This is a genomic window from Bacillus infantis (assembly GCF_020171945.1).
Classification (GTDB): domain Bacteria; phylum Bacillota; class Bacilli; order Bacillales; family Cytobacillaceae; genus Bacillus_AB; species Bacillus_AB infantis_A.
Genome location: NZ_JAIVAP010000018.1, coordinates 1 through 55,476, shown reverse-complemented (window position 1 = coordinate 55,476; position 55,476 = coordinate 1). Strand labels below are relative to the sequence as shown.

Annotated in this window: 58 protein-coding genes, 10 tRNA genes, 1 rRNA gene, 3 riboswitches and 1 other annotated feature (1 of these 73 only partly in view); of the genes, 20 read left to right on the top strand and 49 right to left on the bottom strand. The window is 48.1% G+C overall.

Features of this window, described 5'->3' with window-relative positions:
- The 16 genes from LCM00_RS19625 to LCM00_RS19550 form a co-directional block, all read right to left on the bottom strand.
- Positions 1 to 166, bottom strand: the 5' portion of a protein-coding gene (locus LCM00_RS19625) for a YdbC family protein (protein ID WP_224905240.1). Its footprint begins 242 nt before the window's first position; the window shows 166 of its 408 coding nt (coding positions 1-166); it begins with the start codon at positions 164 to 166; the stop codon falls past the left edge of the window.
- The gene (locus LCM00_RS19620; protein ID WP_224905238.1) at positions 167 to 781 is read right to left on the bottom strand and encodes a histidine phosphatase family protein; all 615 of its coding nucleotides are present in this window, start codon (positions 779 to 781) and stop codon (positions 167 to 169) included. It lies immediately after the preceding gene.
- Positions 782 to 795: 14 nt separating this feature from the next.
- The gene (locus LCM00_RS19615) at positions 796 to 1,512 is read right to left on the bottom strand and encodes an ATP-binding protein (RefSeq protein ID WP_224905236.1); all 717 of its coding nucleotides are present in this window, start codon (positions 1,510 to 1,512) and stop codon (positions 796 to 798) included.
- A complete protein-coding gene (locus LCM00_RS19610) occupies positions 1,509 to 2,003 on the bottom strand; it encodes an ECF transporter S component (RefSeq protein ID WP_224905234.1) in 495 nt (164 codons plus the stop codon). Before LCM00_RS19610 ends, LCM00_RS19615 begins: the two co-directional genes overlap by 4 nt.
- Before the next feature lie 2 nt (positions 2,004 to 2,005).
- Positions 2,006 to 2,587, bottom strand: a complete 582-nt coding sequence (locus LCM00_RS19605; protein WP_224905232.1) for a cob(I)yrinic acid a,c-diamide adenosyltransferase — start codon at positions 2,585 to 2,587, stop codon at positions 2,006 to 2,008.
- Positions 2,588 to 2,606: 19 nt separating this feature from the next.
- Entirely contained in the window at positions 2,607 to 3,035 is a 429-nt protein-coding gene (locus LCM00_RS19600) for a bifunctional adenosylcobinamide kinase/adenosylcobinamide-phosphate guanylyltransferase (RefSeq protein ID WP_224905230.1), read from the bottom strand.
- Entirely contained in the window at positions 2,987 to 3,598 is a 612-nt protein-coding gene (locus tag LCM00_RS19595; protein ID WP_224905228.1) for a histidine phosphatase family protein, read from the bottom strand. The genes LCM00_RS19600 and LCM00_RS19595 overlap by 49 nt, the downstream gene beginning before the upstream one ends.
- Entirely contained in the window at positions 3,568 to 4,359 is a 792-nt protein-coding gene (cobS, locus tag LCM00_RS19590; protein WP_224905226.1) for an adenosylcobinamide-GDP ribazoletransferase, read from the bottom strand. Before cobS ends, LCM00_RS19595 begins: the two co-directional genes overlap by 31 nt.
- Complete coding sequence (locus LCM00_RS19585; protein ID WP_224905224.1) at positions 4,346 to 5,857, bottom strand: cobyric acid synthase; 1,512 nt, start codon at positions 5,855 to 5,857, stop codon at positions 4,346 to 4,348. The genes cobS and LCM00_RS19585 overlap by 14 nt, the downstream gene beginning before the upstream one ends.
- Positions 5,854 to 6,426 (bottom strand): bifunctional adenosylcobinamide kinase/adenosylcobinamide-phosphate guanylyltransferase, encoded by a 573-nt coding sequence (locus LCM00_RS19580; RefSeq protein ID WP_224905222.1) that lies wholly within the window; start codon positions 6,424 to 6,426, stop codon positions 5,854 to 5,856. Before LCM00_RS19580 ends, LCM00_RS19585 begins: the two co-directional genes overlap by 4 nt.
- A complete protein-coding gene (locus tag LCM00_RS19575) occupies positions 6,405 to 7,478 on the bottom strand; it encodes a pyridoxal phosphate-dependent aminotransferase (RefSeq protein ID WP_224905220.1) in 1,074 nt (357 codons plus the stop codon). Before LCM00_RS19575 ends, LCM00_RS19580 begins: the two co-directional genes overlap by 22 nt.
- Positions 7,435 to 8,418 (bottom strand): adenosylcobinamide-phosphate synthase CbiB, encoded by a 984-nt coding sequence (gene cbiB / locus LCM00_RS19570; protein ID WP_224905218.1) that lies wholly within the window; start codon positions 8,416 to 8,418, stop codon positions 7,435 to 7,437. Before cbiB ends, LCM00_RS19575 begins: the two co-directional genes overlap by 44 nt.
- Positions 8,415 to 9,878 (bottom strand): heme ABC transporter ATP-binding protein, encoded by a 1,464-nt coding sequence (locus LCM00_RS19565; protein WP_224905216.1) that lies wholly within the window; start codon positions 9,876 to 9,878, stop codon positions 8,415 to 8,417. Before LCM00_RS19565 ends, cbiB begins: the two co-directional genes overlap by 4 nt.
- Positions 9,878 to 10,939, bottom strand: a complete 1,062-nt coding sequence (locus LCM00_RS19560) for a FecCD family ABC transporter permease (RefSeq protein ID WP_224905214.1) — start codon at positions 10,937 to 10,939, stop codon at positions 9,878 to 9,880. The genes LCM00_RS19565 and LCM00_RS19560 overlap by 1 nt, the downstream gene beginning before the upstream one ends.
- Entirely contained in the window at positions 10,905 to 11,876 is a 972-nt protein-coding gene (locus tag LCM00_RS19555) for an ABC transporter substrate-binding protein (RefSeq protein WP_224905212.1), read from the bottom strand. Before LCM00_RS19555 ends, LCM00_RS19560 begins: the two co-directional genes overlap by 35 nt.
- A 192-nt stretch (positions 11,877 to 12,068) precedes the next feature.
- A riboswitch (cobalamin riboswitch) is annotated at positions 12,069 to 12,249 on the bottom strand.
- 91 nt (positions 12,250 to 12,340) lie between these two features.
- Entirely contained in the window at positions 12,341 to 13,516 is a 1,176-nt protein-coding gene (locus LCM00_RS19550) for an MFS transporter (protein ID WP_224905210.1), read from the bottom strand.
- Between the two features lie 135 nt (positions 13,517 to 13,651).
- Here LCM00_RS19550 and LCM00_RS19545 point away from each other — a divergent pair, with 135 nt between their 5' ends.
- Positions 13,652 to 14,410: a TrmB family transcriptional regulator gene (locus LCM00_RS19545; RefSeq protein ID WP_224905208.1), complete on the top strand. Its 759-nt coding sequence runs from the start codon at positions 13,652 to 13,654 to the stop codon at positions 14,408 to 14,410.
- A 189-nt stretch (positions 14,411 to 14,599) separates the two neighbouring features.
- Here the strand turns inward: LCM00_RS19545 and LCM00_RS19540 are convergent, their stop codons facing one another.
- Entirely contained in the window at positions 14,600 to 15,376 is a 777-nt protein-coding gene (locus LCM00_RS19540; protein WP_224905206.1) for a hypothetical protein, read from the bottom strand.
- Positions 15,377 to 15,908: 532 nt separating this feature from the next.
- Here LCM00_RS19540 and LCM00_RS19535 point away from each other — a divergent pair.
- Positions 15,909 to 17,081 (top strand): FtsW/RodA/SpoVE family cell cycle protein, encoded by a 1,173-nt coding sequence (locus tag LCM00_RS19535; RefSeq protein WP_224905204.1) that lies wholly within the window; start codon positions 15,909 to 15,911, stop codon positions 17,079 to 17,081.
- 56 nt (positions 17,082 to 17,137) lie between these two features.
- Positions 17,138 to 17,350: a binding site (T-box leader), on the top strand.
- Positions 17,351 to 17,407: 57 nt separating this feature from the next.
- Entirely contained in the window at positions 17,408 to 19,093 is a 1,686-nt protein-coding gene (gene argS, locus LCM00_RS19530; protein WP_404802181.1) for an arginine--tRNA ligase, read from the top strand.
- 37 nt (positions 19,094 to 19,130) lie between these two features.
- Here the strand turns inward: argS and LCM00_RS19525 are convergent, their stop codons facing one another.
- A complete protein-coding gene (locus LCM00_RS19525; protein WP_224905200.1) occupies positions 19,131 to 19,988 on the bottom strand; it encodes a sulfite exporter TauE/SafE family protein in 858 nt (285 codons plus the stop codon).
- A gap of 123 nt (positions 19,989 to 20,111) precedes the next feature.
- On the opposite strand from LCM00_RS19525, the gene LCM00_RS19520 reads away from it, so the two are divergent.
- The 5 genes from LCM00_RS19520 to LCM00_RS19500 all read left to right on the top strand — a co-directional run bounded on the left by LCM00_RS19520 (position 20,112) and on the right by LCM00_RS19500 (position 23,140).
- Positions 20,112 to 20,438: a PadR family transcriptional regulator gene (locus LCM00_RS19520; protein ID WP_224905198.1), complete on the top strand. Its 327-nt coding sequence runs from the start codon at positions 20,112 to 20,114 to the stop codon at positions 20,436 to 20,438.
- Positions 20,435 to 21,088 (top strand): permease prefix domain 1-containing protein, encoded by a 654-nt coding sequence (locus tag LCM00_RS19515; protein WP_224905196.1) that lies wholly within the window; start codon positions 20,435 to 20,437, stop codon positions 21,086 to 21,088. Before LCM00_RS19520 ends, LCM00_RS19515 begins: the two co-directional genes overlap by 4 nt.
- A gap of 151 nt (positions 21,089 to 21,239) precedes the next feature.
- Positions 21,240 to 21,821, top strand: coding sequence for a YqaA family protein (locus tag LCM00_RS19510; protein ID WP_224905194.1), 582 nt, complete (start codon positions 21,240 to 21,242; stop codon positions 21,819 to 21,821).
- Positions 21,822 to 21,948: 127 nt separating this feature from the next.
- On the top strand, positions 21,949 to 22,380 hold the full coding sequence (locus tag LCM00_RS19505) for a Dps family protein (RefSeq protein WP_224905192.1): 432 nt from the start codon (positions 21,949 to 21,951) through the stop codon (positions 22,378 to 22,380).
- A gap of 115 nt (positions 22,381 to 22,495) precedes the next feature.
- Positions 22,496 to 23,140, top strand: coding sequence for a VC0807 family protein (locus LCM00_RS19500; RefSeq protein WP_224905190.1), 645 nt, complete (start codon positions 22,496 to 22,498; stop codon positions 23,138 to 23,140).
- On the opposite strand, the gene LCM00_RS19495 is transcribed toward LCM00_RS19500, so the two are convergent.
- On the bottom strand, positions 23,137 to 24,021 hold the full coding sequence (locus LCM00_RS19495) for a diacylglycerol/lipid kinase family protein (RefSeq protein ID WP_224905188.1): 885 nt from the start codon (positions 24,019 to 24,021) through the stop codon (positions 23,137 to 23,139). The genes LCM00_RS19500 and LCM00_RS19495 overlap by 4 nt on opposite strands.
- 175 nt (positions 24,022 to 24,196) lie before the next feature.
- Here LCM00_RS19495 and LCM00_RS19490 point away from each other — a divergent pair, with 175 nt between their 5' ends.
- Positions 24,197 to 24,754, top strand: a complete 558-nt coding sequence (locus tag LCM00_RS19490) for a GNAT family N-acetyltransferase (protein WP_224905186.1) — start codon at positions 24,197 to 24,199, stop codon at positions 24,752 to 24,754.
- Between the two features lie 112 nt (positions 24,755 to 24,866).
- Positions 24,867 to 25,020: riboswitch (cyclic di-AMP (ydaO/yuaA leader) on the top strand.
- 105 nt (positions 25,021 to 25,125) lie between these two features.
- A complete protein-coding gene (locus tag LCM00_RS19485) occupies positions 25,126 to 26,445 on the top strand; it encodes a TrkH family potassium uptake protein (protein WP_224905184.1) in 1,320 nt (439 codons plus the stop codon).
- Positions 26,446 to 26,830: 385 nt separating this feature from the next.
- On the opposite strand, the gene LCM00_RS19480 is transcribed toward LCM00_RS19485, so the two are convergent.
- Together LCM00_RS19480 and LCM00_RS19475 are read right to left on the bottom strand one after the other, a co-directional pair.
- On the bottom strand, positions 26,831 to 28,156 hold the full coding sequence (locus LCM00_RS19480; RefSeq protein ID WP_224905182.1) for a DUF4179 domain-containing protein: 1,326 nt from the start codon (positions 28,154 to 28,156) through the stop codon (positions 26,831 to 26,833).
- On the bottom strand, positions 28,149 to 28,664 hold the full coding sequence (locus LCM00_RS19475; protein WP_224905180.1) for a sigma-70 family RNA polymerase sigma factor: 516 nt from the start codon (positions 28,662 to 28,664) through the stop codon (positions 28,149 to 28,151). Before LCM00_RS19475 ends, LCM00_RS19480 begins: the two co-directional genes overlap by 8 nt.
- 160 nt (positions 28,665 to 28,824) lie before the next feature.
- Between LCM00_RS19475 and LCM00_RS19470 the strand changes: the two genes are divergently transcribed.
- The 3 genes from LCM00_RS19470 (at position 28,825) to LCM00_RS19460 (ending at position 31,541) form a co-directional block, all read left to right on the top strand.
- Positions 28,825 to 30,489, top strand: a complete 1,665-nt coding sequence (locus tag LCM00_RS19470) for a mechanosensitive ion channel (RefSeq protein ID WP_224905178.1) — start codon at positions 28,825 to 28,827, stop codon at positions 30,487 to 30,489.
- Positions 30,490 to 30,580: 91 nt separating this feature from the next.
- A complete protein-coding gene (locus LCM00_RS19465; RefSeq protein WP_224905176.1) occupies positions 30,581 to 31,306 on the top strand; it encodes a YqcI/YcgG family protein in 726 nt (241 codons plus the stop codon).
- Positions 31,307 to 31,400: 94 nt separating this feature from the next.
- Complete coding sequence (locus LCM00_RS19460) at positions 31,401 to 31,541, top strand: BA3454 family stress response protein (protein ID WP_009795712.1); 141 nt, start codon at positions 31,401 to 31,403, stop codon at positions 31,539 to 31,541.
- 246 nt (positions 31,542 to 31,787) lie between these two features.
- Here the strand turns inward: LCM00_RS19460 and LCM00_RS19455 are convergent, their stop codons facing one another.
- Both LCM00_RS19455 and LCM00_RS19450 read right to left on the bottom strand, forming a co-directional pair.
- Positions 31,788 to 31,982 carry a hypothetical protein gene (locus LCM00_RS19455; RefSeq protein WP_009795711.1) on the bottom strand — a complete coding sequence of 65 codons (195 nt, stop codon included), beginning with the start codon at positions 31,980 to 31,982 and terminating at the stop codon, positions 31,788 to 31,790.
- 118 nt (positions 31,983 to 32,100) lie between these two features.
- A complete protein-coding gene (locus LCM00_RS19450; RefSeq protein ID WP_224905174.1) occupies positions 32,101 to 32,943 on the bottom strand; it encodes an STAS domain-containing protein in 843 nt (280 codons plus the stop codon).
- Between the two features lie 199 nt (positions 32,944 to 33,142).
- Here LCM00_RS19450 and LCM00_RS19445 point away from each other — a divergent pair, with 199 nt between their 5' ends.
- The 4 genes from LCM00_RS19445 (at position 33,143) to LCM00_RS19430 (ending at position 37,935) form a co-directional block, all read left to right on the top strand.
- Complete coding sequence (locus tag LCM00_RS19445) at positions 33,143 to 33,958, top strand: general stress protein (RefSeq protein ID WP_224905172.1); 816 nt, start codon at positions 33,143 to 33,145, stop codon at positions 33,956 to 33,958.
- A gap of 129 nt (positions 33,959 to 34,087) precedes the next feature.
- A complete protein-coding gene (locus tag LCM00_RS19440; RefSeq protein ID WP_224905170.1) occupies positions 34,088 to 35,134 on the top strand; it encodes a lactonase family protein in 1,047 nt (348 codons plus the stop codon).
- A 729-nt stretch (positions 35,135 to 35,863) separates the two neighbouring features.
- The gene (locus tag LCM00_RS19435; protein ID WP_224905168.1) at positions 35,864 to 36,421 is read left to right on the top strand and encodes a tyrosine-type recombinase/integrase; all 558 of its coding nucleotides are present in this window, start codon (positions 35,864 to 35,866) and stop codon (positions 36,419 to 36,421) included.
- A 17-nt stretch (positions 36,422 to 36,438) separates the two neighbouring features.
- Positions 36,439 to 37,935, top strand: coding sequence for a potassium/proton antiporter (locus LCM00_RS19430; RefSeq protein WP_224905166.1), 1,497 nt, complete (start codon positions 36,439 to 36,441; stop codon positions 37,933 to 37,935).
- Positions 37,936 to 38,009: 74 nt separating this feature from the next.
- Here the strand turns inward: LCM00_RS19430 and LCM00_RS19425 are convergent, their stop codons facing one another.
- From LCM00_RS19425 to LCM00_RS19405, 5 genes are all read right to left on the bottom strand, one after another.
- Positions 38,010 to 39,233 carry a dicarboxylate/amino acid:cation symporter gene (locus tag LCM00_RS19425; protein ID WP_224905164.1) on the bottom strand — a complete coding sequence of 408 codons (1,224 nt, stop codon included), beginning with the start codon at positions 39,231 to 39,233 and terminating at the stop codon, positions 38,010 to 38,012.
- 81 nt (positions 39,234 to 39,314) lie between these two features.
- Positions 39,315 to 39,452, bottom strand: a riboswitch (cyclic di-AMP (ydaO/yuaA leader).
- Between the two features lie 72 nt (positions 39,453 to 39,524).
- A complete protein-coding gene (locus LCM00_RS19420) occupies positions 39,525 to 40,346 on the bottom strand; it encodes an undecaprenyl-diphosphate phosphatase (protein WP_224905277.1) in 822 nt (273 codons plus the stop codon).
- Positions 40,347 to 40,429: 83 nt separating this feature from the next.
- Entirely contained in the window at positions 40,430 to 40,597 is a 168-nt protein-coding gene (locus LCM00_RS19415; protein ID WP_224905162.1) for a twin-arginine translocase TatA/TatE family subunit, read from the bottom strand.
- 26 nt (positions 40,598 to 40,623) lie between these two features.
- Positions 40,624 to 40,956, bottom strand: a complete 333-nt coding sequence (locus LCM00_RS19410) for a hypothetical protein (RefSeq protein WP_224905160.1) — start codon at positions 40,954 to 40,956, stop codon at positions 40,624 to 40,626.
- A gap of 135 nt (positions 40,957 to 41,091) precedes the next feature.
- Positions 41,092 to 41,715, bottom strand: coding sequence for a histidine phosphatase family protein (locus LCM00_RS19405; protein ID WP_224905158.1), 624 nt, complete (start codon positions 41,713 to 41,715; stop codon positions 41,092 to 41,094).
- Positions 41,716 to 41,832: 117 nt separating this feature from the next.
- Between LCM00_RS19405 and LCM00_RS19400 the strand changes: the two genes are divergently transcribed.
- Positions 41,833 to 42,531: a DUF421 domain-containing protein gene (locus LCM00_RS19400; RefSeq protein WP_224905156.1), complete on the top strand. Its 699-nt coding sequence runs from the start codon at positions 41,833 to 41,835 to the stop codon at positions 42,529 to 42,531.
- Between the two features lie 88 nt (positions 42,532 to 42,619).
- Here the strand turns inward: LCM00_RS19400 and LCM00_RS19395 are convergent, their stop codons facing one another.
- The gene (locus tag LCM00_RS19395) at positions 42,620 to 43,255 is read right to left on the bottom strand and encodes a FusB/FusC family EF-G-binding protein (protein ID WP_224905154.1); all 636 of its coding nucleotides are present in this window, start codon (positions 43,253 to 43,255) and stop codon (positions 42,620 to 42,622) included.
- A gap of 109 nt (positions 43,256 to 43,364) precedes the next feature.
- Entirely contained in the window at positions 43,365 to 43,643 is a 279-nt protein-coding gene (locus LCM00_RS19390) for a CD3324 family protein (RefSeq protein WP_224905152.1), read from the bottom strand.
- An 820-nt stretch (positions 43,644 to 44,463) separates the two neighbouring features.
- Between LCM00_RS19390 and LCM00_RS19385 the strand changes: the two genes are divergently transcribed.
- Entirely contained in the window at positions 44,464 to 44,847 is a 384-nt protein-coding gene (locus tag LCM00_RS19385) for an SET domain-containing protein (protein ID WP_035403454.1), read from the top strand.
- Positions 44,848 to 44,870: 23 nt separating this feature from the next.
- Here LCM00_RS19385 and LCM00_RS19380 read toward each other — a convergent pair whose 3' ends face one another.
- The 7 genes from LCM00_RS19380 to sigW form a co-directional block, all read right to left on the bottom strand.
- Positions 44,871 to 45,149, bottom strand: a complete 279-nt coding sequence (locus LCM00_RS19380; protein WP_224905150.1) for a DUF3784 domain-containing protein — start codon at positions 45,147 to 45,149, stop codon at positions 44,871 to 44,873.
- A gap of 319 nt (positions 45,150 to 45,468) precedes the next feature.
- Positions 45,469 to 47,271, bottom strand: coding sequence for a glutamine--fructose-6-phosphate transaminase (isomerizing) (glmS, locus tag LCM00_RS19375; protein WP_101552813.1), 1,803 nt, complete (start codon positions 47,269 to 47,271; stop codon positions 45,469 to 45,471).
- Positions 47,272 to 47,714: 443 nt separating this feature from the next.
- Positions 47,715 to 49,064 carry a phosphoglucosamine mutase gene (glmM, locus tag LCM00_RS19370; RefSeq protein WP_224905148.1) on the bottom strand — a complete coding sequence of 450 codons (1,350 nt, stop codon included), beginning with the start codon at positions 49,062 to 49,064 and terminating at the stop codon, positions 47,715 to 47,717.
- Between the two features lie 36 nt (positions 49,065 to 49,100).
- The gene (locus LCM00_RS19365; protein WP_224905146.1) at positions 49,101 to 50,441 is read right to left on the bottom strand and encodes a CdaR family protein; all 1,341 of its coding nucleotides are present in this window, start codon (positions 50,439 to 50,441) and stop codon (positions 49,101 to 49,103) included.
- The gene (gene cdaA / locus LCM00_RS19360) at positions 50,434 to 51,261 is read right to left on the bottom strand and encodes a diadenylate cyclase CdaA (protein ID WP_009795682.1); all 828 of its coding nucleotides are present in this window, start codon (positions 51,259 to 51,261) and stop codon (positions 50,434 to 50,436) included. Before cdaA ends, LCM00_RS19365 begins: the two co-directional genes overlap by 8 nt.
- A gap of 227 nt (positions 51,262 to 51,488) precedes the next feature.
- A complete protein-coding gene (locus LCM00_RS19355) occupies positions 51,489 to 52,127 on the bottom strand; it encodes an anti-sigma factor family protein (protein WP_224905144.1) in 639 nt (212 codons plus the stop codon).
- 69 nt (positions 52,128 to 52,196) lie between these two features.
- Positions 52,197 to 52,760, bottom strand: a complete 564-nt coding sequence (gene sigW / locus LCM00_RS19350; RefSeq protein ID WP_224905142.1) for an RNA polymerase sigma factor SigW — start codon at positions 52,758 to 52,760, stop codon at positions 52,197 to 52,199.
- A gap of 188 nt (positions 52,761 to 52,948) precedes the next feature.
- Between sigW and LCM00_RS19345 the strand changes: the two genes are divergently transcribed.
- Positions 52,949 to 53,107 carry an aspartyl-phosphate phosphatase Spo0E family protein gene (locus LCM00_RS19345; protein ID WP_224905140.1) on the top strand — a complete coding sequence of 53 codons (159 nt, stop codon included), beginning with the start codon at positions 52,949 to 52,951 and terminating at the stop codon, positions 53,105 to 53,107.
- Between the two features lie 35 nt (positions 53,108 to 53,142).
- Here LCM00_RS19345 and rocF read toward each other — a convergent pair whose 3' ends face one another.
- The 12 genes from rocF to rrf all read right to left on the bottom strand — a co-directional run.
- On the bottom strand, positions 53,143 to 54,039 hold the full coding sequence (rocF, locus tag LCM00_RS19340) for an arginase (protein ID WP_224905138.1): 897 nt from the start codon (positions 54,037 to 54,039) through the stop codon (positions 53,143 to 53,145).
- A 309-nt stretch (positions 54,040 to 54,348) separates the two neighbouring features.
- Positions 54,349 to 54,424: transfer RNA gene (locus tag LCM00_RS19335), tRNA-Ala, on the bottom strand.
- Positions 54,425 to 54,430: 6 nt separating this feature from the next.
- Positions 54,431 to 54,505, bottom strand: a tRNA-Gly gene (locus LCM00_RS19330).
- A 52-nt stretch (positions 54,506 to 54,557) separates the two neighbouring features.
- A tRNA-Lys gene (locus LCM00_RS19325) sits at positions 54,558 to 54,630 on the bottom strand.
- Positions 54,631 to 54,636: 6 nt separating this feature from the next.
- A tRNA-Gln gene (locus LCM00_RS19320) sits at positions 54,637 to 54,711 on the bottom strand.
- A gap of 75 nt (positions 54,712 to 54,786) precedes the next feature.
- Positions 54,787 to 54,871 (bottom strand) — tRNA-Tyr (locus tag LCM00_RS19315).
- Positions 54,872 to 54,899: 28 nt separating this feature from the next.
- Positions 54,900 to 54,975 (bottom strand) — tRNA-Thr (locus LCM00_RS19310).
- Between the two features lie 5 nt (positions 54,976 to 54,980).
- A tRNA-Val gene (locus LCM00_RS19305) sits at positions 54,981 to 55,056 on the bottom strand.
- A 4-nt stretch (positions 55,057 to 55,060) separates the two neighbouring features.
- Positions 55,061 to 55,135, bottom strand: a tRNA-Glu gene (locus tag LCM00_RS19300).
- Between the two features lie 33 nt (positions 55,136 to 55,168).
- Positions 55,169 to 55,241: transfer RNA gene (locus LCM00_RS19295), tRNA-Thr, on the bottom strand.
- Between the two features lie 31 nt (positions 55,242 to 55,272).
- A tRNA-Asn gene (locus LCM00_RS19290) sits at positions 55,273 to 55,347 on the bottom strand.
- A gap of 14 nt (positions 55,348 to 55,361) precedes the next feature.
- Positions 55,362 to 55,476, bottom strand: a 5S ribosomal RNA gene (rrf, locus tag LCM00_RS19285); the annotation flags it as partial.

The window sequence follows — 55,476 nt, the reverse complement described above, 5'->3', positions numbered from 1 at the left end:
ATAAACCAAAGATAACGGCATCGGCATCCCCTTCCGGTCTGGTCCAGCCGCCGAACTGCCGGATAAATCCGGGGACGTGCTTCAATGGCTCCCAGCCCATTTGGGCGAGGCTGAACTTTTCTCTGAAATCCGGATCAACCCCGCACCTGATATATTTCACGAGCATTCAGCCTGGCACTCCGATATGGGAAAGATCACCGGCGAGTATAAGCTCGAGCACTCCGTCCCTGTATGTCATATGGGTGAGGCTTGTGCCATGGATGAATGGGGGCTCCCAGATTTCTTTGACTGTCACCTTATTGGCGAGCATGACCGCTGTTTTGATGACAACCGCGTGGGTTATGATCAGGATTTTTCCTGTGCTCCGGCTGCCTCCGAGCTCCTGCAGGAACCCGGCCAGCCTGTTTTTCACATCCAGAAATGTTTCTCCCTCCGGGTTCTCAAACTTTTCCGGCTCGTTCCAGTAATAACCGTACTGTTCAGGAAAGAGCATCTTTATTTCGTCCCCCGTTTTTCCCTGCCACTGGCCAAGATGGATTTCCATCAGTCTTTCGTCCGTACGGATGGCCGCAGTGCTTCCGGCAAGCTTTTCGGCTGTCTGGATAGTCCGGGAGCTCGGGCTTGAGATGATTTCGTCAAATTGCATTTCCCGCAAATATTCCCCGAGCCTTTCAGCTTCCTTCAGGCCCTTTTCGGTCAAATTTGAATCGAGCCTGCCCTGCATCCGTCCGGCTTTATTCCACTCCGTTTCACCATGCCTTACAAAATATAAATCAAGCAAGTTTCATTCCTCCTCTAGTTGATCTCCAGCTGCTGATGAAAGCTTCCCGCCTTCACCAGTATTTCCTGCTCAAGCTCTCTGGAATAGGAGGCGATGAAGCAGCAGGAAGGCCCGCCTGATTTTATGAGGTCCACGCCCTTGCAGGAAACTTCATCTCCAGTGAACTCCCTATTGGAAAAAAGCTGGTTCAGCTCATAAAGTATTCCCTTCGAGCCGACAGGCAGTGTACGGATCCCATCCATCCTGCTGATTTCCTTAAATAGAGAAAGCGGTGCGATTGCCTCTTTTTTGCTCAGGACCTCCTCACCGACAAGCGGCAGCCCGATGACAGCCAGCTTCTCCCGGCCGGTGTAAAGGGGGGGACCTTCAGGGCGTCCTGTCTTATTTCCGATAACGATCAGCCCGACCGCTGATTGGAGGAGATCAAAATTACTTTCGGTGCTTCCTGTGACAGTCAAGCCTTCAATCCCCGCTTCCTGTGCACCCTTCTCAATGCCCCCTGCAAGCGCATTCCAATGCTCGTCCCCTGCAAAATTGTGCAGGACGGCAGCAAAAGGAGCACCGCCGGCTGAAAGATTCTCCATGACAGCCGTCCGAAAAGCAAAGTAAGCAACCGTTTCATACGGGACCTTTACATGGTCAGCTTCCTTCAGGCCGATGCCGCCGCTGTTGTCGCTGCTGATGACCAGGGTTTCCCCATTTCCGCCTGGTATGTATACTACATCCCTCATTCCGGCACATTCCCTTCCCTCTGCCTCTCACCAAGCACCCGGCTGATGCGCGGGACTGCCCAGAAAGCCAGCAACCCATTTAAGACCGAGCCAATCAGAAGGGACGGGACAATCGCTATATAAAAACCAGTCCCCATAAAAAAAAGGAACGGGAGCGGTGCTGCAAACGTGTTGCCTGCTGCAAAAATGACGAAAGCCGCCTTCCTCCGGCCGCTTCCCCACAGTTTTCCGTAAACCAAAACCAGAACGGCCATTTCGGCTGCAACGAGAAAATGAAGCGGTCCGAGCGGCATCCCGCCGACCAGTGCCGACAAGAGGTGGCCGAGCCCGGCCACAATGCTGCCGGCTCCGCCCCCCAGCAGGGCAGCGGCAGCTAAGGCAGGAAAGGAATCGAGTGCCACACTCCCTATGACCGCCGGAATCTTGACTGCTGCCCCAATGGCTGAAAAAGCTATGAACAAGGCAGCCAGCATCATCTTTTTATTTTTCACAATCAGTTCTCCTTGCGCTTTCCGCCGCGGAAAACCTTTGCGCTCCGAACATATTCCACATCCTTCACTTGAAGGCGGAAATTGATCACCCTCGCCAATGCGAAGAAATAGTCAGAGAGGCGGTTCATATACTGCAGGCAAACTTCAGGAACCTTTTCTTCTGTTTTAATGAGTGTGACGATGAGCCGCTCTGCCCTTCTGGATACCGTCCTTGCTATATGGATGGAAGCAGAAGGCTTTGAACCTCCAGGGAGGATGAAGCGTTCTAGCTCGGGCGCCTCTTCAATGAATTCATCGATCCTGCTTTCCAGATAATCGATGGCTTCCTGCCCAAGCTTCAGTTCCCTTTTAGCCGACACATTGGCCAGGTCTCCTCCGCAGTCAAACAGCTCATGCTGAATCTTTTCCAGATCATCAAGCACATCCTGGAATATCTTTTCATCCAGCTCAGTCATGGCCTGTCCGACAAAGCAGTTCACCTCATCGACTGTGCCATACGCCTCAACCCGGACATCATCTTTGTCCACCCGGCCGCCAATGATGCTTGTCTGTCCTTTATCGCCTGTCCTTGTATAAATCCTCATTTTCATTTCCCCTATCTTTTTATTTTAATCTCCGGCTGATGCCATACCAGATCAGATCTGCCCTTTCAGCAGCTGCAGCAGCATCCTGGAATATCCACCCGGAGGCATCCCGCCAGTCCCGGTCTTCTTTTTCAATTGGTACAATCCCTTTGGTGATATCTGTCCCGATCAGCACCAGTTTTCTTTCCTGCACGCCGGCTTCCCAGCGGAGCCAATCATCCAGCCGCTCCTTCCACAGGGCTCTTGCCGGATCCTTATCCATTCTCTTTATATCTTCGCGGATCCACTGTTCGATTCCTTCCAGAATGACACAGTCTGTCGCTGCATCAGCAGCTTCAGGAAAACACTCGCCCTTGTAGGCACTATGCCAGGAAGCCTTTTCTTCTGCATACTGCCTCTTCACCCAGGCAGCTTTCCCGTTGAAGCTTCCTCCAATAATAAAGTGCATCTTCCACCCCTCCTGAAACCATTGTTTTCCCAGAGCAATGTGATGGCGCCGGCATGCGGGGCTTTCCACTCCCAGAATGGCCTTTCCTCTGGCGCAAGCCTGGTCAGCAGCTGACGGATCACCCCGCCGTGCGTGACGACAGCAGCTCTTGTTCCTTTATTCCGAATCAGGCCGGTCCTGATTTTTCCCCAGCCATGCATGACCCTTTCAGAAAACTGCCCATAATCCTCGCCTTCCGGTATCGGGGCAACAAAAGGATCATTGAGCCAGGCCTGGTAGGCAGGATCATTCTTCAGCTCTTCATAGACACTGCCTTCCCATCTGCCAAAATTCATTTCCCGCAGCTCCTTCAGCTTGAGAGCATTCCCTCCGGGCAAAATACTGGCAGTCTCGAGGCAGCGTACCATGTCGCTTGAAAAAATGAAAGGATACTCCGGGAGTGATTGTGCCCAGGCTTCGAACCGCTCCTTCTCTTCAGGGCACAAAGGAGAATCTGTCCAGCCGAGATAGGCATGCCGCTTGTTTTCTTCTGTCAGGACATGGCGAAATAATGTAACAGCCACAGTACCATCCATAAAAAGCATTCAGCTCCTTCTGCAGATGCACCAAGCACATCCCCTGTAATTCCGCCAAACCATTTAACCGACTTTACAGCGGCAAATGCGAGAAAGCCTGCTGCTGCCAAAAGGAGGATCGCCGCATGGACTGCAAGGCTGATATCCGCCATAGCATACAGCACGAACACCAGCAGCACTGCTGCCGGGTAAAAGGCCAGATCTGAGGCACTGGCAGCTTTTTGAAACAGTGCTCCCAGTCCCTCAGGCTTCGCCGGGCGCACCTGCATCAGGAGGACGCCCATGATCTGCTTTCCGAGAAACGGAATCAGGGCAATGAGCCAATATGTCTCCGGCTCCTGCTCCAGCGCTATTTCATAGATGAACAGAAAGCGCATGGCAAGAAGCACAATGACAGAAAGAACGCCAAACGCACCTGTACGGGGATCTTTCATGATCTCAAGCCGCTTCTCCCGATCCTGATAAGAGAAGAAGGCATCGCTTGCATCCATCCAGCCGTCCAGGTGGATTCCTCCTGTCAGGATAATCATCACAAGCCACAGGGCAAATGCCGAGGCGAGCGGCGAAAACGGAGTCCATTCCAGGAATCCATACAGCACCAGGCTGTAAAAGAACCCCTGGAGAAGCCCGAGGAGTGGAAAAGTGATCACGGCTCTTTTCAAATGTGCTTTATCCATTGGAATCTGCATCGGCACCGGGATGCTTGTAAAAAATTGTATGTTGATCAGCAATCCTTTAATGGTTTTCATATGCTTTTTCAAATCCTATTATTTCTTTGATTTTGTCCCACTGAAAATGCTGCCTTGCCTCATTGGCAAGTTTATCAAAGCGTTCGTCCTTCATGTCCCCTATCCGTACAGGCTCCTTTTGCGGCAGGCCTTTTTCCTTCCGGATGCTCTCAAGCCATCTGTTTCTGAAGCTGTCGTTATGAAAAACATGGTGCAGATAGGTCCCGATTATTTTTCCGCCGCTGTAGCCTTCCTCCCGGCCGTCTTCCATCAAAAATAAACTCCTGCCTGCATCTTCGCCTTTTTTGGCTGTTTGGCCAAGGTGAATCTCATAGCCTTCAACACTGCCTCTGCCAAACCCGGCGGATGCTACGTATGAACCCTTCGCCTGGACGGTTATTTTGTCTCTGAAGAATGTCGTATCAGCCGCTATCAGGCCCATTCCCTTTTCTTTCAAGCCTATCGTGCCGCTGTCAGTCCCTTCAGGATCATACAGCTGCTCCCCTAGCATCTGGTAGCCGCCGCATATTCCGGCAATCCTGCCGCCTTCCTCAGCAAAACAGGCAATAGAGCGTTCCAGGCCGGAAGACCTCAGAAACTGCAGGTCATGGATCGTACTTTTCGTCCCGGGGATAATGACGGCATCCGGTTCTCCAAACTCCGCTGCATCTTTCACCCAGCGCACCGACACATCTTCTTCGCAGAGAAAGGGTTCAATATCACTGTAATTCGAAATGTATGGCAGCCTGATCACAGCAATGTCAATCCTCCCTCCAGCCTTCTTGTAAAAACTGCCCTCGAGTGAAAGGGAATCTTCTCCATCAATCATATGGTTATCAAAATGGGGCAGGACGCCAAGAACAGGTATCCCGGTCCGCTCCTCCAGCCAGGAAATTCCATCTGCAAACAAATCCGGGTCACCCCTGAACTTATTGATAATGAGACCCTTCACCCGCTCCCTTTCTTCAGGAGTGAGCAGCTCAAGGGTGCCGATGATGCTTGCGAACACGCCTCCGCGGTCGATATCCGCTGCCAGGATGACCGGGATATCAGCAAGATCGGCCACCTTCATATTGACCAGCTCCCGATCCTTCAGGTTGATTTCTACCGGGCTCCCGGCACCCTCTGCAACAATGACATCAAAATCGGCTTCAAGCTTTTTTAATGATTCCTGGATCACAGCCAGGCCCTTTTCATAGAAATTCTCACGGTAGATGCGGCCGGAATAGGTCCGAACAGCTTTTCCGAGCAGGACCACCTCTGAGCTCATATCAGATTTCGGCTTCAGCAGGATCGGGTTCATCCAGACTGTTGCTTCCGTCCTCGCCGCCTCTGCCTGAATGCCCTGTGCCCGGCCGATTTCCCTGCCGTCCGCCGTCGCATAGGAATTATTGGACATATTCTGGGACTTGAACGGCGCCACCCTGAGGCCTTCATTGGACAGCAGCCGGCATAGAGCAGTAGCGATAAAGCTTTTCCCCACATCTGAAGCCGTTCCCTGTATCATGATGCCTTTCATGGTTTCCTTCCTTTCATAAGAAGCGGGATTCCCGCTTCCACAAGATAAGCCTGGACTGCCATTCCCACAATCCTCTGGTGGAGCTGGCCAAGCAGCCTGGCGTATATTTGGGACACACTCCCTGCTTCAAACGGTTCAAACTGGACTTCATTGCTGACAATAATCAATGCTCCCGTGCTCTCATTCAGGGATTGGATATCAGCAAGGATCCGCTCCTTGACTTCTTCCTGGAATGCCGGACTCTCCCATCTGCCGCCTGTGCCGAATAATTCATTATTCAATAGAGTGGTCAGGCAGTCCAGAAGCAGCACATCCTGCTTTGCAAAAGCGGCAGCCAGCTCTCCTATTCCTGCTGGCTGTTCCCAGGTTCTCCAGCCGCTTCCGCTTTCATCCCGCTGCTTTTGATGCAGCAGGATCCGCTCGGCCATTTCTTCGTCCGAGCTCTTCCCTGCAGCAATATAATGAAGACGGCCAGTGGAGGCGGCGGAAGCTGCTGTTTTTTCCGCAAAGGTGCTTTTGCCGCTGCGGACGCCTCCTGTAATAAATATCAGTCCTTCTGCACTGTCCATTCGTCGATCGCCTCCATCAGCTTCTGGTTATCTTCTGTCCCTTTGACGGCAAACCGCAGCCAGCGTCCGGAAAGCCCGGGGAAGTTATAGGTATGGCGGGGGACAAACCCTTTTTCAAGCAAGAAGTAAAACAGCTTTTCCTGATCACCAAGCTCCGGGTCACGGAGAAGATAGAAGTTGGTTTTCGATTCGGACACGTGCAAGCCTTTATCCTTGTAAAAGCCAAAGAGCCTGCTTCTTTCTTTTTCCATATAAATCTGTGTGTCCTCTATGTATAGATCTTCTTCCAGGCAAATCAGCCCTGCCTGCTGGGCAGCGGAGTTGATGCTCCAATGGTATTGAAAGCGGGCCATCCCCCTGATCAGCTCAGTGTCTGCCAGTGCATAGCCCAGCCGCAGGCCCGGGATACTGAACATTTTCGTCATGCTGCGGAGCAGGATGAGGTTTTTGTATTCTGAAAGCAGCGGCACGAGAGGTTCATATTCCGGCAGAAAGTCATAAAATGCCTCATCTACGATGACGAGCGTTTCAGGGCATACCTCCAATAATGAAACGATATCTTCACGGCCATAGTATCTGCCTGTCGGGTTGGCAGGATTGCAGAGAAACAGGGCATCCGCTATTTTGGCGTCTTCGCAGAGCCTCTTTGCATCCAGCTCCCAGCTCCCCTCATCCAGCTGAAAATAGCTGATTTCACAATCATTCACCTCACAGGCCTGTTCATATTCAGAGAAAGCCGGCTGCACGATGATGACCTTTTTACCGGCCAGCAGCCTCGCTGCCAGGCTGATCAGTTCAGAGGCACCGTTCCCGGCGAGTACATATTCCTTCCCGACGCCTTCCTTTTGAGCCAGCCTTGCAGTCAGGTCTGCTGCAAAAGGATCAGGGTAAACCGGCAGATTCTCGAAAAATTGATGCCAGCCTGCCTTTAGCCGTTCAGGCGGCCCCATAGGATTGATATTGGCACTGAAGTCCAGCAGCTCCGATGGCTCCCACAGCCCAAGTGCCTTAAATAAATGCTGCGGATTGGATCCATGCGACGGCCAATTCAAAGAGCATTCCCCCCAGCCATAAGAATAATAGAAATAATAAAGATGTCCTTTTCATAATCTCAATGACGGACAATATATGGCCTTTTTCAAGGATAACAATAGGGTCGCCCATTCTTGCCCTGTCAGAAACGATCCCTTTATAGTAATTGATGCCCCCGAGCTGGACGCCCATCAAGGCTGCGGCTGCCGCTTCTCCCCAGCCGCTGTTCGGGCTCGGATGCTTCCTGCTGTCCCGGAGGAGAATGTCCCATGCTTCCTTAAAGCTGGAATGCTCCGGCTTTTTCCCGAGCAGCATCAGGAGGCCGGTCAGCCGGGCAGGAATGAAATTCAGCAGATCATCGAGCCGCGCAGAGGCCCAGCCAAACTCAAGATATCTTTCGTTCTTATAGCCTGCCATAGAGTCGCAGGTATTGGCTGCACGGTACAGGAGAGCCAAAGGTGCTCCGCCGATGAGCGCCCAAAATAGAGGAGCGGTGATCCCGTCACTCGTATTTTCCGCAACCGTTTCCACCGTCCCTCTCACAATTTCCGGCTCTTCCAGCTTTTCTGTATCACGGCCGACAATATAGGAAAGCTTCAGGCGTGCTTCAGATAAGTTTTCTCTATGAAGCGGACTATAGACCTCAAGCGCCGCCTCCTTCAGGCTTTTTTGCGCGATTGTGGTGGAAATGAGGATGGCTTCGATTATGATTCCTGCCAGCGGATGGATGTGATAGCCGGTGTATGTGATGGCACTTGCAGCAAGGAATACAGCACCAAGGACAACCAGGACCATCATTGCCCCTTTCAGCTTCCGCTTTCCGCCGCGGTTCCACTTTTTATCCAAAAATAGAATAAATGACCCGATCCACCGGACTGGATGGGGCCATTTAGGCGGATCTCCAATAAGCTGATCGAGCAGAAATGCAAGGGTAAGGGCAGCCAGATGATGGACAATCATGATGACACCCTCTTCCGGTATTTGTGGAGCGCTTCAGCTGTACAGTCATATACTGCTCTGCTGATCAGCTTGCCAAGCGGTGTGATCGTTCCTGCAAACTCCAGCTTTTTCCCTGACTGGGCAGCAGCAATCAGGATGCTGTCTGTGCTAGTGCCTGTTGCCAGAGTGCCTGACACCTTATCCTCAATACCATGGTCATGAAGCACCTTTACCTTTGTTTCTGTGGCTGTCATGATGCTTTGAATGAAGGCTTCCTCCGTCAGGTTTCCGTTGATGAAGATCCATGTGTTGATCGTGCCTGGGGTAAACTCAAAGCTGTGCAGGCCGCTTTGGGAAGCGTCTACCGCATTCCCTGTTCCCGCGGTAACAACTGCAAGGAGAGAAAAGCCATCGGACTCATAGACCCTATAGCTGGCGTCTGCCACCTGGACGGCTGTCATCATGCCGACCGTCTCGCCTGGCTCATAGCCGTTTTCCCGCAGATATTCTTTCATTTCTGCCCGGTGGTCACTGCAGTCATAAGTGTTAGGAACCTGGCGGTTAACAAACAGCCTGTGCCAGCCTACCCCGGCTCCTGCCACCCCTGAGGACATCGTACGGAGCGGAAAAGGAGATTTCACAAGCACATGGTCTTCGTATACCTGGACATCTTCTTCGCCAATAGCGGCCGGTTCAGCACTCAGGTCCCCTGGCAGGATTGCCATCTGCGGGGCAGGGACGGCAGGATGGGCATGCTTCATGATATCCGTCTGATAGACTGTGCGGATCCGATCCTCATGGAGCACCTCATTCGGGACATCTGCCGCGACTACCTTCCCTTTTTCCATCAAAAGCAGTCTGTCGCAATACAGTGCTGCAAGGTTCAGATCATGAAAAATGGAAACAACAGTCATCCCGCATTCCTTCGCCCATGTCCGCAGCAGGTCAAGCAGCTCTTTCTGGAAAGATAGATCAAGATGGTTGGTCGGCTCGTCCAGAAGCAGGATCTCAGGCTCCTGGGCCAGCGCCTGGGCAAGGAATACCCGCTGCCTCTCCCCGCCCGACAGCTCGTGGATATAATGATCCTTGAATTCTGCGACCCGCGTCTGTTCCATCACGCGCTGGACGGTCTTTTCATCCTCCTCCGACCAGGTCTGGAACCAGCCCTTCTGATGGGCATACCTGCCCAAAGAAACTGTTTCTTTGACTGTATAAGAAAAAGACTGCGATGAATGCTGCGGCAGCACCGCAATGACCTTAGCCAGCTCTTTCACTGAGAACTCCGGCAATGGCCTGCCTTTTACAGAAATGCTTCCGCTCTTATAGGAGAGGATGCCGCTCAGCATTTTTAAAAGAGTCGTCTTTCCGCTGCCATTTGGCCCGAGGATGCCGAACAGCTCCCCTTTTCCCACTGAAAAACTGACCTCTTGAATGATGCTTTCATCCCCGTAGCCCCCGGTCAATCCTTGTATGCTCAGCATCAGACCGCCCTCCTATTTCTTCTTTTCAGCAAAATAAGTGCAAACACAGGCGCCCCGATGATGCTCGTTATGACGCCGATCGGCAGCTCCGTAGGCGAGATGACCGTCCGGGCGACCAGGTCAGCAAGAATCAGGAAGCCGGCTCCAGTCATCATTGATAATGGCAGCAGATGGATATGATCAGGCCCCCAAAGCCGCCTTGTCAAATGAGGAATTACAAGGCCGACAAAGCCGATGGTGCCTGACACCGCGACGGCGGCGCCTGTCAATATGGAACCCGCCACAAGGACCATCATTTTTCTCCTCTGCACATTTACGCCCAGATGCTGGGCCCGCTCTTCTCCAAATGACATAGCATTCAGCTCTTTTGCATTCATCATTAACAGCAGGCTTCCTATTATGAAAAACGGCAGGATAATGCGGATATAGGCCCATCCCCTCATCGAAACGCTGCCCATGATCCATCCGATGATCTGCCTGAGCTCTTCGCCAGTCAGGGCAATCATAAGTGAAATGAGCGCGCCCAGAAAGGAGCTGACAATGATCCCTGTCAGGATGATGGTCTCCACCTTCATGGCCCTGTCAATCCTTCTTGCAAAAAACAGCACGGCAAATATGGTTAAGAATGAAAATACCATACTGAGAATAGGAAGCGTAAACAGCCCGGCAAACGGGATCGATATTTGAAAAAATAATACCAGAACAGCACCGACAGACGCACCCGATGAAACACCCAGCGTATAAGGATCTGCAAGCGGATTACGCAGCAGGCCCTGGAAGGCTGCCCCCGCAATAGCAAGGGAAGCTCCTACAAGCCCGGCAAGAATGACCCTGGGCAGGCGGATATTCATCACAATATTGCTGTGCATCGGGTCAACCGAAGCATCAAGCTGAATCGGCAGGAGCTTAGATCCAACTATATTAATGATAGAAGGAATCGGCACAGAGACTGTACCGATTGAAATCCCCACCAGCATGCATATGACAAGAAAAGCGGCTGCAAGCACATAGGCTGACAGCTTATTCTTACTTAAATACGTCCGGATAGACAGCTTTGGCAAATTCCTCTACTCCTTCAGCAAGCCTTGGGCCGGAGCGGCTTACTGTATCTGAATCCACACTGAACACCTGCTTGTTTTTAACGGCATTTACATCCTGCCAGCCTTCACGGGCGAGCACCTCTGCCACAGCATCTTCATTGCGGTAACCGGAAGTGGAAATAATCACGTCCGGATTTTCCTTGATGATGGCTTCAGGATCTACCTTTGGCCACCCTTCTTCTTTTACAATATTCTCTGCATTAATCATCGTTAGCATTTCATCCATGAATGTATTTTTCCCAGGCGAATAAATTTCCGGCGCTGGGGACACCTCTACAAAAACTTTCTTCTTTTCTGTTACAGCAGCGGCTTTTTCTTTGATTGCCTCTATCTTCTCTTTCATGCCGGCAATCACTTCTTCTGCTTCTTCCTTGGCGCCAGAAGCGGTCCCGATCATCTCGATCGACTCATATACCTGTTCAAAGCTCTGGGCATCATTGACAACCAGTACAGCAATTCCTGAATCCTTCAGCTGCTGCAATCCTGCAGTTGAATTATGCGCGCTTGAAGCATGTGCTAGAACCAGGTCCGGAGCAAGGGAGATGATTTTTTCAACATTAAACTCCATTCCGCCGATCTTCTCTTTATCTGCTGTTTCTTCCGGATAATTATCAAAATCAGATACCCCAACAACTTCTTCTCCCAGACCGAGTGCAAACGCAGTTTCCGTGTTGCTTGGAATCAGGGAAACAATCTTCTCGGGCTTTTCTTCAATGACAACTTCTTCGCCGGCGGCATCTGTGATCGTAACCGGAAATTCTGCTTTTTCTGTTTCTGTCTCTGTCTGTTCAGTGCTGCTGCCATTGTCCTTTTCAGGCTCTGCCCCTGAATCGCCGCAGCCTGACAGAATACCCGCTGCCAAAAGCATGCTGAATAATAATGAATAAAGCTTTTTCATGGTAAATCCCCCTGTAGAATAAATGTCGCAAAATTCATGCTGCAAAGGTCTTATGCCCAAAACGGGACCAGCATCCTTCGGAACCAAAAAAAGCATCCCCAATAAACATGGGGATGCTTGGCACGGCGTGTGCAGATTCAAAATAAAAGATTCCAAAAGGCTGCCGTACACCTCCCTATCCTCGTAGGTTTATGGGTGCATAAGAATCAGGCAGGTCTCCTGGCTCATGGTCAATGCTTGCTGCGCCTTCCCATACGTCCGTACAGTGGCTTCTGCAGCTTGCTCCCATTTACAGTGGCGGGACCGCGTTGGAATTGCACCAACTTCCCTTTTAAGTCTTTCAAAGAAAAACACCTGTTTCTGCATATGTATGAAATTTTCCGCTATCGCCATTATACACTATTTTTTCTTGAAAACTAGCAGAAAAAGGGCCGTCCGGAAGAAGACCGGGCGGACCCTTTTTGCTAGACGGTCGGACTGCTGCTTCTTGCTGACCGCCTGCTTTTCAATCCTGCCATCGAAACAGCGGCAGCGCCAAGCGCGAAGAGGATGAAAACTCCCCCTGCCGAAGCGTTCCACTCGACTGAAGCCTGTTCAATTACTATGCCCCCGATCAGAGATCCAAAGGCAATCCCAAAGTGCAGGGCTGAGTTATTCAGGCTTTGCTGGATATCCGATGTTTCCGGCGAAGACTCTATCAAATAGCTTTGCAATGCCGGTGTGATTGCCCAGCTCAGCATGCTCCAGATAATCATGACCGCAATGAACAGCGGCAGGGAAAAAGCAGTATGCGGAATTGAAAACAGAGCAGCCGCAAACAGCACGATAATAGCCAGGATTGTCGGTTTTGTCCCGAAGCGGTCGGCGAGATATCCGCCTGCACCGCCGCCGGCGACCGCGGCAAGGCCGAACAGCAGATACATGATGCTTACCCAGTTTCCATCCATGCCGAGTACTGTTTTTAGGAAAGGTGTCAAATATCCATACAGCGTCAGGTGCCCTGCTAAAAATAAGAATGATGCCAGCTGGGCGAATAAGATTTTCCGGTTCTTCAGCGCAGTGAACATCTGCCTGATGGATATAGCAGCTTTCGGTTCAATACGGTCCATAAAAAAGTACACCCCTGCTATCGACAAACATGTCAGGACTGCAATCAGCAGGAACGGCGCCCTCCAGCCGAATTCATTACCAAGCATAAGCCCCGCCGGAATGCCAAGAACAAGTGAAGCACTTACGCCCATAAACACGATGCCGATCGCCCGTGCGCGGTATTTTTCCTGCACAATATTCGATGCGATCGTGATGCACAGCACAACAAGCAAAGATCCGCTTGCCGCGGATACGACCCTTGCGAGAAAAAGAATACTATAACTGGGACTCAGGAAAGCCAGGATATTTCCTGCCAGGAAAACGAGCAAGGCCATGAGCGTCAGCTTCTTCCTTTCCACGCCTCCGGTCGCTGTCAGCAGAATCGGGGCCGCGACAGCATATACAATCGAGAACACACTGATCAAAAGTCCGGCCTTTCCGATACTGACATGAAGATCGGCCGCAACCAGATCAATGATTCCTCCTATAATAAGCTCGACCATCCCCACTACAAAGGAAACGATCGTCAAAAGATATACACGTTTATCCATTTTATACACCTCTCAATTAGTTACCACCACAATGGTAACTTTTTATAGAGTAAGGTGCAAGTGTTATTTTTCCCAGTGCGATTTGGCGGAAAAGATATGCTATTATTAAGGAAAAACTGACTCAGGAGTCCAATTATGCTGCAACAATTCGGATTTACCCAATATGAAAGCCAAATTTATCAGGCGCTTATTTCCGCGGACCAGCCGCTGGACGCCACGGGGATCGTCAAGCTCTCTGCCGTCCCCCGCTCAAAGGTGTATGAAGTGCTTCACCGCCTGGCTGAGAAGGGCATCATCCTCGAAACGACCGTAGAGAAAAAGCGCTTGTACACCGCCCTTCCCGTAGAATCGGTGATCAGCAGGCTGAAAGCAGACTTCGAAACCAGCGTCCAGGAGCTGCGGGAGGCAGCTGTCAAAAAACCTGTCGCGGATGACCGGGTGTGGACCTTGAAGGATAATCACTCCATCCTTTCCCTGCTGGAGGAAATGCTCGGCAGGGCGGAAAGAAAAATCATCATCTCTGCCTGGGGTGATGATCTTCAGAAATACACGGAGGTGCTTGAACAAAAGCATGAAGCCGGTGTCAGCATCCATGTCCACACTATCGGAAAAATCGAAACAAGCCTTCCGTCCGTCTCGGTCCTGATTCCGGATAAGCATCACGAAACACTCGAAAGAAGCAGGATTGCCATCATCGACGAAGAAGAAATGCTGTTCGCCGGCATGGAAGCCGGCAAATGGAATGCCATCACGACCCGCTCAAGACCGCTCGTGAAATTTTTCGCTGAGTTCTTCTACCATGATGTCGCCCTTACCGAAATTACACAGAAATATAAAGATACGATCATGGAGGATAAAGCGGTCCGGGATGTTCTTTTGAAATTGCGGTATTAGGGGCGAGGCGGAGTGCGGGTATCTTTCGGTTAACGGGGGATTTGAGGTGCAGAAGAGTGAACGGACACTGGCACCCTCTGTTTTGTTAAAACTCTTTTAGAGGGTCTTAGTCTGCTCACTGGCACCCTCTACATCAAAATTAAGATTCCACAAAAAAAACAAAAGCCCGGCACTTCTGCCGGGCTTTCCTCATCTCGCATACAGCTTCCATTCTCGTGTTTTTTTATCAAAAACGAGCTTGGCTTCGCATTTTTCTTTTGCGATGCTTTCGTATTCTTCGTACATGTCGTCCATATTGGCAAAATCGCCGATTACCCAGATGGGGATTTCAATCCGCGCACGATTTTGATCGGTTTGTCTGATGGAGATGACGGCCCCTTCCCTCATCATATCTTTCATGTAGGAAATGGCCTCTTGCGGCACCGGCGGGAAGGAACCTTTCTTCCGCAGGCCGAGGAGTGATTTTTCCGGCTTGATTTCGCTCAGCTTCTCGGGGATCAGCTGGCTCAGCAGGCGGTAAAAATCGGCCATGTCCCGGTAATAGGTCTTGTTATACCAGCCGTCATCATGGGCCAGATACACAAAGCGGTTGCCAAGATAGTTATAAAATGGCGCTTTCAGGTGCTCCTTCAGGTGTCCCAGATACAATAGCTCTGCAATGGCCTGGCCAGGAAGCTCGTTCAGCCCTTCCAGCTCCTCAAAATCGATCCAGCAGAAGTCGCCATAGTTGTAGACATCATCCGAAATCAGCTTATTCAGCTTTTCATACGGAACATACTCCAGAAGTGTATGCATATTGAATTCACCATCATCAAACCTGTGCTTCAAAAGCAGGAGATTGGCCATCACATCTGACAGTGAACGGGCAAATTCCTCAAATTCAATGCCGTAAGACATCACATAATTTTCCTGTTCGTTTAAGTGGACATATATGAGATCACGCGAGCTGTTATGATTCTTTTTCAATAGCAGAACCTCCGAATAAAAATAAAAAAGATGATTTCTGAGCCGATGGAGCGCGGGGCTGAACAGTTGTCGAAGTTTTTAAGCATCTTCTGATCAATTATAGTGCACAGCCATTCTTCACGCTTCAGCTGCCATGCCCGTCCGGATACAATATCCCTATTTTAGCAAAAAACATTGAAAATTTCTTAGTTTTAATAAAAATATAAATCAGCAGACTATTTCCAATTTATGGTCACCCGTATAATGTAAAAATAACGGCACTAACCCATTTCCAATAAAGCATCAGCAGATGGAGCAGAAAAGCCTGATCAACTTATATACTCTATTTTTCCTATCGATATTGAAAAATTCCCCTTTTAAGGAAACAATATACCCGCCATAAACGTCTATATTAATGACAATCTTTACATGCTTATAAAATTATCCGGACTTTCGCCAAAATCCACTTGCCTATCCTGCAGATACTCTCAGAAGCAGGACAGCTTTAAATATAAACAATGGCCAAACTGAAATGAAACAGGGTGTATTTTTAATGGATCGTTCACTTAAGCCTTCCGACCGTTTTGACTGGACGCTGAGCTTTCTGCTGCTGTTATTTGCCATAGTCAGCTGTACAGCGATTTACAGCGCCCAAACCTTGCAGCAATATGATAAAAATTTCTTGCTCATGCAGATTTTCTGGTATGGTGTCGGTGCCTTTATCGCGGGTGTGACCATGTATTTCGACAGCGACCAGTTCAGGAAGCTTTCCTGGATTCTTTATGCTTTCGGCATACTCCTGCTTGTGGCGCTGGCTCTCGCCCCTGACAGTATCGCCCCTGTAATCAAAGGGGCAAAAAGCTGGTTTGTCATCCCCGGCGTCGGTTCGATCCAGCCATCCGAGTTTGTTAAAGTATTCCTGATCATGGCGCTCAGCAAGCTGATCGCCTCCCATCACGAGAAATTTGTCCAGAAAACACTGAAAACCGACTTTTATCTTCTGATCAAGCTTGGTGCTGTGACCGCTTTGCCGCTCGGACTCATTATTGTTCAGGATTTGGGAACTGCCCTCGTCATCATTGCCATCATGCTCGGAATCATCTTTGTCTCCGGGATTTCATGGAAGATTCTGCTGCCCATCTACAGCACAGGCATCGGTCTTGCTGCCAGCATCCTTTACCTGGTTATCTGGGCGCCAAGTATCATTGAAAAATATCTGAAGGTCGATCCTTACCAGTTTGACCGGATCTATTCGTGGCTCGATCCCGAGAGCTACGGGCAGTCTGCCGGCCTCCAGCTGCTGCGCTCGCTCCAGGCGATTGGCTCCGGCCTTATTACCGGAAAAGGAGTCGGCGACAGGCAGGTCAATATTCCCGATAATCATTCCGATTTCATCTTCAGTGTCATCGGAGAGGAATATGGGTTCCTTGGGGCAAGCGTCGTCATCAGCCTTTTTTTCCTCTTAATCTATCATTTGACCAAGACGGCCATGGAAACCAAGGATCCATATAATACTTATATTTGTACAGGGATCATCAGTATGATCACCTTTCATGTGTTCCAGAACATCGGCATGACCATACAGCTGCTGCCGATCACAGGGATTCCGCTTCCATTCATCAGCTATGGAGGAAGCTCGCTGATGGGCAATATGTTTGCAATGGGTTTGATCTTCAGCATCCGCTTCCATCATAAAACCTATATGTTTTCTTCCGATTCACAATAGTCTTGCAATTTTAATACTATAGGTTATAATACGTTTAATATTCAACGCAGCGATATATTCAATCAATGATGAAGAGAGTAGTAAAGGGCCGTCCCCTGAAGCGATGCAGGGATGGTGAAAGCCTGCAGGGACCCCTTTATGAAGCGCACTTCGGAGATGCCGGGCCGAAAGTCAAAGTAGGTCCTGCCGGGGAAATCCCCCGTTATCATTTCAAGAGGTCCTATGGACAATCAGAGTGGCACCGCGGGTATAACAGGCTCGTCTCTTTTATAAGAGGCGGGCTTTTTTGCGTTCAATCAAAACAACTGGAAGGAGAAAGATCCATGATCAAACTGAAAGCCATTTTTACTGAAGCACTTATGGAACTGTTTGAAGGCCGGCTCACAGCTGCTGAGCTTGCCGGCTTGATTGAAGTGCCAAAGAATACGGCGCACGGCGACCTCGCATTTCCCTGCTTCACCCTTGCAAAAAAAATGAAGCAGGCGCCTGCAGTGATAGCTGCTGAAGCCGCTGGAAAGCTGCAGCACAGCCTCATTGACCGGGCAGAGGCACATGGCCCGTACCTGAATATTTTTCTCTCGAAGGAGAAAGTTGGCTTGAAGATCCTGCAGGTCCTTCTTGAAGCCGGCTCCCTCTACGGCAATAGCGCCACCGGCACAGGAAAGACTATCACTATCGATTTCTCAGCCCCCAATATCGCCAAGCCGTTTTCAATGGGCCATCTGCGTTCAACAGTCATCGGAAACAGCATCAGCCTGATTGCTGAAAAATGCGGCTATGAAGTCATCAGGATCAACCATCTCGGCGATTGGGGAACCCAATTCGGCAAGCTGATTACCGCCTATAAAAAATGGGGCAGCCCCGGCACCGTAAAAGAAAATCCGATCGCTGAACTGTTTAAGCTTTACATCCGTTTCCATGAGGAGGCAGAGAAAGATCCTGATCTCGAAAACGAAGCGCGCCGCTGGTTCAGGAAGCTTGAACAGGGTAATGAAGAGGCTTTTGCGCTATGGAGCTGGTTCAGGGAGGAATCATTGAAAGAGTTCAACCGGATCTATGATCTTTTGGGCATCTCTTTTGATTCCTATAACGGAGAGGCCTTTTACAACGATAAAATGGAAAAAGCCGTAGAGCTCCTCCAGTCCCAAAACCTCCTCGCCCAATCCCATGGAGCAGAGGTGGTTCACTTGGAAGAACACGGCCTCCCTCCCTGCCTGATCAAGAAATCGGATGGAGCGACCCTGTATGCAACCCGCGATCTGGCCGCTGCGATCTTCCGGCAAGAAACCTATCACTTTTCCGAAAGCCTGTACATCGTCGGCCAGGAGCAGTCAGTTCACTTCAGGCAGCTGAAGCTGGTTCTGAATAAGCTTGGCTTCCAGTGGGCAGATAATATGCATCATATACCTTTCGGCCTCTACCTGAAAGACGGAAAGAAAATGTCGACGAGAAAAGGAAGAGTTGTCCTGCTCGAAGATGTTTTGAAAGAAGCGGTCGATCTGGCATATCAAAATATCTGCCTTAAAAATCCTTCGCATGAGCAGAAGGAAGAAACTGCTGCCGCTGTCGGCATCGGCGCTGTCCTTTTTCACGATTTAAAAAACGACCGCCTCAACCATATCGAATTCTCATTGGACGAGATGCTCACCTTTGAAGGTGAAACCGGTCCTTATATCCAGTACACAAATGCCAGGGCACACTCCATCCTTCAAAAGGCCGGGACAGCCGGCAAAATGGAGCAGGGGCTCAGCGACCCATACAGCTGGGATCTGCTCAAGCAGCTCAGCCTTTTTCCCGGGAAGATTGAAGAAGCCCATAAGCATTATTCGCCTTCAGTGATTGCCAAATATATCATCAATGTGGCACAGAGTTTCAATAAATATTATGGGCAGATCCGGATACTGGATGATACGCCGGGGCTTGAGACAAGACTCAGCCTTGTCCGGGCTGCTTCTCTTGTCATGGAGGAAGGACTGAGGCTGCTTGGGATTGCGTCGCCAAAGAAAATGTAAAAAAGAGGAGGGCAAGACGCCCTCCCCCCTCCTGCTTTTATGCTTCTGCTTCCTTCTTCCTGATGATCTTCGACAGGGACAGGAAAAAGAAGTAAGCAATAAAAAGGCTTAGCAGGACAATTCCGATCAGATTGTGATGGACCAGCTTGAAAACGACGCTTAGGAGAGTCGCGACATACAATCCTGAAAGCAGCAGACTGATGTCCTTATTTTTATAAAAATTGGTCAGCCATGCGCCAGCCTGTGATCCGACAAGGCCGCCGGCAACAAGCAGGATGGCAGTCAGATAGCTGATCTCCACAGCAGATGCATACGATAGGAATCCAGTGCTTACAATCAGCAGGACTGCAAACAGGCTTGTCCCTACTGCCTTTCTCGGCTGCAATCCCAGGAAGGCAATCGACAGGGGAACCATGATGAATCCTCCCCCAACACCTAAAGCTGCCGAAACAAAACCGCCTGAAAATCCGATCAGCAGCATTCGCGCAAGGGATGGCCTGCCCTCATGGGACTGTTCATTTGACTTTTTGCCCTGACGGAACATGGTGAACGCGAAATAGGAAAGCAATACAATATAGCATGCCGGTATAACGGTTGCATCAAGCCCCTTTTCACTCAGTAACAGCACCAGCGGCTTGGCAGCCTGGGTGGCAAGCATACCGCTCACCCCAAGTATTGCGCCTTCCTTCCATAGTATATTTTTCAGGCGGAAATGGGCGCCGATCCCTGACAAAGAAGTGCCAATCGAGAAAAAAAGACTGGTGGCAATCGCCTCAAGAGGCGCAAACCCGATCAATAGCAGTACAGGCGTCAGGATGAATCCTCCTCCTACTCCAAAGAAGCCGGACAGGACGCTGATCACTCCGCCAAGCAATAAGAAAAGTAGATATTCCATATAAAAACTCCTTTGGTTATCTCTATACCCATTGTAACTGATTTCATCACCCTTTGCCCTTTACCTTGTAATACAATGTACATTGAAGTACAATGTATACAAATGAATCTGGGGGTACACTTTGTGGATAAAGAACTTTTAAAAGGAAGCATCGATATACTTTTATTATCCCTTCTTTCTGAAAAAGATAGCTATGGATATGAAATGACAAAGGAAATCCGCAAAAAAAGCGATGAAGCATACAGCATGAATGAAGGAACTCTCTATCCGGCTCTCAAGCGGCTGGAGGCAAAAGGATTTATCACTTCCTACTGGCATCAGGAGCTTGAAGCCAGCAGGCGGAAGTATTACAGCATCACTGAAGACGGCCGCAAAGAATTGCGCAAAAAGCTCAAAAACTGGAACAAGATCAGTGATTTGATCCACAAATTTTCGGAGGGCTACTCATGAAGATAATCGATCAATATATTGATAATATCATTGATGGGCTGCCGATGGACAATGCTGAACGGGAAGAACTGAGGCTTGAGATGACCTCCCATCTTGAAGAGCATGCAAAAGAGCTGATGGCCTTCGGCTGGTCCGAGGAAGAAGCAGCCGGGGAAGCTATCAGATGCTTCGGGAATGAAAAAAGTATCAGCTCTGAGCTGAAGAAGGCCGTTTTTCCTTTTTATAAAATAGTCAGGTTCCTCTTCAGCACGATTTTTTTGACGGCTGCCCTTCATCTCCTATCATACGAGGCTATGGTGTATTATAACCCGCAGTATGAGTTCGGCCTGGAACCAGGCTACCTTTTTACCACTTATATGCTTGTGTTCTTCCTGGCAGGGATCGCAGAGATATTGTATGAAGCTGTGTCACAGGCTTATAAAGTGAAGTGGCTGCAGAGCCCCTGGGTGGTCATCCTCGTCCCGGCTGCTTTTATCTCGGGATTGACATCCCTTGACTGGTTCAAGCAGCCTGAAAGATACCAGAATGGGCTCTGGCTCGACCTGTTCGCCATCCTGATCGGGGCATTCATTTATCTTCTTGCAAGGCAGCTGTATACCCTATTATTCTTGACCACTACAAGAAAAGCCGGATCAGCCGGCCAGCGGTAAAGCTCCCTTGCCTGTTTATGAAAATTAATGTAATTACCGGACTCCTGCATGACTTGGCAGACAGTAAATGATATACTTCTCGTGTGCTGTCCTTCAGCTCTGTGCAAGGGGGCTTGAGGATATTTAACGAAGCTGCTAAAGGAGATCCGTTATGTCAGAACTGATTCACACGATTGAAGAATGGCTTATGGAGTATGGTATCTTTGGATTGTTTTTTGTATCCTTTGCCGACTCATCCTTCTTCCCTATCCCTCCGGATGTACTTTTAATCCCAATGGGCATTTCCAATCCGGACCGCGTCATCTGGTATGCGTTCATTACAACCGTGGCATCCGTCCTGGGCGCCATTCTCGGATGGTTCATTGGAAAAAAACTGGGCCGCCCTGTTTTGCGGTTCATCATCTCCGAAGAAAGAATCCAGAAAGTCGAGAACTATTTCAATAAATACGGGCCAGTAGCCATCCTTATCGCAGGCTTTACCCCAATTCCTTATAAAGTGTTCACCATATTTGCCGGCATTACAACAGTGCGGCTCCGGACCCTCGTCATCTGGTCCATCATAGGCAGAGGAGCCCGCTTCTTTCTTGAAGCTGCCCTTATTATGGTGCTTGGCGCCCAGGCGCGTCCATTCATTGAAGAGAACTTCGGGATGCTTACACTCGTAGGCGGCGCCCTGATCGTCATCGTGTATATCATCTATCTGGTTATGCGCAAAAAGAAAAAAACTGTCTGATCGAAAACGGCCCCTGGATGGCCGTTTTTTTATACATATTTTTTATTTATAATAATTATAAATAAGTATTGATTATAAAGTGATATTTGATATAATATAACTACAGACAAAACGAGGAGGAATATTTATGACTTTGACAAACAGCCTGAATAAACAAATTGCCAACTGGAGCGTCCTTTACACAAAACTTCACCGTTTTCACTGGTTTGTAAAAGGACCGGCATTTTTCACCCTGCACGGGAAATTCGAAGAGCTTTATAATGAAGCGGCGGCGAATGTAGATACAATTGCAGAACGGACATTGGCAGCAGGAGGAAAGCCGATTGCTGCCATGAGCCAATTCCTTGAGCAGGCGTCCATCGCAGATAACGGCAGCGAAGAAACAGCAGAAGAGATGGTCGCTTCCCTTATATCAGACTACAGCATGATCAGCAAGGAACTAAAAGAATTGACAGGACTCGCCGAGGAAGAAAACGACCCGGTCACAGAAGACCTTGCTATCGGACTGATTGAAGATCTGGAAAAGAAAATCTGGATGCTGAAAGCTTTCATAGCATAAAAAAAGAGCCCGGCGGCTCTTTTTTTGCATACTCCTATAAGAAAATAAAGGAGTTCTTGTTTTTATGGGGAATATTTATGACAGGAAATCTTTTGTAAAGGCAGGAACAAAATAAATGCAGAAAAATTCAATGGTGCTCGACATTCTTTTTTATGTTGTGCTCCCTCTTGTTGTTTGGAACTACGGCCGGGACATGCTCGGTGATTACTTGGCAATGATCCTGTCATCTGTACCTGGCATCATCTATACACTGTACCGCTTCTTTCAGCTGAAAAAGGTCAATTTATTCGGCCTCTTCCTTCTATCTAACCTGGTGATCGGCACCATGATCGATGTGCTTGCCGGGTCAGCCCTTCAGCTTCTTTGGAATAATGTGATTTACTCTTATGTGCTGGGCTGCCTGTTTTTGTTGACAATTGTGCTGAAAAAGCCAGTCTTCCTCTATTTCACTCTCGATTTTATGGAATTACAGGGAAAAGACAGAGGCAGCATGAAGGAGGTTTTCTTTAAAAGCAAATCCTTGATGATCTTCAGCCTGATTACCGCGGGCTTTGCTCTGAAGTTCATTCTTCTCGCCTCCATTAAGGTCTGGCTCATTGGAAAATACGGCGTTGATGCCTTTGACCAGGGAATCGTGCTGAGGCAGATCCTGAACTGGGGCTTTACCATTGTATCGGCAGGCGGTTTTTATTTTATCCTGAAAGAAATAGGAGCGCTGAACGAGCCTTCTGATACAACCATAAGCCAGGACAGCCCTTAGAGCTGCCCTGGCTTTATCATTTGCACATGTGCCTGATGGACGCGGATCTGGCAGGGAGTCGCCGAATACACCTCTCCATCCATATCTGCCTCCATCCTCTTGTCTGCCCTTACTTGTATTTCCTTCCCTTTATAATGAAGGATGTTCTCGTTGTCTTCTATGCTGTCTTCTGTAAGTGCTTCTTTCATTAAAGCAAGATTGGCATCTTTCACAATAAATATATCAGCCAGCCCGTCATTATAATCGAGATTCCTGAAAGGCAGTTCATTGGTCCCTATATAATGGCCATTGGCCAGGAGAATCATGACAGCATCCTCCTCTATCTCCGTCCCATCAACAATAAGAGACGCATGGAATGGCTCCATTTCCTTAATCGTCCTCAAGGTACTCAGGAAGTAGCTGATCCGCCCGAACAGTTTTTTTTCTGTTGCCTTAATATTTTCCGAAGCTTCCGCCACCAGGCCGATGCCCCAGAAATTGAGAAAATAATCCTCGTTTGCCTGCATGACGTCAACCGGCTTCATTTCTCCTGCAACCATGCTAAGCGCCGCATTGCGGATATTCTGGGGGATGTTCAATGTTCTTGAAAAATCATTGCAAGTACCTCCAGGCAATATGCCAATGGCCGGCCGGGTCTCGAGCGGCGCCAATCCATTGATGCATTCGTGTACCGTCCCGTCTCCGCCCAGGATGAAAACAACATCCACTTCAGATCCATATTCCCTGCAAAGCTCCCTTGCATGCCCTTCCCTTTTGGTTGGCAGCAGAACCAGTGAATCCAGTTCTGCAGACAAAATCGGAACACAGGCTGCCAGCGACTTTTCTATATTTTTTTGCCCGGCATTTCCATTGTAAACAAGCATACCTTTTCTAAATTCCATCCTGGCCAAGGCCCCCTTTTCCGAACAGTGTACTGCTATTACATTTTACATTTACCCAACTTTTGATGTTTCAATTATTATTGATGTATAAATTGATGAAAGGGAAAAAGTATCTATTTTTATATGAGCTGGATTGGATTATATTGTATTTAAGAGAAAACAAGGAGGAGTACGAATGGATGCAATACGGTTCCTGCAGGGAGAGCGGATTTATCTGCGGCCCATCAGTACTGATGATACGGATATATATGTGAAACTGCTCTATAATGAACAGTCAAGAAAGCTCACCGGTCTGAAAAAAGCCTTTTCAAAAGACCAGATCTTCTCTTATATTAAAGAAAAAGCGGAGGACTCATCTTCCATCCTCTTATTGATTGTCCTTGATGGAACGAATGAAGTGATTGGTGATATTGCCCTTCAGGATATAGACAGCACCAACCGCAATGCCAATATCCGTGTGAACATCAGTGAGGAAGAGAACCAGGGGCGCGGCTACGGCAGCGAAGCAATGGAGCTCATGCTTGGCTATGCTTTCGGTGTGCTGAATCTGCACAGGATCGAGCTGAACGTTTTTGTCTATAATGACCGGGCACTCCATGTCTACGAGAAGCTTGGATTCAAGCAGGAAGGCGTCCAGCGCGAGGCTTTATTTTACGATCACCAGTACCATGATTCCATTATGATGAGCATTCTGGAGGAAGATTACCGAAGAATTCATCTGGAGGAAAAATAGACCGGGCAAAGCCGTGCACTCTGCACGGTTTTTTAAATAGGAAAAATTCACAATTTCCTGATTGACTTTGCGAATGAGCGGGAGTATTTTATAGATTATAATCAACTTGAATTTCATACCTTTGCTGAATCTTATGTTAAGAACGGGGGAACCAATATGGCAGGAGGCTGTTTGCGCCTGCCCGGGGTGAATCCTGGCGCAGGCCAGGAAGGAAGCTCTCAATTCCTAATCCGGCAGCTAACTCCGTAAGCATATTGAGAGAAAGGCCAATAGACATATTGACCATTCTTTTCCGTGGATAAGAATGGTTTTTTTATGGCCAAAAATAAATTTACTTTTCACCATCTGAGGAAAAAGGAGCTCTACCGATCATGAAGCGAAAGTACCTGAATGTCACGCCGCCCCAGCTTTTGACCTTTATATTTTTGTTTTTCATCCTGCTGGGGGCAGCATTGCTCAAGCTACCCTTTTCAACAGTCCAAGACGTCTCCTGGATCGATGCCTTGTTCACAGCCACCTCGGCTATGACCGTGACAGGGCTGACAGTGGCTGATACCGCATCAACCTATACTCTATTCGGCCAGACTGTCATCATGTGCCTTATCCAGCTTGGAGGTCTTGGCATCATGTCCTTCGCTGTGCTGATTTACTTGATGCTCGGAAGGAAAATCGGGTTCAAGGAGCGTCTCGTCCTGCAGCAGGCTTTGAACCAGACGTCGGTCGGCGGGGTCATCCGACTCGTGCGCTATCTGTTTATTTTTTCCTTTACAATCGAGGCCATCGCTGTGTTCTTTCTCTGCCTGAGATGGGTTCCGCAGTACGGATGGTGGGATGGCTTCTATTACAGCCTCTTCCACTCTGTTTCTGCCTTCAATAATGCCGGCTTCCAGCTCTGGCCGGATGGCCTGAGCCAATTTGTCGGCGACCCTGTCATCAATATTGTGATTTCTATGCTCTTCATCATCGGGGGCCTTGGATTTACCGTACTGGCCGATTTGTGGAAATCAAAGCAATTCAGAAGGCTGTCGCTCCATTCCAAAATGATGATTGTGGGCACCTTTGCAGTCAATATCGTGTCAATGGCCATCATCTTTTATCTTGAATACAATAATCCGCAGACCCTCGCCCATCTGACCAGCTGGGAAAAGCTTTGGGCATCCTATTTTCAGGCTGTATCGCCCAGAACAGCCGGGTTCAATTCCGTTGACATCGGCGGGCTTGAGGATACAACCGTCCTGTATATGCTGCTGTTAATGTTTGTGGGCGCGGGGAGCGCATCCACCGGCGGCGGAATTAAACTGACGACCTTTATCATCATTATCATGGCTGTCATCACATTTATACGCGGCAAAAAGGACATTGTCATTTTCCGCCGAACTATCAGCGTCAACTATCTGACAAAAGCATTGGCCATCTCGATGATTTCTATCCTGTTTATCTTTATCGCCATCTTTGTCCTTAGCATTACGGAAGATCTGCCTTTTATTAAAATCATATTTGAAGTCGTATCCGCCTTTGGAACTGTCGGCCTCTCCATGGGCATCACCGCCGACCTGTCCGGAATTGGAAAAGAAATCATTATCTTTATCATGTTCCTGGGCAAACTCGGCCCGCTCACACTCGCCTTCTCCTTCGCCAAACAAAAACCGGAGAAAATTCGGTATCCGGGTGAGGATGTTTTGTTGGGGTAACGAAATGCGGGGGGGGGAGCTTGCTCAGATTAAGGAACGCAGGCTACAGGCGCCACGTCTTGCGGGCCCCAGCATAAGACGCTCCTGGATAGAAGGCGTTCTTTGCCTTCAATTCAGGAGTGGCTTATGACTCGAGGGGCTAGAGACGAAATGCGGAGGCGGTTTTTCAGGTGTTTGACAATATGAACTGGTGAAGCATTGGCCTTAGTAAAAACGACATTTTAACCGCAACTGACTTAGGTCATAAGTAAAACCAGGCCGCATTACTTCATTTCGGCCTGGTTCTAACAAATTCTTCGTTTCATAAATGGTCCCATATAGAACAGACAAGGCTTGCCTGTTGTTGTCCGACCCGATTATTGAAAATCTCCAGATCTCACATTTCCTATTTCAGTGGCAGCTTTATATCCCCCTTAATCCAGGCAGGAAACGCTCCTAGTTTAAGAGTGATTGGATTTTTATATTTGAGCGGATCCGCCTCAGATAGCATCAGCCCATATTCCTGGTATACACCGTCTCCGCTGGTATGGAAGAATGAGCCGCCGTTGCTTAGATCTCTACCTTCAGCATCTTTAGCAGTTAGGAAAAGCTGATGATGGTAATCTTGGCCGGCGCGAACCTGCACGGATAGATTTCTCCCTTCCAACTCCACTCCTGACAATTTTTCACCTACTGGCTGCTTCAGAATTTGTTTTGTTTCCGTATTAATAACCACTTCTGTATCCTCTTTATCTACAGCCATTACTTTATTTAGTGTCAGATACAGCTCCTTCGGCTCTTTAAAATAATTGCTCTGCAAATAGAAAATCTCCTCGTTTTCAGCTAAACTGCTTGCTGTTGCTCCGTTTACAATCCCTGACCAAACTTCTCCGTTTTCATCAACAAGCCTCAGATCGTCCAAATTAAAGATCTTCTTGTTATTTTCCGGATCAAATGTCACATGTACAGCTGCGCGCAATGGATAGATAGTTACATTCTTGAAGGTGATTTTCTGACCTTTAATAGATACGGTCTTGTTTAGCGTATACACCTTCTTATTCGCTTTTAAATTTTCCACAGAGAAAGCCATTTCAAATGTTTCAAGCCCCTTCTCTGTTTTAATTTTCACCTCTATCTTGAATTCAGTCGCTTTTAAAGGTTCAATAGCAAAGTAATCTATTGAATCATTTACAGATTTAACTGGCTCCTCAGTATAACTAGCACCTCCATAACTAGTAGCTCCCGGCGGAAGCTCATTGCCATCTGCATCAGTTAAAATAATCCTCTCCGTTTGAAGCACCTGCTTCTCCTCTGACTCAACTGTGTAAAATACCACCAGCCCCCGCTCATCCCGTATAGCACCATCAAGAGTGACCCGGACCCCGTTTTTCTCCTGGGATATGCCGAGCGGCTGCATATAGTCATTCTCCACGGCGGATATCCAGCCCTTGTCATACCGGATGAGATCTACCAGCTTTTCCATACCCGGCATTTCTGCGACATAGTGGGCAAAGGCCGGGGAAACTCTGATGCTGGTCAAAAATCCGAGCAATAGCAGGGCGGCCGCAATCCCGGGCAGCCAGCTCCTTTTGATGAACCGCTTCTTCGGGGAAGCCGCTTTGGCTTGCTGGAACCCTTTCATGATAGCTTCCTCCAGCCGTTCATCCGGCACAGGAAATTCCTGATACCGCTCTCGTATGGCTTCAAGCTTTTTTTCTTCCTTTTCAAACATCCATCTTCCCCCCGCTTTCCTTGAGCTTCTCTCTTAATGACTTTAACGCTTTATTGAGCCATGTTTTCACGGTTCCTTCCGGACGGTTGTACAGGGCAGCCACTTCCTTGATTTTAAGATCGTGGAAGTATTTTAGCGTCAGCAGTTCACGGGAGCGGTCATCGAGCGCCTCCATCGCATCCTGGACCTCGAATAGAAGAGTATCCTCTTCCCCGCCCGCTGCGAGGAGCAGCTGTTCATTATATACGAGCCTGTGTTGCTTCTTGAGCCTGTCGCAGCAGTAATGGATCATGATACGGATGATCCATGTCTTGAAATAGGCAGGCTGCTTCAGATCTTTTATGCTCCTGTAAGCCCGGAAGGTTACTTCCTGCACGGCCTCAAGAGCTTCTTCCTCATTTCGCATATAGGCAAGTGCGGTTTTATACAAATCCGCCTTGCAGGAACGGATGATATCAAGAAAAGCTTCATCATCCCCTTTTATGGCTTTGCGGACAATATTCTCCAAGGCTGATCGATCCCCCTCTTGTTTTCCTGAATATTAGACTGCTTCGCAGGAAAAAGGTTTTGCTTTTCCAAACTTTATTTTCCAATTCGGCTGCCTGCAGCCTGTTTATCTGCTAACTCACTGGGTAAATGTAAATATCTATGTTAAGGAGTGGATCTAGTTGGATAATAATTATGCATTTTGGAATGGCTGGAATGGCTATCTGAACCAGCTTCCCGACCTTTTGCTGGCATTAGTCGTCCTCCTGTTGGGATGGATCATTGCAAAGGCGGTTGAAAAGGCGGTCCTGAAAGGCCTCCGCAAAACCAATCTTGATAACAAACTGTTTGCCGAGTCGGGAAACAGAAAGTATTCCCCTGAGAAAATCATAAGTAAAATCGTTTATATTCTCATCCTCATTTTTGTCTTTATTTGGTTCTTCAATATCCTAAACTTAAGCTTCCTGGCTACTCCGCTAGTAGGCATGTTCTCGACTATTACAGGTGCCATCCCAAGCATTTTAAAGGCAGCTTTGATCCTGCTGGTTGCCTGGCTGGTGGCATCCGCCCTCAAGTTTCTCATCAAGCGTGGAGGCAGAACGCTTCGCGTCCATGAAACACTGAACAAATATAAATTCATTAAAGGAGATCACGACTCCTCCAATATCGTCGATAAAGCTGCCAATATCGTATTCTATCTGGTTCTGCTGATCTCCCTTCCTGCCGTGCTGTCGGCCTTGAACCTCGAGGGAGTCTCCGGACCGTTTGCCAGCATGCTCAATGATATTCTGGCTTTCCTTCCTAAACTCCTTGCCGCTGCCCTTATTCTGTTTATCGGCTGGTTCATCGCCAAGCTGGTCCGTGATATTGTCACGAGCTTCCTGCAGAGCATCGGTACGGAAAAGCTTGTCGGGCGTTTCGGCCTGTCCAAGCTGTTTGATGGGACCACCCTTTCATCTGTTGCCGGCTATATCGTTTTTGTCTTCATTATGATCCCGGTCGTAATCGCGGCTCTCGAAGAATTGGATCTGGAAGGAATATCACAGCCTGCGATTGCCATGCTGAACGATGTCCTCACCATGATCCCGAATATCATTGTCGCCATCGCCTTTATCCTTGCGGGCATCTGGCTCGGAAAATGGGTCAGGCAGATGGTTGCCGGCCTTCTTGAACGAATCGGCGCAGACTCATATTTTAATAGCATTGGATTCAGGAAAAATAAACCCGGGGCTGCAAAAAGCGGGATTTCCCAGCTGTTTGGCTATATTGCCCAGATCATTGTTGTCCTCTTATTTGTTGTACAGGCTCTGAACCTGCTGAAGCTCGACTTCCTTGTCACACTGGCAACCGGTGTCATAGCCTATCTGCCTCATGTTCTTGCAGCCCTTGTCATTCTTGGCGCAGGATTATGGCTCGGAACCCTGGTAAAGAAGCTGCTTTCAAGCCTGCTGGAAGGCCCTCATTTCCGCCTTCTATCATCTGTGGCGCAATATGCGATCGTAGCCGTTTCCATCTTTATGGCCCTGGACCAGCTTGGCGTCGCCCATTCCATCGTCAATTCTGCCTTTATCCTTATACTCGGCGGACTGGCTCTCGCCTTTGGCCTTGCCTTCGGTTTAGGAGGAAAGGATTTTGCCGCCAAGTATCTGCAAAAGCTAGACCGTAAAATTGAGCAGACGAGCATCAATAAAGATGCCCGCACCGCCCAGATTAAAGAATCAATGACTCCAGATGCCTCTATGGGCAATCAAGCTGGAGATTCAGGTCCTGCCCGGCCGATGACGCCTGATAACGCTGATCCGATAAATCCGGAGCATAATCGCATGAATGAAAACAGAGAAGAATAGCAGCCGCGCACGAGAGATAATTTGAAGCACGGGATGAAGCCGGCCTCCTGCGGGAAGCCGGCTTCTAAAAATCATTTTAGGAGAGCTGATTATGAAAACAATCCAAAAAGCATTGCTGAAAAAAGAAGATATGACCAACCCTGACATTGTGCCTGCATGGGTCATAGAAGAATATAAGACCTTCCATCAAACCGTCACAGACAAGACCTTCCCCTGCTATTTCGGCATGACTGCTGAAAACCGCGGAGAGCTGCGCTATGCGTATATTTCACAGGATGACTGGTCACAGCTTCCGAAGGCGCTGGAAGAGTTCATTGACCTATTTGATGCCCCAAAGCTTATCCGCCATGGCTTGTTTGTTTTTGTGGAGCCGGAAAAAGAAGAGAAGGATATCCCTTACTACCGCGAATATTTCTGGAACATCCTCCAGTATCTTCATGATCAGGATGAAAAACCTTGGCCTAAAGATTATCCTGAGGACCCGGACCACCATCTATGGGCATTCTCTTTTGCCGAAGAGCCATTCTTTGTATTTGGAAACGCGCCAGCCTATAAACAGCGGAAAACAAGGGATCTAGGTAACAGTCTTGTGCTGGGATTCCAGCCGCGGAGAATCTTTGAGGGACTTGAAGGCACTTCTAAAGGAGGAATCATGTCCAGGGAAAAAGTCAGGGAACGAGTGGAAAAGTGGGATGGACTGCCAAAGCACCCAAATATCAGCCATTACGGGGACCCTGAGCATCGGGAATGGAAGCAATACTTCATCGGCGATGACATCAAGCCAATCGAAGGGAAATGCCCCTTCCATTCTAAGTGATAGAATGGGTCAATAATTTATGCAAACAGGTTTCATTTTCCTTTTAAAATGGTATCACTATATTAAAATATCATTAAGAAAGGAATAAAAAAGCATGGTACAAGTAACTGTAACCGTTAATCACGGCGGAAAAAACTATATGACAAATGTAATCGCACATAGAGGGACTCAAGAAGAGGAAATTGCCCGCCTTGCACAGGAACAGGTGCAGAGACAATGGCAGGCAGCCAATTAAGAAAAGCGTAAGCGCCTTGCTCCCTAAAGGAACGCAGACTAAAAACGCCACGTCCTGTGGCAACGTCTGCATGCCCCCCATCCTGGGGGCCTCAAGACGATCCTGCCGAGAAGGCGTTCTTTGCCTTTTTGGCAGGATTGGCTTGTGACCTCGAGGGGGTAGGCGCTGGAGCTAGACAGTAATCGAAGTGCAAAAAATATACTTTATTATCTTGTAAAAAAGTGAAGCGTGCACCGCTTCACTTTTTTAGATTCCCCATTTTATATAAACACCCAGTGCGACAATAGAAAGCAGAATGACTACTGCATAAATCACAGTCAGGTTGACCGTATTTTTCCTGGCTGACTTTGAGTAGTCAGCATCACTTTTGCCGGCCAGCATAAGGGTAAAAATTAAAGAAAGAATGATAATGGCTATAACGATGATTAATCCCAGCTTCATGTTCGACTCCCCGCTTTTGCAGAAGGCTGCTTAATAGATTTCCCTTCAACTGTATATGATTAGTGTATCACTTTAAATTCAGTTAGTTCCTCATTTGTATATAAGTTTCACACAAATATCATCTTTTAGTTTGCTCGAATCCTGCTGCCATCAGCGCCTGCTTAAGATTTGCCCTTGTCGGGATGTCCCGGAATTCTATTCCGAGAGCCACGATCGTCTGGGCGATTTCCGGCCGTATTCCGGTCATAGTTGCCTTCACGCCGATCAGGTTTAATGATTTTACAATCTGAAACAGATTATGGGCAACCATCGTATCTATCATTGGTACGCCGGAAACATCAATGAACAGCTGCTTTAATTGAAGCTCTGAGCTGTTTTTCAGGCATTTTTCCATAATGAATTTTGCACGCTCTGTATCCACTTCCCCAACGAGCGGAAGAACGGCAATATCCGCTGAAATCGGGACGACCGGAACGGACAGCTCCTGCAGGGCAGTCCGGGCTACTTCTATTTTCCTTGTGCTGTAGTTCATGTAAATATTGCTGAATATATACGCGACCTCATCCAGGAGCGGGTTGATGATTTTGCTGACATCTAACATCGTGACTGCAGCAAATTGATTTTTCTCCAGCTCCTCAGTGAAAACGTCCCAAATAACCGATCTGAACAGGGACAGCACACGCAGGGATTCGTCCAGGGGAACGCCGTTTTCTATCGCAGTTTCTCCTGTTTCACGGGCCCATTTTTCAATTTTGCGCCCGCTTTCCTCCTGATCCGTATATAATGATTCACCCAGGATCTGAATCAAGGCTTTGCGCCATTCAGCTATCTGATTTCTGGCAACAGTCGATTTCTTAAGCTTTTCCTTATAGAAAGGGCATTCCCGTTCAAATATGTGATTGACGAGCTGCTCTTTGCTCTCTACTATTCTTGTGCCAATCTTAAGCAATTCGTTCCTCAATGCAATCCCTTCTCCCATGAAAGAGTCTGACAATTATATCATAGCATTTCCGTGCAGTATTGCAACGCAGACCTCATCTGAACCCCGGCATGGAGGCACTTTGTGACATATATTACAGGCCGGCTGAGGTTTAGGCCATTTTCACCTGAGGGTATGTACTCTAGTAGAAACATTTTTAAACGATTAAGGAGGAATGAACATGGCAGATGATAATAAGCGTGTAGTGGGCTCATATGCAACAGAGGATGAAGCGGTTGAAACAATTGAACGGCTGAAGGCGGAAGGCTACCGGGCTGAAGACATTTCGGTCATCAGCAAGAACCGTGATGATCTTGATGCTGTGAGCGAGGAAACCGGGACGAAGACAGAGGAAGGCCTTGCGGCTGGCGCTGCTGCCGGCGGAGCATTGGGCGGGCTCACAGGGCTGCTCGTGGGCATCGGCGCCCTTGCAATCCCTGGAATTGGACCGATCGTTGCGGCAGGTCCGATTGCTGCAACACTAACCGGGGCAGCGGTTGGCGCCGGGGCAGGCGGACTTGCAGGCGCATTGATCGGCATGGGCATCCCGGAAGAGGAGGCCAACCGTTATGAAGCAGAGGTAAAAGAAGGAAGAATCCTGATCCTGGTCGATCCCGATGACCGGAACCGCGACCGCCTGACAGATGATGAAACGATCTTCACCGGAGGAGCTGTCAATGACGCCCGCCGCACTGATGAAGATTTCGTAGGCACAACAGACAGGAATACAGCTATCCGCGCAACGGACCAGGAAGATAGGTATGACGACTATCTAGTCGATCCGCTAAACCCGGGCGAACTGGATAAAGGCGAAAATGCATTCCAGGACCACAATGATCAAAACCGCCTGTATACGGATGAAAATATAGATCCAAACACCCCTCTCAGCGATAAGGTGGTAAGCAATCCATTTGCAGATGAAGACAGGCTTAGAGATGAAGTGAACCGCGATTATACTGACCCGCGCCAGCCAAATTCAGACTATCCTAAAGGATAAGGGCTCAGCTGGCCAACAAGGACCTGGCAGGCTACCCGCCAGGTCCTTTGGCTTTTTCATCCTGCTGAATACACTGAAAAGGTTCATGATATAATAGAGGCAATCCGCATGTTGAAAGGAGAAATAGTAATGAAGGACCATAATTTTTCCGGATTTATCGGCACCTATACAAAAGGCGACAGCAAAGGCATCTATTCTTTTGAATTGAATACAGAAAACGGCAGGATTGAAAACGTCAAGCTCGCCGCAGAGCTTGAAAACCCTACATATGTGACAATCAGCGAAGATAAAACCCGCCTTTATTCTGTCGTAAAGGAAGGGACGCAGGGCGGCGCTGCCGCGTTCTCCATCAGTGATGGCAGCGGGCTTACAGAACTGAACCGCCGGTTGTCTGAGGGTGCGTCCCCATGCCATATCAGCGTAAATAAAGAGTCAAGCCTTGCAGTGACAGCCAATTACCATAAAGGTACGATTGAAACATACGGTCTGACAGGAGACGGTTCTCTTCTTTCTGCTTCTTCGGTCGCCCAGCATGAGGGTTCAGGCCCAAATGCTGACCGCCAGGAAAAGCCGCATGCCCATTATGCAGGCTTTACGCCAGATGAGAATTATATTGCCGCCGTTGACCTGGGGACAGATGAAATCATTACCTATGAATTAAATGAAGGGCAGCTGAAGGAAGCGGCCAAACTGGATGTAAAGCCTGGCAGCGGGCCGCGGCATCTTGTTTTCCACCCGGAAAGGAATATTGCCTATGTGATGACAGAGCTGAGCTCCGAGGTGATTGTGCTCGAATACAGCCCCAATGACGGCAGCTTCAAGGTAATGCAGACAGTACCGGCCATCCCTGAAACATTCCGGGAAAATAACCAGGGAAGCGCCATCCATATCTCTTCTGACGGCCGCTTTGTCTATGCCGCAAACCGCGGACATGACAGCATTGCCGTGTACTCTGTAAATGAAGAAACCGGCAAGCTGGATTTCATCGAACATACTTCAACTGAAGGAAACTGGCCGCGCGACTTTGTGCTCGATCCTTCAGAAAGATATATCGTTGCCTCCAACCAGGAAACCGGAAACCTCACTTTGTTTGCCCGTGACGCACAAAGCGGCAGGCTATCCCTGCTGCAGAAGGATGTTTCAGTTCCTTACCCTGTATGTGTGAAATTCTTATAAAAGGCTTTTAAATGGGGATATTCCCTGTTATCAAAGTATTCACAAGCGCATGGATGTTAACATCCATGCGCTTATTATATGGTCCTGATCACCATGTTGGCTGTACTGTTACCTGGATGAAAAAGGGCGTTCTATATAAGAAAGCAACAGGCTTCTGATACACCGCAAAAAAAATCCTGCACTTGCAATGAAGGCCAATACCAGCAGAACCCGTTCATTGATAGGCAGCTCAAAAATAAGGCTTATACCCAGCAAAAGGATACACAGCAGGCCATTTACTCCAAACAGAATACCCCAAAGGATATCTTTTACATACTTATAGATCCTTCTTCCTTTCACGTATTTGATATAAAGGAAACAAACCATGCATGCACCTGTCATGATAAGCACAGTCTTTATAAAAGGCAGGGAGGTACGTTCTTCCCAAGGCATATCAATTATGACCATGTTTACGTAATAAGTTAGATTAAAAACAATCATAAAGAGGACAGCATAAAAAAACACCACCCACTCACTTATATAAATAATAGGCATAATAAGCTTCTTTAACATAGTTCCTCCATTGATTATAAGCCGGGCTGTTTTCTTTCTATCGTAACAAAATCACTTTGCCATTTCATGTTTTTTCAGGATAAAAAGACTTTAATCTAAGCCCTACGTGATGCTAGTCTTTTTCATGTTACATAACCATATGCTATAATAGGATTAAGTTACATTGGAGGTGATTAAATGAAAACAGTCGGTGCAATAACTGACAAACAAAAGATCCTGATGATGAAGGAATGGCTCCAATCCCGCTCTTCCCGCGACTATTGCTTGTTTTTGCTTGGCATCAACACCGGAATACGCATCAATGACCTGCTTCACCTGCAGGTAAAGGACGCAGCAGATGAAAGCGGAAATATCCTTTCCTATCTGCATACCTCTGAAGCTTGCTTTCCCCCTATCTATTTCAATCTGCAGGTCCGTGAAGCCCTCCACACATGCATCCAGGAGAATGGCCTCAACTGGGAAGACCCGCTCTTTAAGTCAAGGAAGTCCAAAAATTCAATCACGAGAGTACAGGCGTACCGGATCATTAATGAGGCTGCCCAGGCCGCCGGCATTGAAGAGCCTGTCGGCACACACACACTAAGAAAAACCTTTGGCTATCATGCTTATTCAAAAGGCATTGCCGTGTCGCTCATTCAAAAGAGGCTCCAGCAATCCTCCCCTTCAGAAACCTATAGCTATCTGGGAATTTCACCTAAGAATCCTCCATCTGTCACTCTCGACATCAATTTATAGAAAAGGAGCTGATATCAATGATTAATGTTTTGCATACAGATACATTCATCCTGCTTGCGGCCATCCTGTTCATTACCGGCGTGCTGACGACTAAGTTCTCCTCACGCCTCGGCGTTCCTTCCCTCGTGCTGTTTATGGCAGTCGGGATGCTGATGGGCAGTGACGTACTGGGAATCATTTATTTCGACAATGCCAGCACAGCCCAGATGATCGGTGTCCTTGCTTTAATCATTATCCTGTTTGAGGGCGGCCTGCAGACTAAGTGGCAAACACTGCGCCCTGTCGTCCTCCCATCCTTGTCACTCGCCACCCTCGGCGTCATCCTCACATCCGGAATCGTCGCAGCCGCAGCGAAGTTCATTCTGGGGACAGGCTGGCTCGAATCGATTTTATTCGGTGCCATCGTCGGATCAACAGATGCTGCTGCCGTTTTCGCAGTTCTTAAGGATAAGAATATCGATGAACGGATCGGTGCCACTTTAGAAGCAGAATCAGGCTCCAATGACCCGATGGCTGTCTTCCTGACAGTCGCCATGATTGAATTGATCACCCTTCCGGAAGCAAGCGTCTGGTCGCTGATCGGAACCTTTTTCCTCCAGATGAGCATCGGCCTTCTGTTTGGCCTGATTTTCGGCAGATTGGCCGTCTTTGCCCTTAACCGCATCAATCTCGACTCAGGCGGACTCTATCCTGTTTTTGCCACAGCCTTTGCACTCTTAACCTATGGTATTACAGCCTTTGCAAGCGGAAGCGGACTCTTGGCCGTCTATATCGCTGCCATTATCATCGGAAACATGGAGCTTGCCTACAAGCATACCATCTTCCGTTTTTCTGAAGGATTTGCCTGGATGATGCAGATCATGATGTTTGTGATTCTAGGCCTGCTGGTGTTCCCTTCAGAGCTGTTCAGCCTGGATATCTTCCTGAAAGGCATTGCCATCTCTGCGATCCTCATATTGATCGCAAGGCCTGCAGCCGTCTTCTTGTCTACCGTCAGGATGGGATATAAAACGAATGAACTCATCTTCCTTTCCTGGGCAGGATTAAAGGGAGCTGTCCCTATCGTTTTGGCAACCTTTCCCCTTCTTGCAGGAATCGAGGGAAGCCAGCAGATCTTCAATGTCGTGTTCTTTGTCGTCCTGACCAGCTGCCTCATACAAGGCTCAACGATTACAGCGCTCGCAGCTAAACTGAAGCTGACCGGACCGAAAAAAACGACACCCATGCATTCGCTTGAGCTTGTGTCCATCGGAAAAGCCGATGCAGAGATGATTGAATACGAAATGGAGGATGATGCCCAGATCATCGGGCAGACCCTGATTGATATCCCGTTTCCAAAAGGTGCACTTGTGAATGCCATCATCCGCAATGATGAACTGATCACACCGGCCGGCAGCACCATCATCCTTCCAGGGGATGTTCTGTATATCCTGGCAAGCCGCAAAAGCAAGCCGCAGCTCAAAAAGCTTCTCCTGCAGAAAAAAATAGAAGAAGCGGCCGAGCCGACTGCTTAAGAAGGTCCCGCGTTCACCCGGTCCATTAAAAAAACACCGTCCTTATCCGGACGGTGTTTTGCTTTACTCTATTATCAGGTTAATTCCCTGTTTTTCTTTTTCTCGGATTCACCGACGATGACTGCACAAGCAGCATCACCTGTAATATTAACCGCTGTTCTGGTCATATCCAGAAGCCTGTCGATCCCGATGATCAGGGCAATCCCTTCAACAGGAAGGTTAACAGACTGAAGGACCATCGCCAGCATGATCAGGCCGACGCCCGGCACACCTGCTGTACCGATGCTCGCAAGGACGGCAGTCAGGACGACCGTCACTAGCTGCGTGAACGTCAGGTCAAGGCCATATACCTGAGCGATAAAGATGGTTGCGACACCTTGCATGATCGCTGTTCCATCCATATTGATTGTCGCACCAAGCGGCTGAACAAAACTGCTCACCGATTCAGGGACCTTCAGGTTCTTCTGTGCCACATTCATGGAAACCGGAAGTGTGGCATTACTGCTCGATGTACTGAAGGCCACGCTCATGGCCGGGGCAAATCCCTTGAAGAATTCGATAGGGCTGCGCTTGGCCAGGAAGTATACCGATCCTCCGTACGTCACAAGCGTATGGACGATAAGTGCCGCAAGCACCACACCCATGTACAGCCCCATCGCTTTGATCGCATCAACTCCCTGGGTGCCGACTGCCGATACGATCAGGCCGAAGGTTCCATATGGCGCAAAACGCATGATCAGGTTCACAAGGTACATCATCAGCTCATTCCCCTGGTCAAACAGCTTCAGGACGCCTCTGGTTTTCTCGCCAAGCATAGTAAGACCAAAGCCGACGAAAACAGAGAATGTAATGATCTGAAGCATGTTTCCTTCTGTAAATGCCTTGATAGGATTTGTCGGAATGATATTCAGCAGGGTTTCAGATACAGGCGGAGCTTCCTGTGCTTCAAACTCTGCACCAGTGGTATCGAAGGTCCCGACATTCCCCGGCTGGAAGATGTACGCGAAGACGATCCCGATGATTAATGCCATACAAGTAGTAGCCAAGAAGAAAGAGATGGTCTTAAGGCCAATCCTTCCGAGCTTTTTAGGATCCCCGAGGCCGGCTGTGCCAAGAGTGATGGAGAAGAACACAATTGGCACCACGAGCATGTTGATCAGGTTGAGGAATATTTTCCCCAGTGGAGTGAATAAATACGTATTCAGTGTTTCAAATAAATCGGGAGAATATAGATTCAATAATAAGCCGACAATGCCCCCCGCAATCAGAGCGATGATAATCTTTGTTGATAGTTTCATAATGCAAGCCTCCTTAGTCAAATATCTGTTTTTTAGCATAAAAAAACACAGAGGGCGAGACCTCTGTGTTTGAACGCAGACTTGTCCTCTCAATAACGCTTACGAGGTTAGCTGTCGGATTCGGGCTTTGAGAGTGCCCTACCTGTAAAGGATTCACCCCGAGGCAGATGTATGCCGGTTGGATCCCCCGCTCTTTAAAAGATTAAGCGTATCTTTCAATAAATTTTTTTTAATTTTACTCTATGAACCTATCTTCTGTAAATATTTAAATACTGGAACTGTACTTTTGCCTCACAGAAATACAATATAAATGACAGCCGCGAGGATAATCCTGTAAATGGCGAACGGCACCAGCTTGATTCTGTTGATGAGCGCCAGGAAGAAACGGATTGATGCCAGGGCGAACACAAAGGCACTGATGAAGCCGACTATAAAGAATGGGATGGCATCAGGCGTGAAATACTCCCAATTCTTCAGAAGCGACAGCCCGCTTGCCCCAAGCATGACAGGCACCGCCATGATAAAGGTAAAATCAGAGGCTGCCCTGTGGCTGAGGCCGAGCAGCACCCCGCCCGAGATTGTGGAGCCTGACCGTGAAAAGCCCGGCCATAAGGCGATGCACTGGAACAATCCAATGAGGATTGCCTGCCGGTAAGTGATCTTGTCCACCGTCTCGATGGCCGGCTTCCTCTTTGAATAATAATCAGCTGCAATCATAAGCAGGGCGCCAGCCACCAGGCCGATTACCACTGTATTGATAGAGAAAAGGTATTTATCTATATAATCCTCGAAAAGAAGCCCGAGAACCGCCGCAGGCAGCAGGCCCGCAATGACTTGTGTAAGCTTCAGCCTCGGTCCATCCGATTGTTCCTTCCCCCCTTTACCCAGCCCTAAGAGCTGGATAAACCGGTCCTTGAACACAATCACCACCGCAAGGATCGACCCAAGCTGAATGACAACCTTGAATGTATTGGCTACTTCCTTCGAGAAAAGCTCTTTTGACTTTAATAAAATGTCGTCCACTATAATCATATGGCCGGTAGACGAAACGGGCGCAAACTCAGTAAGACCTTCAACAATGCCCAATATCAGGGCAACAATCATCTCTTTCATCATTTTCCTCCAGAACAAAACAGCTGCTCCGCAAAGATGAAGCCATAAGAGGGCTTCCATCTGCGGAGCAGTCTGCAATCTATTTAATTATCTCTTTCTTTATCATCTTCCAGGATGCCTTTTGTTGCCTTTTTGAATTCACGCAGCGTATTGCCGGCAGCCCTGCCAAGCTCCGGCAGTTTTTGCGGTCCAAATATAAGCAGCGCAACAAAAACAATGACCATAATTTCCCCAAAGCCTAAATTCCTCATCTCTGCACCTCTTTTTCAGTTTAGTTTTATTTATTACTAACAGAGGAGGAGATAAAGAACTTAGAATGAAAAAAGACCGGTGTAAGAAGGATTCTCAGCTTTTCCAGCATAATATCCATCCGGAAAAACCTTCGGAAAAGCAGCATGACGGCCGGCGATGCCAACAAAGGAAGATACGCGGCCGTTCCAAGGAGCTTTCCTTTTCGCTCAAAAGGCTTTTCTTTCGAAAAAACCTTGCCTTCCTCCAGGACCAGCATTTCAAAGCGCTTCTCATCACCCGAAAGCAGGCTCGAGAAAGGATCATGCCCTAATCCCCATAGACTATAGACACTGATTGCAAATAGGAAAAGGAGATTCATTCCCGCCATATTGTCTTCCCTTTCAGTTTGATAGAATTATCATACTTCGTCCGCCCCGGTTTGGAAAGACTGAAAATCAATAATCAATCCCCTTTTTATGGAAAAAAGAAAAAGGACAGGCTATCCTGTCCCCTCCTATCCCAAAAGTTCATCGGGCAGGTGCCGCTGGCAGTTCAAAAACATGGCCACCCTTCTTTTATGATCCAGCCTGAACAAATGAACGCCGGTATCTCCTGTAGCAAAGAGCTGGCGGCTCGTATTGGGCAGCCCAAGCAGCGCCAGGATCAGCATGGAAATCAATCCGCCGTGCGAAACTGCAGCAACCCTCTTATACCCTTTTTGTTCAGCATCATCCAGGATCTCTGATAGAACGGTCTCGGCCCGGAATCTCATTTCAAGCATCGACTCCCCCTTCTCGATGCGCACATGCGGCTTTCTGCCCTCAGGCGGCTCTGGATAACGGATGCCCGCTTCCTCCCGGGACATCCCGGCCAGAACCCCATTATTGAATTCCATCAGCCTTTCATCTGTCCTCAGCCTGCACCCCGCTCTATCAGCTGTAATAGCCGCTGTTTCATAGGCCCTTTTCAGCGTACTTGCCCAGATGATATCAGGAGGATAGTGTTCAGTGATAAACTCAGCAAGGAGTCCCGCCTGCCTCCTTCCCAAACCGGTCAGCGGAAAATCCGCCCTGCCCTCATGCACGTCCAGCAGGTCAGCTTCTGACTGGCCATGGCGGATCAGCAATAATTCAAGCATTCACTCCAACTCTCTTTCTTTTTTATGTATAAAAAGATATTACCCTGCCAAAATAAGGATGCATTCTTACTAAGAGATTCAATTTCTCTATAAAAATAAACCTGATTGAGGTGGATCATGAATATTCCAGAAGTGCTTATAAGGATTGCCGTTTCTTTTCTTGTGCTTTTTGCGCTTGCCAGACTGATGGGGCGGAAAGAAATTGCCCAAATGACCTTCTTTAACTTTGTATCAGCCATTGCCATCGGTTCTATTGCAGCCAACCTTGTCCTCAGCCCGAATGTGACCATTCGAAATGGGGTCATTGCCCTGGCCGGCTGGGCCGCGTTCACCATCCTCATGGGCTATCTTGATATCAAATCCAGGAAAGCAAGGGTACTCCTGGAGGGCCAGCCGCTGATCGTCATAAAAGACGGCAAGGTGATGGAAGACTCCCTCCGCAAAGCCAGACTGGATATTGATGCCTTAAGCGCTTTGCTCAGGCAAAAAAATATCTTCTCCATCTCAGATGCAGACTATGCGGTCTTTGAGACGGACGGCAAGCTGTCGGTGCTAAAAAAAGAAGGAAAGCGCCCGCTGACGCAAAGCCATGCAGCCCAGGGAAACCCGGTGCCCAAAGATGCCTATCCGGTCGGCACCGCCGTCATTTCCGATGGCCAGCTTGTCTCCCAGAATCTTGACGGCTTAAACCTTTCCCAGGAATGGATTGAAGATCAGCTCCAGCAAAGCGGCGCCTCCCTCTCTGATGTCTTCTACGCTGAAGTCCAGCAGAATGGCACCCTTTACGTTGACTATAAGGATGATCAGCTTCAATAACCGGAGGCAAAGATCTTCAGAACTGCCCCAGTGCGGGCTTTACTGCAAAGACAGGGACCTGTAGCCAGGCCCCTGTCTTTCTTTTGTGCTATTTCACCAGCTCAACAAATTGCTCCAGCTTCTCAAGGCTGGTCAGGTTCTGGTTGCATTTCATGGTGTCGCTGCAAATATAATTGCCTTTTCTTACGTAAGTCCCCTGAACGGCGCCCTTCTTTTGGGAAACAAACAGTCCTGCTTCTCCATGTTTGCCGCAAATGGAACAAATCCCTTTTTGGCTGATCGGCTTGAAGGTTCCTGACAAGCCGGCAAGCTTATTTTTGTACAGCACGGCCATATACCTTCTCCCAGTGCCTTTGTCGTCCCAGGAAAAGTAGGAAATGCCTTTCTGCTCTTCCAGCCCGGCTTCAGGCACCTTCAGCTTTTTAACCTTGGGAAACAGCTTCCTGGCTGCCTGTTCGCTCACTGCCGGAAATGGAATGATATAATCCTGCAGGCCTTCCAGGTACCGGTCTGCCTCTGTCCTGTCCTTTATATCAGGCAAAGGAGCAAGAAGCTCCTGCTGCTCAGCGGTGAGCTCTGGAAACAGTGCTTTAGCCTTCTCAGAGGTGATGGCCCTCAGTGCATTCAAAACCCCTTTATCATTTACAGAGCTGTGCCCGTTCACAAGGTGGGCTGCCTGTTCTTTTATGAAATTAAACTGGTCGTTCCGGATAAATGGTTCCATTTCATTCACTCCTATTTTTGCCCGGATCAGGCTGTTGATTTCTCAAGACAATTATAAGAAAAATCAGCAGCCGGGAATAGGCAGAGAATGACTCTGAACCAAAGTGTTCCTACTGCCTGCGTTTCTGTTTTGAATAGACTATCTTTTTGATTGTTTCATTGGCCAGGAAGTATTCGCCCGCCAGCACTTCGACCGGCTTTCCGTTCCGGAATGCCCTCCTGATCTCCTCATTGCGTGCATCGATCTGCTTCCGTCCCCCGGAGGTCTCCCCCCATTTTCGCCGGGCAGCCTCGGGCTTTGGAATATAAACCATTTCACCTTGAATATATTTCTGGATCTCCGCTATCAGCTCTTCAGGCAAAACAGCAGCTGCTTTTACATAGCTCATTTCGGCCAGCTCCTTATTTTAATGGTTTCTTAAATAAGGGGCAAAGCCCGTAATAGAAATGAGATCACATTGTAAGGGCGATTATATGAATCTTCTCCCCATGCAAAGTATCGCCTTTCCTCTTACAGGCTTTGCATGAGCCGCTCCAGTATCCGGCAGCCAGAATGTTTCTGCCATTATATCCACCTCCCGATTATCCTGATTTTGGTATTCATTATAGTACAATTCGAGTGTGTTTGCATGATTTTTTCATAAGAACAGGGATGATGCCCTTCTGCTTCCCCTTTCCGCCTCGGGGAACTGATCAGGAATAAATGCTTCAAAAAAAGCATGGAAAGAGCAGAAGCCCATTTCCATGCTTTCTTATTCTAGCAGCAATTGCCCGTATTCCCCAGCAGTACAAGGCCTTTCTTGTCTCCGCTCAGATCAAGGATCAGGTCCTCTACATTCGGTTCAATGATTGGATCGATTGCTACTTTGATTTCATTGATTGTGGATACGTTATCGTCCTCTTCCGGCTCATCCAGAGCCAGTCCTACTTTTGGCTGTCCTCAGCCATAGCCTGCGAAATATATGCGGATATTCCGGGCGTTTTCTTTTTCAAACATCTGCTTTAGGATATCGCGTGCCTGATCAGTGATTTGCATCTGCATTTCCTCCTTTGCTGTTAATATTACTTTACCATACAAACACCCGGGCTGGTATCAAATCAGCCTCTGCACCACCCTAAGACTGCCATCCAATTGATTCCTGCGATTGCATTTTTGCCCCAAGACTGTCAGACTAGGATTGACAGATTATGAAGGCGAAGGTGAAAAGCTTGATTGAAGTTAGAATCTCAAACATTACTGATGACGAAACCAATAAAGGTGTGTTCGCTACCCGTGATATCAAAAAGGGAGAGCTGATCCACAGAGCCCCGGTACTTGCCTATCCAAATGAAGAACATAAATATATTGAGAAAACCAGGCTCGCCGACTATGTATTTGAGTATGGGACAAACCATTCTGCCCTTCTCCTTGGGTATGGAATGCTGTTCAACCATTCCTATGAGCCGAATGCCGATTATGAAATCAGTTTCGAGAATCACTCTTTTGATTTCTATGCTTACAAGGATATAAAAAAAGATGAAGAAATCATGATCAACTATAACGGCGATCCTGATGATGATGCTCTCCTATGGTTTAACGGAGGAGAAGAATAAGGAGGGGCAGCTTCCCTCCTTATTCACTCTGCCATCCTGCTGTTCACATAAAATACAAGCCCCATCATAATGGCTATACAGAGCATGATTAGGAATTTCGGTGAACCCACACCCAGAGTGCCGCCGATAAGGAGAACAATGCCAAGAACCGCTTCCGTACCTCCGACCAAATGGGCCAGTTTCTTTTTATCCCTCACCCTTTTTTCATTAAACCCTGATAAAAGCCACGTCATTTTCTTAACCCCTACCAAAAAACCAAGCACAAGAAAAATAGTCCCAAAAATAATCAAATCCTGATTCATTCATTCCATCTCCTTAAAATTTCCTCAATATGGCCGGAATAATGTAAAACGGAATAAACAGGGTTGCCAGCAGATAAATTAAGATGGTTTCTTTAACCAAGGCCTATTGTTCAAACGTTTGATTAAGCATACATACCTTGATCAGCAGTCCATTTGCTTTCCTTAATCAAACGTTTAATTAAAATCCTGTATACGGTGGCAGCAGTACAATTGCTGCCTTTAATTAAACATTTGATCAATTACTTTTCTCCAACTATGCAAAAAGGAGGCATCCAGAAAGGAGCCTCCTTAGACAAACGATATATAATCCTAAATCCGCTTATTCAACCGTAACAGATTTAGCCAGGTTGCGCGGTTTGTCTACATCGCATTCGCGGTGCAGGGCAGCATAATAAGAAATCAGCTGCAATGGTATAACAGAGATAAGAGGTGTTAATAATTCATTTACTTCTGGAATAACGAAGCGGTCTTCTTCCTGCTCAAGCCCCTTCATGCTGATGATGCATGGATTGGCGCCGCGGGATACAACTTCCTTAACGTTTCCGCGGATGCTCAGGTTGACGCTTTCCTGTGTAGCAAGGGCAATGACTGGTGTACCGTCCTCAATCAGGGCGATGGTGCCGTGCTTCAATTCTCCGCCGGCAAAGCCTTCAGCCTGGATATAAGAGATCTCCTTCAGCTTCAGTGAGCCTTCAAGCCCCACATAGAAGTCAATACCGCGGCCGATGAAGAAAGCGTTGCGTGTTGTTGCCAGGTATTCACGGGCAATCGCTTCAAATTCTTCTTTGCCGTCACAGAGGACCTCCATAGCATTAGCAACGATTCCAAGCTCCTGAACCAGGTTAAATGGCAATCCAAGTCCTTTGCTCTTCGCTGTTACTTCTGCCAGGATGGCAAGAACAGCCAGCTGGGCAGTATATGCCTTTGTTGAAGCAACCGCGATTTCAGGCCCTGCATGAAGAAGCAGTGTATAGTCAGCTTCACGGGAAAGGGTTGATCCCTGTACATTCGTGATTGTCAGTGCTTTATAGCCCATCTCTTTGATGTTTACAAGCACGGCACGGCTGTCAGCTGTTTCACCGCTCTGTGAAATAAAGACGAATAGCGGCTTTTCTGACAGAAGAGGCATATTGTAGCCGAATTCGCTGGCAATATGGACCTCTACCGGAATTTTTGCCATTCTTTCGATGAACTGCTTGCCGACAAGGCCGGCATGATAGGAAGTACCAGCTGCAATGATATAGATCCGGTCGCTTTCATTCATCGCATCAAGGATGTCCTGGTCGATGACCAATTCCCCGCTTGCATTCTGGTATTTCTGGATGATGCGGCGTGTCACAAGCGGCTGCTCGTCGATTTCCTTCAGCATATAGTGAGGATAAGTGCCTTTTTCAATATCACTTGCATCCAGTTCAGCAGTATAAGGATTTCTGGCAATGATCTGGCCGTCCATATCCTGGATCATGACTTCGTTCTTTTTAACGATGACGATTTCTTTATCCATCAGCTCAACATACTGGTCTGTCACCTGAAGCATAGCCATTGCATCGCTCGCAACCACATTGAATGTGTCGCCAAGGCCGACAAGAAGCGGGCTTTTGTTTTTCGCTACAAAGATCGTTTCATCATTCTGCTCATCAAGGAGCGCCAAAGCGTAAGAACCCTTCAGCAGGCGCAGCGTCTTGCGGAAAGCATCTTCTGTTGCTTCTCCTTCATTTACGAACAGCTCGATCAGCTGAACGATGACTTCTGTGTCAGTGTCGCTCTGAAGCTCTACTCCGCTCAGGAACTCGCGCTTCAGCTGGTCATAGTTTTCAATAACGCCGTTGTGTACGAGCGTGAAGCGCCCGCCTGCACTCTGGTGAGGATGGGCATTCTTTTTGCTCGGTACGCCATGTGTCGCCCAGCGCGTGTGTCCGATTCCGGTGTGGGCTTCCACATCTCCATCAACGATGCTGCGCAGGTCGGCAATGCGGCCTTTTTCCTTGAAAACATGGACGCCGTTTTCGTTCATGACGGCGATGCCTGCTGAATCATAGCCTCTATATTCAAGCTTTTCCAAGCCTTTTAGCAATACTTCCTTTGAATCACTGTTTCCGATATATCCTACAATTCCGCACATACTTCTGTGTCCTCCCAATAAAGGGGGCAAGAAGCCTTTTTTAGAGGGCATACTTGCCCCCTTATCTCTAGTTTTTGTTTATTCAGAGCATATCCCTCTCTTTGTCCACCAAGTTGCCTTGATGCTTTAAAGAAGGATTTTCGGTTGTGCTTGATCAACCGGGAGGCATCCGCCGAAAAATCGATAAACCTCCTCCTCGTCAACTAGCCCTCTCATGGCTAGTTCAGGCGCTTTAAAAGTATACCCTGACGACCCACCTTTCTATTATTGAATATGCTTTGCACTATGGTTTGCAAAAACAGGATAATCATACATCACCACGCGAGAATCCGTCAACTGATATCATAAAAAATACACATTTTCCCATGAAGCTTCAGGAGCTCCATATAAAAAAATATGCATAGAGGCGCCAAAGCGTTCCTCTATGCATATCTTCCCTTCTATTATTCCTTTAAACCCATTTCCTCACGGACAACAGCCGCTATGCGATCCACATAGGTCTCACACTGCTCCTTTGTAGGCGCTTCAGCCATTACACGGACCAAAGGCTCTGTGCCGGAAGGCCTGACAAGGATGCGCCCGTTTCCGTTCATTTCATTTTCAACCTCTGTAATCACAGCATGTACCTTATCATTGTCTGTTACATGGTGCTTGTCTGTAACTTTAATGTTGACGAGCGTCTGCGGGAACTTCTTCATTTCATTCGCGAGCTCTGACAGCGGCTTTTTGGTCGCCTGCATGATATTAGCAAGCTGAAGGCCCGTCAAAAGGCCATCACCGGTGGTGTTGTAGTCAAGGAATATAATATGGCCGGATTGCTCCCCGCCAAGGCTGTAGCCCTCTTTTTTCATTTCCTCCACCACATAGCGGTCTCCGACTGCAGTCTGGATGCTTTCAATGCCATTTGCTTCAAGCCCTTTGTAGAAGCCAAGGTTGCTCATGACTGTGGACACAACTGTGTTGTGCTTCAGGCGGCCCTGCTCTTTCAGGTATTTTCCGCAGATATACATGATCTGGTCTCCATCAACGATGTCGCCATTTTCGTCTACAGCAATCAAACGGTCTCCGTCACCATCAAAAGCAAAACCGGCATCCGCCCCTTTTTCCTTTACAAAAGCCGAAAGTGCTTCAGGATGCGTCGATCCTACGCCATCATTGATGTTAAGGCCGTTAGGGGATGCGCCCATTGTCGAAAGGTCGGCATCAAGGTCCGCAAATAAATGTGCTGCCAGTGAAGATGTAGCCCCGTTCGCACAGTCAAGCGCGATATGTATGCCTGAGAAGTCTTCATCAACACTTTGCTTCAAATATTGAAGATATTTCTGTCCGCCTTCAAAATAGTCATTCACCTGGCCCAGGTCTGCCCCTACCGGACGCGGAAGCTCATCTTCTGCCTTATCCATGAGAGCTTCAATTTCCAGCTCCTGGTCGTCTGAAAGCTTAAAACCATCAGGCCCGAAGAATTTGATCCCATTATCAGCTACAGGGTTGTGGGAAGCAGAGATCATAACACCTGCCTGTGCACCCAGGGCTTTTGTCAGATACGCTACTCCAGGAGTTGAAATGACGCCGAGGCGCATGACTTCAGCCCCAATGGAAAGCAGTCCTGCGACAAGGGCCCCTTCCAGCATATGCCCTGATATGCGTGTATCACGGCCGATCAATACTTTTGGGCGGTCCTCATTTCTTGTTAGCACATATCCGCCAAACCGGCCCAGTTTGAAAGCCAGCTCCGGGGTCAACTCACTATTTGCAATCCCTCGTACTCCATCGGTACCGAAATATTTACCCATTAAAAATCGCTCCTTCTAACCATAGTGACATTTTATTTAAGCTTCTTCGTTATTTTGAGTAATAGAAACCTTCACTGTTTCTCTTGATAGCTTCCAGCTTACATTATCGGGGCCAGTGACCTTTACTTGCACATCATGCTCCCCTTCTGACAGGCTGCCTACTTCAACAAATATATTGAAATCTGAAGATCCGAGACCATTGATGGCACTGCCGGGCCCCTGCACAGACAGATTTGTTCTTCCTGCTCCATCAGCGAAAGCAGCGGTATATCCCTCTGCAGTCCCGGTGAGGTCAATCGGCAGGTTCGAGAAGGTTTTGGTTTCATCCTTCTCTGTTTCTTCCGCAGGAGGAGTCGCTGTCTCAGCTTCAGCATCATCTTCCTCTGCCTCTGAGCCGGCATTCTCCTGATCTTCCCGGCTTTCCGCTGTCACATCCAAAGATGCCTCTACTGTCTTCGGATCAACGGATGTGATGCCGTCCGGGATGATGACCGGAAGGGTCTGCACACCATCCTTGGTGATTTTGCCCAGGTCAACCTCAACCCTTACTCTTTCTGTCTGGCCGAGCGCTTCTTCGCTTCCCGTAATTCTCGCTTCAGTTTTATCCAGTTCAATACTGTTAAGCGTCATACCCGAAGGCAGTGACCCTTTCCGGACAATATCGATCGGCACGGTTTTGGCGAGGCTTTTCACAGACACGGTAACTTCTACAGTCTCTGGATCGACAGCTACATTCAGCTTATTCATATCCCTGTCGAGCACCCTTATGCTTGCAGCTCCTGTGACAGATTCCTCTATCGGGCCCTTGACATCAAGTGCTGCCTTCACATAGCTGATCCGGTCGACCACATCCTTGGCTCCCGTAATCTTGACAGTATCAGGCTTAACGGACGGTGCTCCAGATGTAAATCCATCACCAAGCAGGGACTGATTGAATTCAGGCTCGACCTTGAACTGCTTTGTCACTTTTTCCTGGATAGAGACAGTTGCATATCGGGGTTCAACCGTTACATCAAGGCGGTCAGAAATATCCCTTACCAGGATCCGGACCTGCTTTTCCCCGACTTCGGCATCAGACAAATTCACATATACTTCAAAGTCCCGCTGCGTCTTGGCGATCTGGACATGGCTTTTCGGCCCTGACACCCTCACATCCACAGTATCCGGGACTCCGGTGACGACAAGATTATCGGTATCATAATAGGATTTGACCGGAACGTCTTCAATCAGCTCCGTGTCCTGGTCACCCGGAACATTGACCTCGCTTGAATTGTCCGATCCATCATAGACGGCGTCAAAAAGGAGCAAAGCCAGGACAAGGGCCACAGCTTTCATGAACCACCTGTTGTCCACCAGCTTATCAATCAGCTTATCCATTTTTCTTCCCCCTCCAATTCCAGCGGGCTGAAGAAGACTGTTTCGCCTTCTGGCTGACAATCAATTCATTGGATAGCAGCTCTTTGAATGCCTCAGAACTCAGGCTTCTGTGAAGCTCGCCGTTTTTAGTCAGTGAGACGCTGCCTGTTTCCTCAGATACGACGATTGTAAGGCTGTCTGTGACCTCACTGATTCCCAGGGCGGCCCTGTGCCTGGTCCCTAGCTCCTTTGAGATGAACGGGCTCTCGGAGAGCGGCAGATAGCAGGCTGCAGCTTCCACACAGTTTCTCTGGATGATGACTGCCCCGTCATGGAGAGGTGTATTCGGAATGAATATATTGATCAGCAGCTCTGACGAAATCTTTGAATTCAGCTGGATGCCTGTTTCAATATAGTCACCCATTCCTGTTTCACGTTCAATTGAAATCAGGGCGCCAATCCGGCGTTTAGCCATATAATCAACGGCCTTTGTGATGGAATCCACCATCTTTTCCTGTTCATTTTCTTCCTGGGAGCTGCTTCTTGAGAAGAATCTTCCCCTCCCCAGCTGCTCAAGCGCCCTCCGGAGCTCAGGCTGGAATATAATGATGATGGCCAGGACTCCCCATAGCAGAACCTGTTCCATCATCCAGCCAAGCGTCTGCAGCTGGAACTTGTCGCTGATCACCTTGACGATCAGAATGACAAAGATCCCTTTTAAGAGCTGAACGGCCTTGGTGCCCCTTACAATCATGATCAGCTTGTAGATGACGTACCAAACAAGGAGAATGTCAACAATATTAGCCAGGTATTTCAAAATTGAGAAATCTGCAAACGACATTATCCCTTCCTCCAAATATATTTTTCCAAAAAGCATTAGCTTTGTTTTCAATGTATGTAACTCACATATTATATCATAAATACTCTGAAAACCAATGATATGGGCATGGCATATATTGCAAAACCGCTGGCGGGCCTTCTAATTCAAAAAAAGAAAAATCCCTGTCAAATGAATATCCGCTCATTCGGATATTCTTAGTTTGACAGGGATTTGCTCTCTCTATTCAATCAGCCTGCTGCAGGCTCTTTTTCTTTCTCATCGAACACATTCACTAGATCTTTGCCAAGGCTCTTAATATGATACCAGAGCCACTCAAACACTTCATTCACTTCCTTGATATCACCAGTCACCTGGCCTGCAGAAGCCATGTACTGCTCTCCATTGATGACGGTCACGTCACCATCGACCTGGCCTTCTATTTTTATCTTGCCATTGCGGACAATAACATCACCCTTGATTACTTCACCTTCAGGCACGATGACCGTATCATTCTGGACAATCAGGTTCGGCTGTTTGGAGACCGAAAAATTATGGTCCTTATTCCAGGTGGAGACGACACTTCCCATCATAAGGACGAGGAACAGGGAAGCAGCAGTAAGCAGCGGATGGTGCCTGAACCACCGCTGGAAGCCCACCTGCTTCTTTTCTTTCGGAAGCTTCGCCATCACACCAGCCGTGAAGCCTGACGGAGCTTGTATATGTGAAGTGCTTTGCACCAGTGCAATAGCTCTCTTTAATTCATGAAAATAAGAGCGGCATTCTTCGCAGCTGCTCAAATGCTCCCTTAATTGCTGTTCATGCTCGGCTGAGATCTCTTCATCTAGATACTCGTGCATATACTCGACAATCTCTGCTGGACATTTCAAAGTTCTCACCCTCTTAAAATGATAAGCTGAATTCATTTTTGCAAAAGAAGATGGCATAGCCATCCATCTCTACACATGACGCAGCTGCTTTCTTAAAGCTTCCCTGCCCCTGTGTATGCGGGTCTTAACCGTCCCGAGCGGCAGGTCCATAATCTCGCTTATTTCGTTGAGAGAAAGCTCCTCGATATATTTCAGCACAATTACTGACCTGTATTTCTCAGGAAGCTTGGAAATTTCGTTTTGAATGGTTTCCTGAAGCTCCAGGCTCTCTACATCTTCCTCAGGCAGCCTGGTATCCGCTGCAATCTGCGAATACATCGTCAAACCGTCCGTCCCGGCAACCTCTGCATCCAGAAAATAGTCGGGCTTTTTCTTCCTGATCCGGTCAATGCATAAATTGGTTGCGATTCTGTACAGCCAGGTGGAAAATTTCAGATCGATATTAAAGCTTTGAATATTAATATATGCGCGCAGGAAAGCCTCCTGGGCAATATCCTCCGCCTCATGGCGGTTGCCGAGCATACGGAAACAAAGCTGGAACACCTTGTCTTTATAAATTTCCACAATTTCCCCAAAAGCATTCTGATCGCCTTTTATTACCTGTTTGATCCTTTTCTTTACGATTGCTTCCATTTCTATTTACCTCCGCTCTAATGCGGCTATACGATATTACGGATCGATAGCGGAAAAGGTTTCGTTTTTTTATATAAAATTTCTCAATAACTATTATTTTAACAAAAATTTACTTCTTCATGTTTAAAAAGTTTTATTTGGGGTATAAAGGGACTAATTAAGCTGAGGAAAAGGCAGGTTTTTTGTGAATGGGCATTCAAGAACTGTTGCAGGATATTGAAAAGTGCCGCAAGGAAATGGTCCAACTGGCTTCTCGTACCTCTTTGTCCAGCAATCACGTAATCGAAGCCAGTACCAGGCTGGATTCATTGCTGAACAAATACAATCATTTAATCAAAAAACGGTAACTTGAAAATCAAGTTACCGTTTTTTGTTTCTTTTTTTAAAGGAGCTTTTCGCCGAAAAGCGATCCCATCAGCGCAACGGCTACAGATGCCGTCTTATTCTTGTCATCGAGGATCGGATTGACCTCCACGAATTCAGCGGAAGTGATCAGCTCTGCTTCTGCCAGCATTTCCATCGCCAAATGGCTTTCGCGGTAGCTTATGCCTCCGATGACTGGCGTCCCAACGCCTGGTGCATCGTTGGGGTCCAGCCCGTCCAGATCCAATGATAGATGAACTCCATCAGTCCGGTCCCTCAGATACTCAATTGCCTCTTCCATCACTCTTGCCATCCCGAGCCTGTCAATCTCATGCATCGTGTATACTTTGATGCCCTTCTCCTTCACAAGCTCTTTCTCACCATCATCCAGGGCTCTTGCCCCAATGATGACGATATTCTCAGGCTTGACCTTTGGTGAGTAGCCCCCAATCTCAGTCAGCAGCGGATGGCCAATGCCAAGTGAAGCTGCCAGCGGCATGCCATGGATATTTCCAGAAGGCGACGTTTCTGCTGTATTCAGATCTCCATGGGCATCATACCAAATGACTCCGAGGTTTTTATAGTGCCGCGATACACCTGCAAGCGTCCCGATGGCAATGCTGTGGTCCCCGCCTAACACAAGAGGAAACGAACCGCCCTTGATTACTTCGTCAACCTTTTCTGCCAGCTGGCCGGTCTTTTCTGCAATCAGCTCAAGATTTCTCAGATTAGTATCTGGATCTATCTCTACTTCCGGGCGTCCAATCGCTATATCACCCAGATCATGAATGTGCTCGAATAAAGTTTTCAGGCGTTCATTTACACCGGCATAGCGGATAGCACTCGGCCCCATATCAACGCCCCGCCTCATTTGCCCAAGATCCATCGGCATCCCGATAATCGATAGTTTTTTCATCTCTCTATGTTCCTCCTTCACCCCTGTTCTGCTTTCATTTTAACCGCTTTCAAAGCAATGACTCAACTCGACAAATTCATGCATATATATGCGTACTTTTCTGAAAAATCAAAAGGATGAAAAGATAGGGGTAGTTCGTGAGGAATCGGCAGCAAGGATCCTAACGAAAGTGGCATGATCACCCGCGGCTAACACAAGCTGCTGCAGATTTAGATTTTAGGTTCATGTAAAGCTGTTAAAAGGTATAACATTTTTAAACATAAAAAAACCTTAAACCCGGCAGAGTTTAAGGTAAGATGTATGTAGTAATGGTGGAGCCTAGCGGGATCGAACCGCTGACCTCCTGCGTGCAAAGCAGGCGCTCTCCCAGCTGAGCTAAGGCCCCGTATATTGGAGCGGAAGACGGGATTCGAACCCGCGACCCCCACCTTGGCAAGGTGATGTTCTACCACTGAACTACTTCCGCATTCATTAAGACAAACCTTAGGGTATACAACCTAAGGCCTGCCCTGCTATGATGAGCCATGAAGGACTCGAACCTTCGACCCTCTGATTAAAAGTCAGATGCTCTACCGACTGAGCTAATGGCTCAAAAAATGGCTGGGCTAGCTGGATTCGAACCAACGCATGACGGAGTCAAAGTCCGTTGCCTTACCGCTTGGCTATAGCCCATTGATCAATGACCTGACGGTCAAAATAAAAAGGACATTTATAAGATTGTCCAAATCTGGAGTTTTTTATTCAAAATGGTGGAGGGGGACGGATTCGAACCGCCGAACCCGGAGGGAGCGGATTTACAGTCCGCCGCGTTTAGCCACTTCGCTACCCCTCCACATTCCATTACAGATAAGTAAAGGAAATGGTGCCGGCTAGAGGACTTGAACCCCCAACCTACTGATTACAAGTCAGTTGCTCTACCAATTGAGCTAAACCGGCAAATATGGTGGAGGATGACGGGATCGAACCGCCGACCCTCTGCTTGTAAGGCAGATGCTCTCCCAGCTGAGCTAATCCTCCAAAATGGTGACCCCTACGGGATTCGAACCCGTGTTACCGCCGTGAAAGGGCGGTGTCTTAACCGCTTGACCAAGGGGCCTTGCTATTAATTTAACAAATTATGATCTCTATAAGCTTCCAACCGGGCTCGAACCGGTGACCTCTTCCTTACCATGGAAGCACTCTACCTACTGAGCTATGGAAGCATTAGCCCAATACCTTAAGCGGTATTAAGGATGGCTCCGCAGGCAGGACTCGAACCTGCGACCGTTCGGTTAACAGCCGAATGCTCTACCACTGAGCTACTGCGGAATGTTTTTTGTTTCGCCCGGCAGCGTCCTACTCTCACAGGAGGAGAACCTCCAACTACCATCGGCGCTGAGAAGCTTAACTTCCGTGTTCGGTATGGGAACGGGTGTGACCTTCTCGCTATCGCCACCA

Excerpts from the sequence above, each read along its gene's own strand:
- LCM00_RS19615 (WP_224905236.1), bottom strand. The coding sequence starts at position 1,512 with ATGAGGGATGTAGTATACATACCAGGCGGAAATGGGGAAACCCTGGTC.
- LCM00_RS19605 (WP_224905232.1), bottom strand. The coding sequence starts at position 2,587 with ATGAGGATTTATACAAGGACAGGCGATAAAGGACAGACAAGCATCATT.
- LCM00_RS19600 (WP_224905230.1), bottom strand. The coding sequence starts at position 3,035 with ATGCACTTTATTATTGGAGGAAGCTTCAACGGGAAAGCTGCCTGGGTG.
- cobS (WP_224905226.1), bottom strand. The coding sequence starts at position 4,359 with ATGAAAACCATTAAAGGATTGCTGATCAACATACAATTTTTTACAAGC.
- LCM00_RS19585 (WP_224905224.1), bottom strand. The coding sequence starts at position 5,857 with ATGAAAGGCATCATGATACAGGGAACGGCTTCAGATGTGGGGAAAAGC.
- LCM00_RS19580 (WP_224905222.1), bottom strand. The coding sequence starts at position 6,426 with ATGGACAGTGCAGAAGGACTGATATTTATTACAGGAGGCGTCCGCAGC.
- cbiB (WP_224905218.1), bottom strand. The coding sequence starts at position 8,418 with ATGATTGTCCATCATCTGGCTGCCCTTACCCTTGCATTTCTGCTCGAT.
- LCM00_RS19565 (WP_224905216.1), bottom strand. The coding sequence starts at position 9,878 with ATGCTGAGCATACAAGGATTGACCGGGGGCTACGGGGATGAAAGCATC.
- LCM00_RS19555 (WP_224905212.1), bottom strand. The coding sequence starts at position 11,876 with ATGAAAAAGCTTTATTCATTATTATTCAGCATGCTTTTGGCAGCGGGT.
- LCM00_RS19550 (WP_224905210.1), bottom strand. The coding sequence starts at position 13,516 with ATGGATAAACGTGTATATCTTTTGACGATCGTTTCCTTTGTAGTGGGG.
- LCM00_RS19545 (WP_224905208.1), top strand. The coding sequence starts at position 13,652 with ATGCTGCAACAATTCGGATTTACCCAATATGAAAGCCAAATTTATCAG.
- LCM00_RS19535 (WP_224905204.1), top strand. The coding sequence starts at position 15,909 with ATGGATCGTTCACTTAAGCCTTCCGACCGTTTTGACTGGACGCTGAGC.
- LCM00_RS19525 (WP_224905200.1), bottom strand. The coding sequence starts at position 19,988 with ATGGAATATCTACTTTTCTTATTGCTTGGCGGAGTGATCAGCGTCCTG.
- LCM00_RS19515 (WP_224905196.1), top strand. The coding sequence starts at position 20,435 with ATGAAGATAATCGATCAATATATTGATAATATCATTGATGGGCTGCCG.
- LCM00_RS19510 (WP_224905194.1), top strand. The coding sequence starts at position 21,240 with ATGTCAGAACTGATTCACACGATTGAAGAATGGCTTATGGAGTATGGT.
- LCM00_RS19505 (WP_224905192.1), top strand. The coding sequence starts at position 21,949 with ATGACTTTGACAAACAGCCTGAATAAACAAATTGCCAACTGGAGCGTC.
- LCM00_RS19500 (WP_224905190.1), top strand. The coding sequence starts at position 22,496 with ATGCAGAAAAATTCAATGGTGCTCGACATTCTTTTTTATGTTGTGCTC.
- LCM00_RS19495 (WP_224905188.1), bottom strand. The coding sequence starts at position 24,021 with ATGGAATTTAGAAAAGGTATGCTTGTTTACAATGGAAATGCCGGGCAA.
- LCM00_RS19490 (WP_224905186.1), top strand. The coding sequence starts at position 24,197 with ATGGATGCAATACGGTTCCTGCAGGGAGAGCGGATTTATCTGCGGCCC.
- LCM00_RS19485 (WP_224905184.1), top strand. The coding sequence starts at position 25,126 with ATGAAGCGAAAGTACCTGAATGTCACGCCGCCCCAGCTTTTGACCTTT.
- LCM00_RS19480 (WP_224905182.1), bottom strand. The coding sequence starts at position 28,156 with ATGTTTGAAAAGGAAGAAAAAAAGCTTGAAGCCATACGAGAGCGGTAT.
- LCM00_RS19465 (WP_224905176.1), top strand. The coding sequence starts at position 30,581 with ATGAAAACAATCCAAAAAGCATTGCTGAAAAAAGAAGATATGACCAAC.
- LCM00_RS19460 (WP_009795712.1), top strand. The coding sequence starts at position 31,401 with ATGGTACAAGTAACTGTAACCGTTAATCACGGCGGAAAAAACTATATG.
- LCM00_RS19455 (WP_009795711.1), bottom strand. The coding sequence starts at position 31,982 with ATGAAGCTGGGATTAATCATCGTTATAGCCATTATCATTCTTTCTTTA.
- LCM00_RS19445 (WP_224905172.1), top strand. The coding sequence starts at position 33,143 with ATGGCAGATGATAATAAGCGTGTAGTGGGCTCATATGCAACAGAGGAT.
- LCM00_RS19440 (WP_224905170.1), top strand. The coding sequence starts at position 34,088 with ATGAAGGACCATAATTTTTCCGGATTTATCGGCACCTATACAAAAGGC.
- LCM00_RS19435 (WP_224905168.1), top strand. The coding sequence starts at position 35,864 with ATGAAAACAGTCGGTGCAATAACTGACAAACAAAAGATCCTGATGATG.
- LCM00_RS19430 (WP_224905166.1), top strand. The coding sequence starts at position 36,439 with ATGATTAATGTTTTGCATACAGATACATTCATCCTGCTTGCGGCCATC.
- LCM00_RS19425 (WP_224905164.1), bottom strand. The coding sequence starts at position 39,233 with ATGAAACTATCAACAAAGATTATCATCGCTCTGATTGCGGGGGGCATT.
- LCM00_RS19420 (WP_224905277.1), bottom strand. The coding sequence starts at position 40,346 with ATGAAAGAGATGATTGTTGCCCTGATATTGGGCATTGTTGAAGGTCTT.
- LCM00_RS19415 (WP_224905162.1), bottom strand. The coding sequence starts at position 40,597 with ATGAGGAATTTAGGCTTTGGGGAAATTATGGTCATTGTTTTTGTTGCG.
- LCM00_RS19410 (WP_224905160.1), bottom strand. The coding sequence starts at position 40,956 with ATGAATCTCCTTTTCCTATTTGCAATCAGTGTCTATAGTCTATGGGGA.
- LCM00_RS19405 (WP_224905158.1), bottom strand. The coding sequence starts at position 41,715 with ATGCTTGAATTATTGCTGATCCGCCATGGCCAGTCAGAAGCTGACCTG.
- LCM00_RS19400 (WP_224905156.1), top strand. The coding sequence starts at position 41,833 with ATGAATATTCCAGAAGTGCTTATAAGGATTGCCGTTTCTTTTCTTGTG.
- LCM00_RS19395 (WP_224905154.1), bottom strand. The coding sequence starts at position 43,255 with ATGGAACCATTTATCCGGAACGACCAGTTTAATTTCATAAAAGAACAG.
- LCM00_RS19390 (WP_224905152.1), bottom strand. The coding sequence starts at position 43,643 with ATGAGCTATGTAAAAGCAGCTGCTGTTTTGCCTGAAGAGCTGATAGCG.
- LCM00_RS19380 (WP_224905150.1), bottom strand. The coding sequence starts at position 45,149 with ATGAATCAGGATTTGATTATTTTTGGGACTATTTTTCTTGTGCTTGGT.
- glmS (WP_101552813.1), bottom strand. The coding sequence starts at position 47,271 with ATGTGCGGAATTGTAGGATATATCGGAAACAGTGATTCAAAGGAAGTA.
- glmM (WP_224905148.1), bottom strand. The coding sequence starts at position 49,064 with ATGGGTAAATATTTCGGTACCGATGGAGTACGAGGGATTGCAAATAGT.
- LCM00_RS19365 (WP_224905146.1), bottom strand. The coding sequence starts at position 50,441 with ATGGATAAGCTGATTGATAAGCTGGTGGACAACAGGTGGTTCATGAAA.
- cdaA (WP_009795682.1), bottom strand. The coding sequence starts at position 51,261 with ATGTCGTTTGCAGATTTCTCAATTTTGAAATACCTGGCTAATATTGTT.
- sigW (WP_224905142.1), bottom strand. The coding sequence starts at position 52,760 with ATGGAAGCAATCGTAAAGAAAAGGATCAAACAGGTAATAAAAGGCGAT.
- LCM00_RS19345 (WP_224905140.1), top strand. The coding sequence starts at position 52,949 with ATGGGCATTCAAGAACTGTTGCAGGATATTGAAAAGTGCCGCAAGGAA.
- rocF (WP_224905138.1), bottom strand. The coding sequence starts at position 54,039 with ATGAAAAAACTATCGATTATCGGGATGCCGATGGATCTTGGGCAAATG.